The sequence below is a fragment of the Methylobacterium sp. 10 genome (assembly GCF_000519085.1).
Classification (GTDB): Bacteria; Pseudomonadota; Alphaproteobacteria; order Rhizobiales; family Beijerinckiaceae; genus Methylobacterium.
Genome location: NZ_KI912577.1, coordinates 3,150,666 through 3,205,020, shown reverse-complemented (window position 1 = coordinate 3,205,020; position 54,355 = coordinate 3,150,666). Strand labels below are relative to the sequence as shown.

Genomic DNA, 54,355 nt, shown 5'->3' with positions numbered 1-54,355 from the left:
CCACCCGGAGGAGGCCCACCGCTTCATCGACTACCTGATGCGCCCCGACGTCGCCGCCGCCAACACCAACTTCGTGTCCTACGCCAACGGCAACCTCGCCGCCAAACCTCTGGTGAAGCCGGAGATTCTTTCGAATGCCGGCATCTACCCGGACGAGGCGACGATGCAGCGGCTGTTCACCAACCAGGCCTGGGATGACCGGACGCAGCGGTTCGTGACGCGGAATTGGACGCGGGTACGGACGGGGCGGTGATGTCTGAGTTGTGTCGTTGCTGTCCCTCTAAGACGAGTCCGTCTATTGCTTTGCTGTTACAGTTTGAAAGCTGTAAAAAATGAAAAATCACTAGATTTTAACTGCCAAGACAGTATCTCAAAGCTCTATAATTGGGCATGTAGACATCCGGTCATTCCACGTCCCTCGCAACTCATAGTCGCGCGGGGTGCGTGGGTTCTGCCAGTCGTAGTCTTGCAATATTCCACCATGAATGGAATAGAACGGACGACACAGTATATGCCATTCTAGTCCCGGCTTTGCCGCACTACAGGCAGCAAGAGCTCGCAATCGCGGCGTATAAACTGGGTCTTCCTGGCAGGATAATGGAAGCCGTGGATCAAACCATCGCTTTGTCTCTGCGCTGCTATAACAAGTCATTAGGATTGTTGATCCTGCTGCTAATATGCAAAGTCGAAACCCGATCGTCATTCATGTCTTCCACAGCCGAAGGCACACGAGACTTCGAGTTTATAGAATTGTGTTATTCAATGTCAATATGCTAGATATTTAACGCGTAATCTTCTAAATATTAGTTTAGATTTTTAATTTGGGGTTTCAAGAATGAGGTTCGACTTGAAGAAGTTGTGATCGGCAGATCAAGATTTGCAGATCACCTTGTAAAGGGCGAAGCCACGGAGGGTCTTAAGGCTGCGCTCCTCGTCGTTCGAGCTTTCACGACTTGATTCGAGATTTCTTGACAAAATTCCTATTACATGCCTATATCCCCACACCTGCCGCCCAGCGAAGGGGGCCTGTCCGGTGACCGACCGGGTGGGCCGAAAGGGGCGGCGGGGCGGTGCCTGCGTCGGTGGTGTCGGTCGCCATCGCCCCGGGCGGCGGCTCGATAGTCTGGGGGCTCGGATGGGGGCGCGGTAGGTCGGGAGTTAAATGCCCCGGCACTGACCCTGTTCTGGGCTGCCATGATGAGGTTTGCGGCCCCTCCAATACGAGAGGGCGTGCGGGGCAAAGTCCGTTCGAACAGCCGGGCTGGGATGCGACACGACCACCTCAGGCGCGACGCAACGCGAGGACCGCTGGAGACACCGCGACGACAAAACAGGCCCCGGCGGGAACGCCGGAGCCTGACGGGACGCCGGGGGACCGGCAAATACTTATAGCGCTCAATGGGTTCCGCGGCGTCCCGCGTCCCCCTTTTGGGGCTTCTTTTGGGCCATGCCCCCGGCGCTGTCGCGCGCGGGGGTGAAGGTGTGTGCGGCGCCCTCCTCCCCCTTGTGGGGAGGAGTTGGAGGTGGGGGTGGTTGGGCGACCCGCCGCCGGCTTGGGAGATCGTCTCCCCGCGTAGGCTGGCGGAGCCACCCCCACCCTCGATCCCTCCCCACAGGGGGGAGGGAGGGGCTGCTCAATCCTTCAGGTCGGCCGGCACCTTGCCGCCGTTCTCCTCGAGCTTCTTGATGACCTGCTTGTGCAACCAGACGTTCATCGTGGCCGAGTCTTCCTTGTCGCCGGTGTAGTGCAGCTCGTCGGCGAGCGACTTGCGGGCGCTGAGGCTCGAATCGATGTCGAGGAGCTTCATCAGGTCGACGATGGAGGTCCGCCAGCTGAGGGTCTGCGAGTTCTTGGAGGCCATGCCGTTCAGCACGGCTTCCACGTCCACCGGCTCGCCGGGCTTCGCCGCTGCGGCGCCGGTCGTGTCGGTCGTGGCCGTGCCGGCCGGTGCGTCGGCGGGGGCGGCCTCCGCGCTGGTGCTTCCGCCACCGAACGGGTGCAGGATCTTGCTGACGATGCTGCCGAGAAAGCTCATGGCGTTGTGTCCTTGTCGTTGGCCGGCCGCGACGACGTGTAGCCGGTCTCCTGCTCTCAACGGAATCGGGCCGAGCCCGTTCCGGTCCGGCACCGGGGAATAAAGACCGCGCGGCGAAGCGTGAGCGTGGAACGCCCTCCCCGATCGAGGCGCAGGGGCCGTTCTTTCGCTCACGGGTGTTTGAAGAATGCGCCGCCTGTGGCATGGCCGGGCTCAAGGCTCCTCGGCGGGCCACCCTTCGCTCTGGAATCCGGATCTCCCGATGCGTTCTCCCCTCCCCGTCCTCGCGACGCTCCTGACGGCCTTCGTCGGGCTCGTCCTCGCCGCTCCCTCCCAGGCGCAGACCGCGCCGATCCCGATGCGGATCGGCGTCATCCCGGTCATCGGCGCCGCGCCCATCTTCGTGGCCAACGGCGAGGGCTGGCTCAAGGAGGCGGGCCTCAGCCCCACCTTCACCACCTTCGAATCCGGCCCGAACATGATCCAGGCGCTGGCGTCGGGCACCATCGACGTCTACGTCGCCGGGGTCGCGCCGCTGGCCGTGGCGCGGACCAAGAACATCGACGTCCGCGTGGTCGCCTCCACGGCGGTGGAGGAGATGGTGTTCGTGGCCGGGCCGAAGCTCGCCCCCTTCTTCGCCGGCGGCGCGAGCAAGGCCGAGGCCTTCGCGCAGTTCAAGGCCAAGGAAGGCCGCCCCGCGCGGCTCGCCACCCAGCCCCTCGGCTCGGTGCCCAACACCACCCTGCAACATTGGCTGTGGCAGGTGGCCAAGGCCGACAAGGCCAATGCCGAGGTGGTCTCCATGGGCATCGACGCCACGCAGCAGGCGATCCTCGCCGGCGCCGTGGACGGCGCCTCGATCCGCGAACCGGCCCTCACCATCGTCCAGGGCCGCAACCCCGCGATCACGCTGATCGCCAACGGGGCCGAGATGTTCCCCGACCAGCCGGGCACGGTGGTGGGCGTCTACGGCGCCTATGCCGACCGGAATCCCGGCGCCGTGGAATCCCTGGTGCGCTCCCTCATCCGCGCCGACACCCTGCTGAAATCCGACTCGGCCAAGGCAGCGCCGCACGTGCTCGCCGCCCTCGGCAAGGGCATCGTCGACATCGCCACCATCCAGAAGGCCCTCACCTCCCCGGCGGCGAAGTTCACCGTCGATCCGCGCGCCATCATCGTCGCCACCAAGGCGATGCAGGCCTATCAGGTCTCCATCGGCGCCCTGGAGAAGGACGTGCCCCTCGATGGGCTGTTCGACTCCCGCTACTACGAGAAGGCCATCGCGCCCTGATCGGATGAAGTCCCTTCGCGCCCCCGCCCTCGCCGCTTTCGGGCTCGCCGCCTTCCTCCTGTTCTGGGAGGCGATGCCCCGGCTCGGGCTGATCAACCCGGCCTTCCTGCCGCCGCCGAGCACGATCCCCGCCGCCTTCCTAAACGAGATCCGTCTCGGGGTGTGGGGCGAGGCGGTGTGGTCGAGCCTCAGCCACTACCTCGTCGGCCTCGTGGTCGGCGCCGGGGCGGGGATCGCGCTGGGCATCGTCGTGGGGATGTTCCGCGGCTTCGAGGCGCTCACCGCCTGGATCGTGCGCCTGCTGCGCCCCATCCCCGGCCTCGCCTGGGTGCCCTTCGCCATCATCTGGTTCGGCGTCCAGCCCTCGGCCGCCGTGTTCATCATCGCCATCGGCGTGTTCTGGATCGTGTTCTTCGCGACGCAGGGGGCGGTGCGTGGGGTTGACCGCGACCTCATCGAGGTGGCCCAGGCCTTCGGCTTCCGCTCGGCCTGGTCGCGCCTCACCAAGATCCTGCTGCCCGCCGCGACACCGGGCATCCTCGTCGGCCTGCGCACGGCGCTCGGCCAGGCCTGGATGGCGGTGGTCGCCGCCGAAATCTTCGGCGTGCCCGGCGTCGGTGCCCGTATGATGCAGGCCTCCAGCCTCCTCTCCACCGACATCGTGGTGGTCTACATGCTCACCATGGCCGGGCTCTACGGCCTGTTCGATACCGGCTTCGTCGCCCTCCAGGGCTGGCTCCTGCGGTGGCGCGCCTGATGGACCCGATCATCGACATCCGCGGCCTGAGCCTCGCCTACGAGCGCGACGGCATCCGCAACGTGATCCTGTCGGACCTCGATCTCGCCATCGCGCGTGGTGAGTTCGTGGTCATCGTCGGTGAATCCGGCGTCGGCAAATCCACGGTCCTGCGGGTTCTGATCGGGCTGGCCGAGCCCAGCGGCGGGACGGTGCGCCTCGCCACGCGCGAGGGCTGCCGCACGCCCATGGCGCTGGTGTTCCAGGACGCCCGCCTGCTCCCCTGGCGCCGGGTGATCACCAACGTCGCCTTCGGTCTCGAGGGCAGCGGCCTGTCGCAGGCTCTGCGCCTTGCCAAGGCGCAGGAGATGCTCGCTCTCGTGGGTCTCGGCGACCTCGGCCAGCGCTGGCCGCACCAGCTCTCGGGCGGCCAACGCCAGCGCGTCGCCATCGCGCGCGCGCTGGCCGTCGACCCGGACGTGCTCCTCATGGACGAGCCGTTCTCGGCGCTGGACAGCTTCACCCGCGAGGGCCTGCAGGACGAGCTGCAGCGCATCCAGGCCGCGACGGGCAAGACCATCCTGTTCGTCACCCATGACATCGACGAGGCGGTGACCCTCGCCGACCGTGTGGTGGTGCTCGCGGGCAGTCCCGGACGGGTCGCCGCCGACATGACGATCGACGTTCCCCGCCCGCGCCTGCGCAGGGATAAGGCCCTCACCGATGCCGCCCGGCTCCTGCGGGCCGAATTGTCGGGGCGGTCGGCGGAATTGTGACCCTCCACGCAGGCAAGGCGTTCTCCGGGGGACGCGCCATTGCATCCCGCAGATAAAGACTGCATCGCTCCCCACCCGAGACCGCCTGGACGGTCGATCGGCAGAAAGACCCCGCCATGACACCCGACGAGATTGCAGACCTCAACCGCGCCCGCGCCAGCCTCTCGCGACAGCGCAGCGCCCTCGCCAAGCGGATCGGTTCGAGCGAACTCGCCGCCGCCTCCGCGGCGGAGGATTTCATGCGCATCCTGCTTGCGATCGAGGCCGTCGACCGGGCGCTGACCAATGCCGGACAGCCCTACATGCCGCCAATCTCCAATGCGGACGCCTGAGCCATGGCCGACACCAAGGACGCCAATGGCACGAAGCTGGCGGACGGAGATTCCGTGACCCTGGTCAAGGACCTCAAGGTGAAAGGAACCTCGACCACGTTGAAGCGGGGGACATTGATCAAGAACATCCGCATCACGGACGATCCAGACGAGATCGAGTGCAACGCCGATAAGGTGAAGGGTCTCGTCCTCAAGACCCAGTTCCTCAAGAAGGCCTGAGATCAGTCGCCGGAGAGCGCACTCGGCGCCCGGATCGGCGAGCGGCTCAGGCTGCGGATGGCACGGGAGGGGCGGCCGGACTTCTCGGCGATGGCGCGGTCCTGCTCCTCGATGAGGTGCCGGGCGGGCTCGTCGCCGTCGAGGCCTCCGAGGATCTCCATGGGGACCCGCCGGTTCGAGGCGCGGGACTCGTCCTCGTAGAGGACATCGAACAGGACGGAGCCACGCTCCTGCGGTTTCGACTTGGTGCGCTTGGCCATGACGGATGCTCGGACGATAAAAACCGGGAGGGTGCCCAGTCGACGGCTCTCAAGGCAGATGTCTGGCCATCGACCCCGTGGTCCCGCCGACACCCTGCCTTCTTCGCCGTCGCCGATCGATCGGAAGGGTCGCGACCGGGCTCAGGCGCTACATGGTCCCGTCCCGTCGTGAAGGCAACCCGTATCCCCTCCGGCATGGTGCGGCGCAAAGCAGCCCGCCGCATGGACCGACCTGTGGCATGATGCGTGCGGACCGTCCACTGGGACCCGTCCTGTCGGGCAGGAGGCCGGGCGAGGCGAGGAGCCGATTGTACGATGACCGATCCGACACCGCTGACACGCTTCTCCGTCGCCCCCTTGAGCCGGATGACCCGCCAGCTCGCCAGTGTCGCAGGCGGACGGGCAGAGCCGGATCTGGTCATCACCGGCGCTCGCGTCCTGTCCACCTATTCCGAGCGGATGCGGCCCGATAGCGAGGTCTGGATCACCGGTGGGCGTATCGCCGCCGTGAAGCCGGCAGGAACCTACAGGGGCGTCGCGTCACGCTATGACGCCAAGGGCGGGATTTTGGCTCCCGGTTTGGTCGATCCGCATCTGCACATCGAGAGCAGTATGGTGACGGCCTGTGCCTATGCCGAGGCGGCGCTCCTCAACGGCACAACGACGATCGTCTGCGACAGCCACGAGATCGGCAACGTCCTCGACGCGGACGGGATCGCCTGGATGCTGGAGGATGCCCGCGCGGCGCCGCTCAACATCTACCTTACGGTCCCAAGCACGGTCCCGGCGACCTCACCGGAGCTGGAGACCGCTGGCGGCGATCTCACGGCGGAAAAGATCGGCGCTCTGTTCGACGCCTGGCCGGAAGCGATCGGTCTCGGCGAGAAAATGGATTTTGTCGCCGTGGCCGAGGGCGACGAGCGGGCTCATGCCATCATCGCGGCGGCACTGCAGCGTGGGCGGCCAGTCTCAGGTCACATTTACGGACGCGGCTTCGTCAGTGCCTATGCGGCGAGCGGCGTCACCGACACCCACGAGGCCATCGACCGGGACATCGCCGACGATCTCCTGGAGGCTGGCCTGTGGATCTACCTGCGTGGCGGCCCGCCGACCACGCCCTGGCACAGCCTGCCTAAGGCCATCGGCACGATCATCGAACTCGGGGCCGCCGCCAAGCGGGTCTGCGTGTGTACCGACGACCGGGATGCACAGGATCTCCTCGCCTACGGGCTCGACTGGGTAGTGCGAGAGGCCATTCGCATGGGGATCCCGTCTGAACAGGCGTGGTCGATGGGCTCGCTTCATCCGGCCACCCGCTATGGCCTCGACGGCGAGATCGGCGGTTTCGGTGGGGGACGCCGGGCCGATCTCGTGCTCCTCGACGACGATTTCCTTCCGCAGACCACTTGGTTCGGCGGTCGCTGCGTGGTCGAGAACCGCAGGATCACGCCCCTCCTCGATGCGGCGCTCGTGCGCGCCTACCGATACCCTGCACCGGCCTATGCGACGATGCATTTGCCGCAGCCCCTGCCAGCCCTCGTCCCAGCGCTCCCTGAAGGTCGCTGTGTCGTAAACGCTATCCGTACCACGCTTCCCGGCATCGAGCTAACCCATGAGCGGTACGACCTGACGCCTGGCCCGGATTGGGCGACGACATTGCGGGACAACGACTTGTGCTTCGTCACCGTCATTGAGCGCCATGGCGGAGCAGGCAACGTCGCGCACGGATTGCTGCGCGCCTTTGGGCTGAAACATGGCGCCGTCGCGAGCAGTGTGGGCCACGATTCGCACAACGTGATCGTCGCGGGGCTGAACGAAGAGGACATGCGCGTCGCCCTCGATGCCCTATCGGCGATTCAGGGTGGCGTCTGTGTCGTCGAGGATGGGCAGGCCACGGCCATGGTTCCGCTGCCTGTGGCGGGGCTTCTTTCTGACAAGCGCGTCGGCCTCGTCGCCGAGGAGGTCCGCTTGCTGAAGAACGCCTGGGGGCGGGCCGGATGCGCGATCCCCTATATGGGGTTCAACCTGATCCCCCTATCGGTCATTCCCGAAATTCGGATCACCGACAAAGGCATCGTGCTGGTGCCCGCCATGCGAATCGTCCCGCTCTTTGAGACCGCAGAGGCATAAGATCCCGTATTCGGAACCGGGGCACAGTCAATAACGTTGTAGCGTCAGGTCTCAACAACCTTTCCGATGTCGGCTTTTACAAGCCGTGGTATAAGTGAGCCGGCCAGCTGAATTGTCCGTTGAGGCGATTGGCTGGCCGTTTTGCGTTGTCTTCTACGGTCTCACGCCCTGTTGCCGGGAGAGAACGCTTTTTTTGGAGTGAGTTGATGCGGAATATCCTGACGCTTGTCGTCCTCGGCTTCGTCGGCTTCGTCCTCGTGGCGATGTTCGTCGCACCAACCCAGCCGGATCTGAAGGCTTGGTATCTCAAGAATGCCTGCGAGCATCTCGATAAGGTGTCCGCGAAAATCTGCGATCCCATGCGTCAGAACAGTGGACAAGCCCTGTGATAGGAACTCTGTTCGGGGCTCTAATTGAGCGATAAAAGACTGGCTTATCCTGGGTTCGCGAGGGTAAGGCCAACGAAGGTGGGTGCCTAGACGCTCGTCTTACTCGGTATGCTGTGAGGAGCAGCCGAAGCCATCGGTTGGCCGTTTTTGACCGGCGACGAGGATGCGTCAAAGTCACCTCGTAGCGATGCCGATCCTGCCGATATCGGCATGACCTTGCCCAGCCGCGTCAGATGAACCGGATCCGCTATCGCTTGGATACGGCTCGTTACGCCCGACTGATCCCGTATGAGTGCTGAAGCCACTTAGGCCCACATATGAAAACAGCCCGGCCCCATGTGATGGCGCCGGGCTGTCTTTTGTTCAGTTCCGTCAATTGACGATGATGGCGTAATACTTAGTAGCCGTAGCGCCAAGCGCGGCGACGCGCATCCCAGCGACGCTCGCGGCGGATTTCCTGACGAATGGCCTTGCGACGCAGATAGCGAGCGCTGTGACCGTAGCCGTAGCCATAGCCATACTGGACATGCTCCACTGCGCTCGACGGAGCGATGTCCACCTTGCCGAGCGACATCGGCGCAGCCTGAGACGCTGAAGCGAAGCCTGCGCAGGCTACGAATGCCGTGAGAGCGGCAATCCGGAATGATTTCATCGCGTCGTATTCCTTCGGTCTGGATTCAGCGGATCGGGGCCGGGACGGGCATAAAGAGCAAAAATCGTTACCGAAACCCTAATATGCGCTCGTGGCCCTCAGACCAGATAGAGCGTTGCGGTCGCGCGGAACACCTTGGGGCAATGGGCCTCGTTCACGATGCGCAGAGCCTCAGCCACTGTGATTTGGCGGTTCAGGGCGAGTTCCTCGAGGGTCATCCATGTTGAAGTCATACGATTTATCCCTTGCTGTCGTTCACTCAACATGCAGCGAGGCGCATTGGTTCATCGACAAAACCCCCGGGTGGCCATCTAACGACCAGCTATGCCGGGAGAAGGCGCACCATGTCTGTCTGTTGGGCAACGCAATGCGAAGCGCAAAAACGACGAAGGCCGCCCGAAGGCGGCCTGTCGCATAAGTTAGTCTGGTTGGATGAATTGGAGCGGGCGAAGGGATTCGAACCCTCGACCCCAACCTTGGCAAGGTTGTGCTCTACCCCTGAGCTACACCCGCTCACTATTCCGTACCGCTGAAGGAGAAGACCCGCCGGCGGCCCCGGACGGCGTCTCTAAACAACATTCCTGCGGGCGTGGCAAGGGCTGTTTTGCGGTTCTTTTGCCGGCGGGCAACTTTCTCTCGTCCTCACCACGTAGCCGCCGGGGGGCGCCGATGGACGATCTCGTCGAGGCGCTCGAGCGTAGCCCGCGTGGTCTGCTCAGGCAGAGCGTCGAGCGCAAAAAAGTTGCTCTGCGCGATCTCCCTGTCGGGCGCCTTTGGCCCGAGAAGCGTGAAGGCGGGGGCGACATAGACGGCGATGTGGTCGCGGCCCGCAGCAGCGGTGCTGCGGAAAAAACCATGTAGCCGCAGCGTATCCGCTGCCTGCACCACGATCTCGGCTTCTTCCCGGAATTCGCGAACCATGGCATCTATGGCGTTCTCGCCAATCTCTACGCCGCCGCCGGGCAAGTGCCATCCCCCTACATAGGTATGGCGCACGAGGCAGATGCGTCCTCGTGCGTCTAGGGCGACGCCACGCACGCCGAGGGTCATCCCACGGGTGGCGAGCGCGCCGAGCTGGAACAGCCGCTGGACGAGCGGCCAGTCGAGGAGGTGGCCAATCATACGACGTTGAGGCGGATGGCACCGAAGCCCTCGATGGCCGCCTCCATCACCTGTCCGCGCTCGATTGCGCCGACGCCCGAAGGGGTGCCGGTGAAGATGAGGTCGCCGGGATGGAGCTCGAAATAGGTGGACAGGAGCGCGATCTGGTCGGCGACGGACCATATCATATCCGACAGGTCGCCGGCTTGGCGGGGAATGTCGTCCACCGAGAGCGCGATGGCGCCGCGCGTCGGATGCCCGGAACCTTCGACCCGGTAGAGAGGTCCGATGGGGGCCGAGGCATCGGCCGCCTTGGCTAGATCCCACGGGCGGGCAAGGCGCTTGGCTTCGTCCTGAACGTCGCGCCGGGTCATGTCGAGACCAACGGCATAGCCGTAGACGTAATCGAGCGCCTCGGACGCGGCGATGTCCCGCCCGCCGCGTCCGAGGGCTGCGACGAGTTCCACCTCGAAATGGTAATTGGCGGTGCGGGGCGGATAAGGATGGTCCACCGCCTCCGCCCCCGGGACGATCTGAAGTGCGTCCGCCGGTTTCATGAAGAAGAACGGTGGCTCGCGGTTGGGATCCTTCCCCATTTCGCGGGCATGAGCGGCGTAGTTGCGTCCGACGCAATAGACTCGGCGCACGGGGAAAAGGTCTTCGCTGCCCACGATGGGCAGGGCGATGCGGGGCGGGTTCGGGATCACGGACAGCATCGGTCGGGCGCCTCCTATGGGTTTGCATGGATTAGTTGCAGGGCGGCTCCGTGCCCTGCAAAGGCTGGTCACGATCCTTATCATAGGAGGTGAGCCCGCCGCCGCCATCGTGACGGTCCGGCCTCGCCTGCTTCGCGTTACCCTCTCGATCTCACACCCCGAGCTGCCAGTGACCGCTTCCACCGATCTCCTCGTTCGTCTCGTCAGGCGCTTGGGAGAGAAGCATGTCCTGACGGCGCCGGCTGACATCGCACCTCACCTGGTGGAATGGCGCTGCCTCTTCCAGGGCTGCGCGCTCGCCGTCGTCCGTCCGGCCGATACTAGCGAGGTCGCCTTCGTCGTCACAGCCTGCGCCGAAGCCGGAATCGCCATCGTCGCCCAGGGCGGCAATACCGGATTAGTTGGGGGCGGAGTGCCTTACGGCGGGATCGTCCTGTCCCTAGTCCGTCTCTCACGCATCCGCGCCATCGACCCGCTGAGCGCCAGTATCACCGTCGAGGCTGGCGCCCTGCTCGTCGCGGTTCAGGCGGCGGCCGATCAGCAAGGGATGCTGTTCCCTCTGTCGCTGCCTTCTGAGGGGTCGTGCACGATCGGCGGGAACCTCGCCACCAATGCCGGCGGGACCGGCGTCCTCGCATATGGCAACATGCGCGATCTCGTGCTCGGCCTCGAAGTGGTGCTGGCCGACGGCGGGGTCTGGAACGGGTTGAGTGCGCTACGCAAAGACAATGCGGGGTACGACCTGAAACACCTGTTCGTCGGATCGGAAGGGACTCTGGGAATCATTACCGCAGCGGTGCTGAAGCTTCATCCAAAGCCTTCGTCACGGGCAGTCGGCTTTGCCGGCCTGTCGTCCCCGCAGGCCGCTCTGGTCTTGCTCGATGGGCTGAAGCGGGCGTCTGGACAGGACCTTACGGCATTCGAATACATTCCGCGCTTCGGCCTCGACATTGTGTTGAAACACAAGCCTGCATATCAGCGCCCCCTCCCCGGCGACCACGCTGCTTACGCGCTCGTCGAGATGTCCACGACGCGCGCCGGAGCAGAGGTCCTGGACAGTCTCGAGACGGTGCTTGCCGCTGCCATCGAGGATGGCCTCGTAGAGGATGCGGTCATCGGATCGAGCGAGATGCAGAACGCAAGCTTGTGGGCGCTTCGCGAAAACCTGTCCGAAGTTCAGTCGCTCGAAGGCGGCTCGATCAAGCACGACGTCTCGGTGCCGCTCTCGCGCCTCGCCGATTTCCTGGATACGGCGACCGCGGCATGCGAGGCCGAGATGCCGGGCCTGCGCGTCTGCGCGTTCGGGCATTTCGGCGACGGTAACATCCACTTCAACATCAGCCAGCCACCCGGCATGGAGAAGGCTGCCTTTCTCAAGCGATGGGAGCGTTTCAATAGGATCGTTCACGACATCGTGCATCGCATGGGCGGGTCCATCGCCGCCGAGCACGGCATTGGCCTGATCAAGCGGGATGAACTCGGTCGTTACGGCGATCCGGTCGGCCTGGATCTGATGCGCCGGCTCAAGCTCGCGCTCGATCCGCAGGATCTCCTGAACCCCGGGAAGGTCGTCGCGTTGTCGCCAAACCCTCCGCCGGCGCTTCCGCCCGAGTAAGAGCGGGGGCGTGTGACTCTGCCTCAGGGGCGCTCCGGGTGCTCACTGCGTTGTTCACGTGCCCTATTGTGCGTCGCACAAGAAAGGATCACAATCTCTCTTGCGACGCGCTATAAATCGGCTTCGAATCCCGGTCTAAAGCGTTATCGCGATGAGACTGCTTCATGGGTGCGCTGCAGCGTCTTATGGGGGCGTTAACGGTCCTGACCTCTTCATGAGAGGCGGATTGTGCCCTTGATGACGGACTGCCCAGCCAAGTGACGACCGTGCATCGGCTGCGCCCATGGATTACAGGGACCGAAGGAGATCAGACGATGCCGACCTCGCAGGCGAGAGTTCCCACTGCCGAGGCAAGCCGCTACCTGAAGCAGCTCTGCCGCCATTGGAGCAACAAATTCCCCGTGGAAGCTACGGATGCGGCCGGTACGGTGCCGTTCGGTGAGGATCGGGTGTGCACGTTCCAGGCAGAAGCCGATGCCTTGCTGATGCGTGTCGCGACTCCTGACCCTGCCGGTCTGACCCGCCTCGAAAACGTGGTGGCCGACCATCTCATGCGTTTCGCCTTCCGCGAGAATCTCGGTGAAATCACTTGGTCGCGCGCGGCCTGACCGGGGCACGCTTGAATCGCCGTCACGAATTCCGATCTTGCTGAGCGCCGTCCCCGCAGCCTATGCGGGGTGGAGTTGAGGAGACAAGGTGATGACGACGAGCACTGCGGCTGACACGACCGCCCTCTCCTTCGACGAGCGAATTAGCCGCCTCGCCGAGGTGGCGGTCCGCATTGGGCTCGGGCTCATGCACGGCCAGGAATTGGTGATGACGGCGCCGCTCGACGCCGCACCTCTCGCCCGCGCAGTCACCACTGAGGCCTATAAGGCCGGTGCGTCCCTGGTGACCACCTTCTATTCCGACGATGCAGCGACCTTGGCGCGCTTCGCCCACGCACCCGACGACGCATTCGATACGGCGGCCGGCTGGCTCTACAGCGGCATGGCTGAAGCCTTCCGCGACGGAGCCGCCAGGCTCGCGATCGCCGGTGATGATCCATCGTTGCTGGCCGGGCAGGATGCGCAGAAGGTCGCCCGCGCCAATCGCTCGCGCTCGAAGGCCTATGTGCCGGCCCTCGAACTCATCGCGAACTTCGCCACCAACTGGACGATTGTCTCGGCGGCGACCCGCCCGTGGGCGCGGACCGTCTTCCCGGATTGCGCCGAGGACGAAGCCCTGGCACGCCTATGGGACGCGATCTTCGCTGCGTCGCGCGTCGACGGAGCCGACCCGGTGGGCCAGTGGAAGGCGCATAACGATGCTCTCCACGCCCGTACCAGAATCCTCAACGAGCATCGCTTCGCGGCTCTGCGGTTTCAAGGACCGGATATCGACCTCACCGTGGGCTTGGCCGACGATCACGAATGGTGCGGTGGTGCCTCCGTTTCGCGCAGCGGAATCCTGTGCAATGCCAACATCCCTACCGAGGAGGTGTTCACAACGCCGCACAAGTCGCGGGTGGACGGCTACGTAGCCAGTACCAAGCCCCTCTCCTACCAGGGCACGCTGATCGATGGCATCCGGGTCCGGTTCGAGGAAGGGCGCATCGTCGAGGCGACGGCTCGCACAGGAAGCGACGTCCTTGCACGCGTGCTTGACACGGATGAGGGCTCACGCCGTCTCGGCGAGGTTGCCCTGGTGCCGGCCTCGTCCGCCATCTCGGCTTCCGGGCTCCTGTTCTATAACACTCTCTACGACGAGAATGCTGCGAGCCACATTGCGCTTGGGCAGGCCTACAGCAAATGCTTCCGCAATGGAGGTGAAGGCTTCAGTGAGGATGACCTCGCAGCACGTGGCGCAAACCGCAGCCTGATCCATATCGACTGGATGATCGGCTCCGCCGAGATCGATGTCGACGGACTTACCGCCGAGGGCCGCGCTGTGCCGGTGATGCGTGCGGGCGAATGGGTCGGCTGAGGCATCGAAGGCGTCAAGCGGCCGTGGCTCAGAAACCTGATCCCTTCGTGGCGCCGAGAATTCGGGCAGGATGGGCCAACGTCCCGCTTTGGAGAACGACCACGTAGCCGTCGGCATTGCCCGAACGAGCGACATTGCGTGGGAACTCGAAATGCGTGGCTTGACCCGTCCAGGCTCCGACCTTGTGCATTCCGCGCACCACGTTGACGTAATCCACCACCTGCCCCTTGTTCTCGCCGTGCGCGACCGCTGTCCTATGTCTGCGCAGGATTGGCAGCAGCCAGACCTCTCCGGTGCCGCGTCCGGCGCCGATATCGATGGCGATACGGTCTCCCTGGTCCGTTGCCTTCACCGATACGGTGAGGCCGCTCGCCTGCCGTACTGTGCGAAGGCTGCGATCGAGGAATGCTCGGTCCGACCTGACTGGGGACGGCTCGCCGTTGACGATGGCTTGGGGCGTGAAAAGCTGGCGATCGCCATGGCTGAGAGCATAGGCGCGCTGTCGTTCGGTGAAGGCCGGGATCGCGAATTCGTCCTTCCAGCCGAGATAGTCCCAGTAGGTGACCGGCAGAGTCAGGGCGATGACGTCAGGCTGCTGAGCGTAGTCCTCCATCATCCGCGAGGCCTGCTGGCAGGCGCTGCAACCTTGGCTAGTGAAGAGCTCGATCACCGCGCGGGGCGACTCGGCGCATGCTGGGTCCGCCATATGCGAGAGGAAAGGTGTCAGCGCGAGAAGGTTCAGCGCGGAACGGCGCAGGCGTGCAACGGATCGGCCCATATGCCTATGTGATAGCGCCTTGGCTCGTAACGGAAGTCACGTTGCCTCGATGGGCCGTGGATGGATCCGATTGTTTAGACGGGGCAGCCTTGGGTTTTGGCAGCATGTTCGGGCGCCAGCGCCTGTGCATCCATAGCCATTGGCCGGGATTTTCCCGGACCCACTCCTCCACTACGTGGGTCATCGCCTGCATCGCGCCCTGCACATCGATCTCGCCCTTGGCATCGCGGGGCAGGTCAAGGGGTGGGGTAAGCTCAAGATGGAAGCGGGCATTGTCCTTGCGCACCACGCGGACGCCGTGGACGGGGCACTCGTAATGCTTGGCGAGCTTCGCGAGCAGTGGGTTTACCAGAACGGGCCGACCAAAGAACTCGACTACCACGCCGCGGGTGAAATGCTGATCGATGAGCTGGCCGAGATGGCCGCCGCGCTCCACGACGCCTTGCATTGAGAACACGGCGCCCTGCCCCGCCGCCGCTAGCCCACCCATAGTCTCGCGGCGCACCTCGGCAACGAGGCGGGCCGAGGCGATATCGTTGGGCGGCCGGAAGATCGCCGTAGCGTCGAGCCCGTAGCGAGCGGCGCAGATCGCCGGTAACTCCCAATTGGCGAGGTGGGCGGCGAAAATCAGCCCTGGCTTGCCGTCATCGCGCAAGGCTTCGAAATGCTCCGCCCCGGCAACGGACATGCGCTGGCTCCCGGGATTGGCGGGGTCGACATCGAACAGAGTGGCGAGATGGGCGTATTCCGCCCCCGTCCGGCCGAGATTGTCCCAGGTCTCGCGAGCCAGTGCCCTGATCGCGGCCTCATCCTTCTCTGGGTAGGCGGCGCGCAGGTTTGCCAACGCGATGCGGTTCGCCGGCAGGAACGGCCCCACCCTCCGCGCAATCGCCCCGCCGGTCCGGCTCGCCCGCTCGGTCCCCAGGATCCGCGCCAGCCAAAACAGGCAGCGGACCAACGGAATCATGGCGATCCCCGCCATCCGGGGCAGATGGCGGTTCAGGACGAGGGCAAGACGCAGCACGAGATTATCCGGAAGTGGCTATCGTGCTCGTGTAGGACATTTTTTGGAGAAGGGGCAGTCTAAGGTGAATGCGAGCCATGCTTGCCCCAACGATAGGTCAGTCGATCGCCACGAGGATTTTCCCGAACACCTTGCGCGATTCCAGGCGTTCCAGCCCCTGTGAAAAGTTCGCGAGCGGCAGCACCGTATCCACCACCGGTGTAATCCCGTCGGCCATCTTCGCCAGAGACTGGCGGATGTTGGCCATGGAGCAGCCGAACGAGCCGGTAATGCGGTATTGCTGCTGGAATAGCTGCATCAGGTTCATGGTGGTGGAAACGCCGGAGGTGGAGCCGCAGGTGACGAGGCGGCCGCCTCGCTTGAGGCACAGGAGCGAGCCGTTCCAGGTGTCCGGACCCACATGCTCGAACACCACATCAACGCCCTTTCGTTTGGTCAGGCGGCGGACCTCGCCCTCGAAGCGCTCGTCCCGGTAGTTGATTACGTGATCGGCGCCTAGGGCTTTCGCCATCTCGCCCTTCCTGTCGTCGCCCACTGTCGTGAACACGGTGCAGCCGATGGCCTTGGCCATCTTGATCGCGGCGGTGCCGATGCCCGAGCCGCCGGCATGGACGAGGATGCTCTCGCTTGGTTCCAGCCCGGCATTGTCGAACAGCATGTGCTGAACGGTGCCGAAGGCGATCGGCGCACAAGCCGCGTCGGTGAAGCTCACCCCATCAGGCACCTTCACCACGAGACGGGCCTGCATGGTGACGCGTTCGCGCGCGAACCCGTCGATATGAAAGCCCATAACGCCGGAGACGTCCTCGCACAGATTGTCGCGACCTTCGCGGCAGGCCTTGCAGCGGCCGCAGGTCTGCGCGCCGTACATCACCACGCGGTCGCCCTCGCGCAGATCCGTCACGCCCTCACCGACGCAGACGATCTCGCCCGAGGCTTCGGCCCCCACCGTGAGCGGCATCTTGCGCTTGGCGAAGGCCATGCCGCGAAAGCCCCAGACATCGATGAAGTTCAAGCCCACCGCGCGCACGCGGATCTGAACCTCGCCCGCTCCGGGAGCGGCAGGCGGATCGACCTCGCCGAGGCGAAGGTCGCGGTCACCGAAGAGTTGAAGGGCTTGCATCGTTCTCGTCTCTCGTCGGGTGCTTCGGACCTCGAACCTCCTTCGTATCACCTCATGCTGAGGTGCCCGCATCAGCGGGCCTCGAAGGAGGGCTTCCAAGGCCCGCGTGCCATCTGGAGCCCTCCTTCGAGGTCTCCATAATGCTCCGGCGCCTCGGGGATGAGGGATCGGAATGGATAGGCAGGCTTATTGACTGAAAGCCGGTTCGGCTCAATCCGGCGCGAGGTAGCGCCGCCGCGCCCAGCCGAGGATCGGGCCGGCCTTGACCCGGCACCATGTGAGGCCGCTCGGCGTCTCGTTGGTGCAGCCGAAGCTACGCAGGCGTGCCCCTTCCGGCGCTTGGCCGAGCACGGGCGCCGAGGCGTCCGGAGTCTCGCGTATGCTCAAGGCGTCACCGCGCGGCAGGCCATCGATGCGGAAAGCGCCGGTCTCGGCAACGGCCGGAGCCGTCATCAGAGCAAGCGCAAGGATGAGACGGAAACGCAATGGACTGTCCGTTTCAGGTCCGGTGGACGCCCATCATCGCCGTTAGCCCGCCATCGACAGGCAGGACCGCGCCGGTGATGTAGGCCGCGCCGTCTCCCATGAGGAAGGCTACCAGCGCCGCCACTTCCTCTGGCTTGGCGAAGCGTCCGGAAGGAATCTGCTTCTCCATGCCGATACGGTGCGCGGCATAGGGGGCCATCATCTCGGTGTCGATGAAGCCCGGCGCGATGACGTTAACCGTCACCCCACGCTTGGCCGATTCGATCGCGAGCGTCCGGCAATAGGCGGTCAGCGCACCCTTCGTTGCCGCATAGGCGGCATTGCCCGGGTTGGCCTGGAGGGCCGCAACCGAACCGATGGCGACGATGCGTCCGGCGCGTCCGCGGATCATGCCGCGCACCAGCGCCTTCGCGATGCGGGTCAGCGACCAGAAATTCACCTGCATCGCCGCCTCGGCCTTATCCTGCGCCATCATTGCAGCCAGCACGTCGTAGGATTGGCCGGCATTGTGGACGAGGCCGTAGAATGCTTCCCCCTCTTGGGCTTCGCAGAAAGCCTCCAGGGTATCGCGGTCGGCGAGGTCGAGAGGGTGGGCGGTGATCGTCCGTCCGGGATGGGCCTGGGTAAGTTCGACCACAAGGCGCTCCGCCGCCTCACCCGATGAGCGAAAGGTGAAGGCGACGTCGTAGCCGGCGGATACCAGCGCCCGCACTATGGCCGAGCCGAGGCCGGAGGCGCCGCCGGTGACGAGAACGCGGCGGGTGGTTTCCGTCGTCATACGGGCTCGTCCCCAAGGAGGAGGCAGGTGTTCTGCCCGCCGAAACCGAAGGAGTTCGACAGAACGCGGCTGACCCTGGCGTCGCGTGCGCTCGTGACCACGTCGAGGGAGAGAGCCGGGTCTGGCACCGCATAGTTGATCGTTGGCGGGATGCGGCCATGGGCGATGGTGAGGAGAGAGATCACTGCCTCGATTGCGCCTGCTGCGGTCAACGTATGGCCGATCATCGATTTGTTCGACGAGATCGGCAGGGCGCGGATCCGTTCACCAAAGACGGCGGCGCAGCCCAACGCCTCCATCTTGTCGTTCTCCGGCGTCGATGTGCCGTGGGCATTGATCGTGTCGATGGAATCTGGCTCGGTGCCCGCATCGTCCAAGGCCGCACGGATGGCGGCAATGCCGGGCGCCCCGTTCGGGCTCGACCGGGTGCGGTGAAAACCATCGCCCTTCTCGCCGCAGCCCAGGACGTAGCCGAGGATCGTCGCGCCCCGCGCCCGTGCGGACTCGGCATTCTCCAGGACCAAGGCGGCGGCCCCCTCCCCCATGACGAAGCCGTCGCGATTCTTGGAAAACGGCTTCGAGGCTCCCTCCGGTGGATCGTTCTGGGTCGAGAGTGCGGAAAGTAGCGAGAAGCGAATCAGCGATTCCGGATTTACCGAACCGTCGGTGCCGATGCAGAGAGCCGCCTGCATCTCGCCCCGCCGGATCGCTTCGACGCCGAGCTGGATCGCGGTGGCGCCAGAGGAGCAGGCTGTGGAGAGCGAGATCGGCGACCCCTTCGTGCCAAACCGGTCGGCGATGTTGTCAGCCACGGTGGCGAAGATGAAGAGGTCGTGCCAAGCATCGAACCGTCCACTCGATGCCGCTCTCTGAAGGTCGGAATAGGTGATATCCCCGTTCTGGTCGGAAGCCTGTGCCAGGGACTGACGCTGGGGCCATTCCATTTCCACCGGCGGTACAGCGATGAACAGGGCGCCAGGAAAATTCCCCTTCGTGCCGATGCCGGACTGGGTGATCGCCTCCTCCGCCGCTTCCTCGGCGAAGCGTTGCGACAGGGCGGGCGCCACGAGCGGGTCGGTGTCGAGGAAATCCACCGTGCCGGCGATGCGGGTGCGCAGGCCGTCGGTGGGAAAACGGGCTATGCTGTGGATGCCGGACCGGCCGGCGGTAAGGGCGGCCCAATTGTCGGCCTGTCCCTGCCCGAGAGACGTGACGATGCCGAGGCCCGTGACGGCGACCAGCGGCCTACCATGGCTATCCCGGAATCTCTGGGCATCGCGGGAAGAGAAGTTCGTCATCGCGCCGTCTTGCTATCGTTCCGACCGAACGGCCTTGAAGATGCCCCGCCCCGAACCTTCGGGCCGATCGATCACGGTTGCCCCAATCTTAGCGGAATTTTGGTGAGCTGACAGCCGCATCCCTGCCGGTCATGACAGCGCGCTCAACCGGACTACGCCCTCACCGCGGCGATGGCCGACGATGGTGATCGCGACCTCGCGCGCCCTGCCCTCTGAGATGAGCGCGGCGGCGAGTGCTGCTCCCAACGGCGCCGTGACTTCGAGCGAGTGGCCGGTGAGGTCTCCGAGGGCGGTGACGGGCACGCCGGATGCGAGTTCGCTCAGGACCACGTGCTCCTCGTCGGTGATGCCCTTGACGCCGGTGGCGCCCGAGATCACCAGGTCCGGCTTGGCGCTGGCCTTGTCCCACAAAGCGGAGAGGCTGCGCCCTACGCTGTGGGCCTCGCGCCGGGGACGATCACTCTCCACCGGGAGTAGGCGGGCGAAGATCGTCGCGTTACGGGCCGTGGCGGTTTCGGCGGCTTCCAGCATGAGGAAGGCGGCGGTGCTTCCCAGGATGAAGCCGGCCTCGCCTTCACCCTGACGCTCGAAGACCGGCCGGTAGTCCCCCTTCCGCAGGTATCCCCCCATCTGGTGGACGACCAGAACGTCTGGGCGTTCCGCGCTATAGGAACCGCCCACCAGCATCGTGTCGATCTGGCCTGAAGCGATGCGGCTTTGAGCATTGCGCAAGGCGTCGACGCCAGACGCTTCTTCGCCCATGAACGTGCGCGAGGCGCCGGTGACGCCGTGGACGATGGCGATGTTGCCGGCGAGCAAGTTCGAGAGCTGGGCCAGGAAGAGGGTCGGGCGCAGGTCGTTCTGCAAGTGTTCGTTGAGATAGGCCCCCGGATCGGCAGCGTCCCGCAGGCCAGTGAGGATCGCACCATCCACCGCCGTATCGCGCTCACCGCCGCCGCAGGCGACCACGAGGTGCATCGCCGACTTGAATGCCGCGTCCTGTTTCACCCCGGCCGAGTCGAGGGCGAGGCCGGCGGCGTAGACGCCGAGGCGCTGCCATGCCTCCATCTGCCGCTGGTCCGACTTCTTGGGGATCTGTCCGTCGAGGACCAACGCGGGGGCCGGATGGACCGGATAGGGCGCGAAACGCTCCGTATCCACGGCCTTCGGGCTGCCCGCCGCAAAGGCTTTGAGGTGGGCGGCGATCCCCTCGCCGGCGCAGGAGACGAGGCCGATGCCTGTGACGACGACGTCACGCTGGCTCATGCTGGTCTTGCTCATGCAGGAACCGCCCCGCCGGGGGGCGCCCCCGATGCTATGGCGCGATCCATCAGGCCGATCCGCTGAGCGCGCTCGCGCATGGGCGCATCAAGCCCTTCGGGAAATGGCATCGTCCGGAACCGGAGCTCCGCATCGGCCAGCGGCTTGCCCTCGTGGTGGATCGAGGCCTTGGTGACCGCGTAGCCGGAGCCGTCATGCTCCAGGCTCGCCTGCACGACGAGCGTCGCGCCGGGGCCGACGAAGGAGCGGAACCGCGCCTTGTCCACCGCCATCAGGAACGGCATCTGCACGAAGTCGAGATGGGCGAGGAGCAGGTATCCCGAGGCCTGTGCCATGGTCTCGGTGAGGAGCACGCCGGGCACCAGGGGATGGCCGGGAAAATGCCCCTCGAAGACCGGGCTCTCCATCGGCACATGGGCCAGGGCCTCGATCCGGCCGGCGGCCTTGTCGAGAATCGTCACCGTGTCGATCATCTCGAAATATTCGAGGCGCATGGCGTCAAAGGCTCCGCTGGGGACTAGAAGCTCCGCTGGACTCTCGAGAGTACGGCTCCGCCGGGCTCGCCGTTCAAGCCTTGGCGGCCTTCTCGGCCACCAGCGCGTCGATGCGGGCGCAGAGGTTCTTCAGGACGAAATACTCCTCGGCCGGCACCTTGCCCTCGTTGACCTCCTGGGTCCAACGCTCCAGCGGCAGCTTGATGCCGAAGGCCTTGTCCACCGCGAAGGCGATGTCGAGGAAGGCGAGCGAATCGATGCCGAGATCCTCGATGGCGTGGCTCTCGGGCGAGATGGTGTCGCGCGGGATGTCGGCGGTGTCGGCGATGATGTCCGCGACGCGGTCGAACGTAGCGGTGGTCGGCTGGTCAGACATGCGTTCTCGCCGTTTTCTTCTCTATGGCGCGCCCTGGCGGGTCCGATGTCGGATCCTGTGGCGGGCACGGCCGGTCCGAGGCTGGCGCGTGAACCCGGCGCCCCCGGGTCGCGCAGCATGCCCCCGAAGCGGCGTCGCGCCGCTTTCGATCCAAGGCGGTCCCTTACACGAGGGGGTGGTGCCGGGCAACCTTGGCCGCGCTCGCGCCTTCGTGCGGTCACGCATGAAGCCGGACCATTCCGTCCTCCCGCCCGCTGACCTACATGCAGGCGCACGCCCAGCGGGTTGCGCGCCCATTGCTTCCTCATCGAGGTGCGGCGCCGGACATGCTCCGCAGGGCCGTCAGAGGTAGCGAGAATGGAAGTGCCCTTTTCTCCCGTCGACACGGCGGACCATCGCAGCCGTGCCCAAGGGGGGGCACGCATCGCCCTGGTCCTGGCGCTCTCCGCCCTCGGCCTGTGGGTGCTCCATCCATTCCTGCCGGCGCTGGCCTGGGCCGTGATCCTCGCCATCGCGCTCTGGCCGCTCTACGCCAAGGCCGAGCGGCGCTGGCCGCCCGGGGGGCACAACATTCTGCTGCCGAGCCTGTTCACCCTGGCGGTGGCGCTGGTTTTCCTGGCGCCCCTGGTGGTCCTTGGCGTCCAGGCGGCGCGGGAGGCGCATGACGCGATGGCCTGGGTGAAAGCGGTGGAGCAGAGCGGGATTCCAGCCCCCGAATTCCTGTCCCACCTGCCCTACGGCGCGGCCAGGGCCAGTTCCTGGTGGAACGAGAACCTCAGTCATCCGTCCGCCGGCTCCGAGATCCTGCACAAGCTCGACAACTCGACCACGATCGGCCTGACCAAGAGCCTCGGGGCGCAGGTGGTTCGCCGGGTGGTGCTGTTCGGGTTCACCCTGCTGACGCTGTTCTTTCTGTTTCGCGACGGGCGAACTGTCATTGCCCAGGCGTTGACGGCAAGTGCCCGCCTCTTCGGCCCACGCGGGGAACGGGTGGCGCGCCAGATGGTGGCTTCCGTCCACGGCACCGTCGATGGGCTCGTCCTGGTCGGCCTCGGCGAAGGCGTACTCCTTGGAATCGTTTACTATTTCGCGGGCGTGCCGCATCCGGTCCTGCTCGGCGCGCTGACGGCGGTGGCGGCGATGATCCCGTTCGGCGCGCCGCTGGTCTTCGGCATCGCCGCTCTGATCCTGCTCGCCGGCGGCGCGGTGATCCCGGCGGTGGTGGTCGTGGCGGCGGGGTTCGTCGTTACGTTCGTCGCCGACCATTTCGTCCGGCCGGCGCTCATCGGCGGCACCACCCGCCTGCCCTTCCTCTGGGTGCTTCTCGGCATCCTCGGCGGGGTCGAGACGTTCGGCCTCCTCGGCCTTTTCCTCGGCCCGGCGGTGATGGCGGCCCTGATGCTGCTGTGGCGGGAATTCACCGATGGGGACGTGCCGCAGGCCGCATCCCGAGGCCTTCACGAACCGTAATTCGACCCGCTCGCAACCGCCATCGGACGGCCGAAACGACCGCCATCGGACGGTGTTTCCGAGAATTACGAAGCCGGCTCCGATTCCGGTAGGATTGCCGGGGCGAAAGGTCCTCCCCTAACCGGGGAGGGCCTTCTTCGCATCGTGGCCTTAGGCTGCCAGCGAGCGCAGGACGTAGGGAAGAATCCCGCCGTTGCGGAAATATTCCAGCTCGTCGAGCGTATCGATCCGGCAGGTGAGCGGCACCTCCGTCTTGGTGCCGTCGGCGGAGGTGATCTCGGCGATCATGGTCTGGCGCGGCTTGATGTCGCCCGAGAGGCCGAGAAGGCTGACGGTCTCGTCGCCCCTGAGGCCGAGCGACGCCCAGGACGTGTCGCCCTGGAACACCAGCGGCACGATGCCCATGCCCACGAGATTCGAGCGGTGAATGCGCTCGAAGCTCTCCGCCACCACGGCGCGGACGCCGAGGAGCTTGGTGCCCTTCGCCGCCCAATCGCGCGACGAGCCGGTGCCGTATTCCTTGCCGGCGAAGACCACGAGGGGCGTGCCGGATTCGGCGTATTTCTGGGCGGCGTCGTAGATGTACATCCGCTCGCCGGAGGGCTGGAACAGGGTCCAGCCGCCCTCGACCACGGTGCCGTTCTCGTCCCGGACCATCTGGTTCTTGATGCGGATGTTGGCGAAGGTGCCGCGCATCATGACCTGATGGTTGCCGCGCCGGGTGCCGTACTGGTTGAAGTCCTGCACCCGGACCTGATGCTCCTGCAGGTAGGCACCGGCCGGCGAGGCCGCCCGGATGTTGCCGGCCGGAGAGATGTGGTCGGTGGTGATCGAATCCTGGAACAGGCCGAGGATGCGGGCGTCGACGATGTCGGTGATCGGCGCCGGCGTCTTGGTCATGCCCTCGAAATAGGGCGGGTTCTGCACGTAGGTGGAGGTCGAATCCCACTTGAAGGTCTCGGCCTCGTTGACCTCGACGGCCTTCCAGTAATGGTCGCCGCTGAACACGTCGGCGTAGCGCGACTTGAACAGGGTCGAGGTGATGTTGGCCTCGATGAACTCGGCGACCTCCGCCGTGGAGGGCCAGATGTCGGCGAGATAGACCGGCTGGCCGTCGGAGCCGATGCCGAGCGGTTCGGTGGTGATGTCGATCTGCATGGAGCCGGCGAGCGCGTAGGCGACCACCAGCGGCGGCGAGGCGAGGTAGTTGGCGCGCACGTCGGGGTTCACGCGGCCCTCGAAGTTGCGGTTGCCGGAGAGCACGGCCGCCGCCACCACGTCGTTGTCGTTGATCGCCTTCGAGATCGGCGCCGGCAGCGGGCCGGAATTGCCGATGCAGGTGGTGCAGCCGAAGCCGACGAGGTTGAAGCCGAGGGCGTCGAGGGGAGCCTGCAGGCCCGCGCTCTCCAGATACTCGGCGACGACCTGGGAGCCCGGCGCCAGGGAGGTCTTCACCCAGGGCTTCGAGCGCAGGCCCTTGGCGACGGCGTTGCGGGCCAGCAGCCCGGCGCCGATCATCACGCTCGGGTTCGAGGTGTTGGTGCAGCTCGTGATCGCCGCGATCACCACGTCACCGTGGCCGATATCGTAATTCGCGCCCTCGACGGGGTAGCGGTTGGCGATGTCGGCGGCCTTCTTGAACTCGGTCTCCATGGACTGGGCGAAGCCCGGCTTGGCGCCGTCCAGCAGCACCCGGTCCTGCGGCCGCTTGGGGCCGGCCAGGGACGGACGCACGTCGCCCATGTCGAGGGCGAGGGAATCGGTGAAGACGGGGTCCGGGGTCTGCGCGTCGCGCCACATGCCCTGAGCCTTGGCGTAGGCCTCCACCAGGGCGATCCGGTCGTCGGCGCGGCCGGTGACCTTGAGGAAATCGATGGTCTTCTGATCGATGGGGAAGAAGCCGCAGGTGGCGCCGTATTCGGGGGCCATGTTCGAGATCGTGGCGCGGTCGGCCACCGCCATGTCGTCGAGGCCGGGGCCGTAGAATTCCACGAACTTGCCGACGACGCCCTTCTTGCGCAGCATCTGCGTCACGGTGAGCACGAGGTCGGTGGCGGTGGTGCCCTCGGGCAGCTTGCCCGACAGCTTGAAGCCGACGACTTCCGGGATCAGCATGGAGAGCGGCTGGCCGAGCATGGCCGCCTCGGCCTCGATCCCACCGACGCCCCAGCCGAGCACGGCGAGGCCGTTCACCATGGTGGTGTGCGAATCGGTGCCGACGAGGCTGTCGGGATAAGCGAGCTCGGTGCCGTCTTCGGTCTTGGTCCAGACCGTCTGCGACAGGAACTCGAGGTTCACCTGATGGCAGATGCCGGTGCCGGGCGGCACGACGGAGAAGTTGTCGAAGGCCGACTGGCCCCATTTCAGGAAGGTGTAGCGCTCGCCGTTGCGCGAATATTCCAGCGCCACGTTGTCGGCCAGGGCCTTCGGGGTGCCGAACTCGTCGACGATGACCGAGTGGTCGATCACGAGATCGACGGGCACCAGCGGGTTGATCTTCTGCGGGTCGCCGCCGAGGGCGACCATCGCATCACGCATGGCAGCCAAGTCGACGACGGCGGGCACGCCGGTGAAGTCCTGCATCAGCACGCGCGAGGGGCGGAACGCGATCTCGGTCTCGACCTTGCCGAGGTTGCCGAGCCACGCGACGGTGGCGGAGATGTCGTCCTTCTTCACCGAACGGTCGTCCTCGAACCGCAGCAGGTTCTCGAGGATCACCTTCATCGAGAAGGGCAGTGCCGTCGCATCGGCGAGGCCGGCCTGCTCGGCATGGGGGATGGAATAATAGGTATAGGACTTGTCGCCGACGGTGAGGGTCTGGCGGGAGTGAAAGCTATCGAGTGATGCCACGGCTGGTCTCTTCCTCACGAGCGGTTGTCGAACACGCGCAGGCATGACCTGCGCCACGAAGTCGTGTTCGGCTGGAGCGCTTCTAAAAAAAGCGCGCGCCGCTCCGGGGGTGCCCGGACAGGATGTTGCGCGACGAGCGATTTGGACGCTCGGGACTCGCGCGGCGCAGCCTGTCCTCCGTATAGAACACTTCGAAACTGGCCGCTACGCCCTGCTGTGACACGAGTGCGGGAGTGTCGGACGCCGCGTGGACGCGTGGCGGCGCGCGAGATATGCAGGCGGCCATGCCGGAGCATTCCATGATCGCCTTTCGCCTGCCCCCGGAGATCGAAGCGCACTTGGACACGCAAGGTCGGCGGACAGGACAAAGCGCGCGTGACGACGCCCGCGACGCGATCCTGGATTACTTGGAGGATCGTGCGGATCTTCTCATCGCCGAGCGGCGTCTTGCCGATCTGAAGGCGGGGAAGAGCGACTCCGTTCCCCTCTCGGAACTTCTGACCCGGTACGCCTTGTGAGCGCGGCAATCGCGCGTGGTCCACTGACCCCTACGGGGCAGGCCTTTCGCCCATCTACGAAACTGCCAACGAGTGAGGAAGCGCACGTCGGCATGGGGCGCGACGGGCTCCCTCTCCTGGAAGGGGAGGGTTGGGGTGAGGTGCGTGGACTCTCCGAAAAGGTCGCACACCTCACCCTGTCCCTCTCCTTCCAGGAGAGGGGAACCGCGCGGCCCGCGCGAGACGTGAAAGCCGCAGATCCCGTGAGCCGTTGGACGCATGCCGTTGCCATCGGTCGGCAGGACATTCCGTGCGGCTGACCGCCACGAACCTCGCCGCCCGCCGCTCCGGCCGCCGCATCTTTTCGGGTCTGTCATTCACCCTCGGCCCCGGCGAGGCGCTGATGGTGACGGGGCGTAACGGCGCGGGAAAATCCACCCTGCTCAGCTTGCTCGCCGGACGGCTGAAGCCCGATGCCGGCACCATTGCGGTCGCCGATGTGGGCGAGGCGACACTGGCCGAATGTCTCCACGTGGTCGGCCATCGCGACGGGCTGAAGAGCCCGCTGACGGCGGAGGAGAACCTCGTCTTCGCCCGCGACCTTCTCGGCGCGCCCACCGCGAGCCCGCGCGCGGCGCTGGAGGAGCTCGGCCTCGGGCACGCCTTGAAGCTCCCTATCGCGTATCTGTCGGCGGGGCAGCGACGCCGGGTGGCGTTGGCCCGGCTTCTCGTCTGCCGGCGCCCCCTCTGGCTCCTCGACGAGCCGACGGCGGCCCTCGACACCGCCTCTCAGGCCGTGCTCGCCGGATTGATGGCGCGTCACCGGGCCGAGGGCGGCCTCATCGTCGCCGCCACCCACCAGTCCCTCGGCCTGGACGATGCCCGGGACTTGCGCATCGACGAGGCGCTGAAGCCGGCATCCCCCTCGGCCGACGCGAGTTCGGCCGCATCGGAGGTGTGGTGGTGATCCGCGTGATGCGCGCCCTCATCGCCCGCGACCTGCAGCTCGCCGCCCGCGTGGGCGGTTCGGGCGCCCTGTCGCTGGTGTTCTTCCTGATGATCGTCGCCCTGGTGCCGTTCGCGCTCGGGCCCGACCTCAACCTGCTCTCGCGCATCGGTCCGGCCATCCTCTGGCTCTCGGCGGTCCTCGCCACCCTGATCGGCCTCGACCGCCTGTTCCAGGCCGACGAGGAGGACGGCTCCCTCGACCTGATGACGGGAGCGCCCGCCCCCATGGAGATGGTGGTGCTCGCCAAGGTCGTGGCGCATTGGCTCACCACCGGCCTGCCCCTGGCCCTGGCCTCGCCGCTCTTCGGCCTGCTCGTGGCCCTCGACGGCACCGCCATGGGTGCCACCGCCCTCACCCTCCTGGTGGGGACGCCGGCCCTCACCTTCATCGGCGCGGTGGGCGCAGCACTCACCGCCTCGATCCGCCGAGGCGGCCTGATCCTCGCCGTGCTCGTCCTGCCCCTGATGATCCCGACACTGATCTTCGGCGTCTCGGCGACCGAGGCGGCGTCCGGCGGCACGGTGCCGTTCACGACACCCCTGCTGATCCTGTCGGCTCTCAGTCTGATCGCGGCGGTGATCGGGACCTTCGCGGCGGCCGCGGCCCTGCGCTGGTCGGAATGATCAGCGCCCTTCGGCGACGGGGATGACGATCTCGTTGCGTCTCAGGAAAGGGATCGCGAAGGGCGGATCGTAGCTCAGCACGCTCGACGGGCCGGTGGGCTCGCGGGCCACCTTCGCCAGGACCTGCCGGAGAACCGCCTCGCGTTTCTCGCGTGCCCTGGCGTCGAGGGTGCCGGAGAAGCGGAGTGCGGCGTAGGTCGCGGCGGGCAGCCGGGCGATGCGGACCTTCGGTTCGGTCGGGACCGGCGGACCGGCCTTCGCGACGGCGGCGGGCAGGAAGAAGCGCATGATGCGCAGATCGCCGCCCTGCTCGACCGGCACGGTCATGGCGATGCGGGTTCCCTGTTCCACCGGCACCGTCATCGCGACTCGGTCGTCTCCGCCATTGGTGCCGGTGATGTACCGGAACAGCCGGCGAAACGCCTCCGCGTCGCCCGCTCCCGCCATGTCGGTCTCGACCGCGACACGCGGTTCGTAGCGGCGGATCTCCACGTCGCGGGGCAATCGCTCCACCACTTCGTAGCGCGGCTGTTCGTAGGTGGCACGGATGCCGACCACCGACAGGGCCGATTCGGCGAAGGTCAGGGCGTAGTAGAGAGCTTTGTCCAACATGGCGCGGCGTCAACGCGCCATCGGCGAGCCCGTATCCAGCCCCGCCGCCAGATGCCTCCGCTCCGTCGGCGGCAGGCCGGTCCAGCCAGGAAAGGCGCGGGTGAAATGAGTGGCGTCGGCATAGAGGAGATCGAGGCCGATCCGGCCGTGCGGGGAAGACGCGAAGAAATGATCGACGCGGCTGGGACTGCGCGTAACGCCCGCATTGATGCTGCACCGCACCTTGGGCTAGTTCCACGGACCATGTGGACACGTCTTGCCCATCCCGGTCATTTCCTGCGCTGGACCGGCCCCGTAATGCCCTGGCTCGCGGGGCTCTCGGCCGTCCTGCTCGCCGTCGGCCTGTACCTCACCTGGTTCGTGGTCCCGCCCGACTACCAGCAGGGCGAGACCGTGCGGATCATGTACATCCACGTGCCGGCGGCCTGGCTCGGAGTGTTCTTCTACGGGTCGATGGCGCTCTCGGCGATCGGAACCCTGGTCTGGCGCCACCCCCTCGCGGACGTGGCGCAGCGCGCCGCGGCGCCCATCGGTGCGGCCTTCACCCTGATCTGCCTCGTCACCGGCTCGCTCTGGGGCAAGCCGATGTGGGGGACCTACTGGGTCTGGGACGCGCGCCTGACCTCGATGCTGATCCTGTTCCTGATCTATTGCGGCATCATCGCCCTGTGGCGCACCATCGAGGATCCGAACCGGGCCGCGCGCGCCATCGCGATCCTGACCCTGGTGGGGGCGGTGAACCTGCCGATCATCAAGTTCTCGGTGAACTGGTGGTCGACGCTGCATCAGCCGGCCTCGATCATGCGGATGGGCGGCTCCAGCATCGATCCTTCGATGCTCTATCCCCTGCTCGAGATGATCCTCGCCTTCACCCTGCTCGGGATCACCCTCCATCTCTACGCCATGCGCACCGAGATCCTGCGTCGCCGGGTCAGGGCGCTCACCATCCGCGAGGCCGAGCGTCTCGATGCCGATCTCCGTCCGGCCCGGCCCCTCGGCCAGGCGATCCAGGGACTCTGACCGATGGGTTCGCTCGGGCCGCATGCCGGTTTCATCCTCGGCGCCTACGCCTTCACCGCCCTCGTGATCGGGGCTCTGATCTGGCGTTCACTCAACGATCACCGTGCGCAGAAGCGCGCTCTGGCAGCCCTCCAGGGCGATTCGGGAGAGCGGGCGTGAGCGCCGCATCCTCGTCGGCCCCGGTGCGCCGGTCGCTCCTCGTCGTCGCGCCGCTGGTGATCTTCGCGGCGCTGGCGCTGGTCTTCTTCATCCGCCTTCGGTCCGGCGCCGATCCGGCCGCGATCCCCTCGGCGCTGATCGGGCGGCCGGTGCCGGCCTTCGCCCTGGGACCATTGCCCAACCTCGTCGGCGGGGAAGGCCAGGCCATTCCCGGCTTGTCCAGCGCCGATCTCAAGGGCCGGGTGACGGTGGTCAATTTCTGGGCTTCGTGGTGCGCGCCGTGCCAGATCGAGCATCCGCAACTGATGCGGTTGGCGCGTGAGCCGGGCGTGAACCTCGTCGGCATCGACTACAAGGACGCGCCGGAGAACGGTCGCCGCTTCCTGTCGCGCAGCGGAGTGCCGTTCCAGGCGGTGGGCATGGATTCCACCGGCCGCACCGGCATCGATTTCGGTGTCTACGGCGTGCCGGAAACCTTCATCATCGGCCCCGATGGCGTGATCCGCGACAAGCTCGTGGGCATCGTCACGGTCGAGAACTATGCCGCCGTGCTGGAGAAGATCCGGGCGGCGGAGAGGACGACCACCGCGAAACCATGATCCGTCGACGGGCTTTTCCTAAACGTCGGGCTTCGCCCCGGCCTTGCGATCGTAGCGCATGAGGAGCGGGGTCTGCGACAGGGCGAACAGGATGGTCAGGGGCATGATGCCGACCACCTTGAAATTGGCCCAGAACGCGTAGGTCTGCGTCCGCCAGACCACCTCGTTGATGGCGGCCAGGGCGAAGAAGAACAATCCCCAGCGGAAGGTGAGTTTGCGCCAGCCTTCCTCGGTGAGGTCGAAGACCGAATCCAGCACCACCGACAGCAGGGACTTTCCGAACAGCAGGCCGCCCAGGAGGATGGTGCCGAACAGGGCGTTCACGATCGTCGGCTTGATCACGAAGAACGTCTTGTCGTGCAGCGCCAGCGCCATGCCGCCGAAGACGAGGACGACGATGCCGGAGACCAGCGGCATGATCGGCAACCGCCGCAGCAGCGCGAAGTGGATGGCCAGAGCCACCACCGTCGCCACCACGAAGACCCCGATGGCCATGAAGGTGGTGCCGTCCTCGCTCAGGCCGAACCGCGTACCGAAGGAATTGAGCAGGAAGAACAGCACCAGCGGCCCCATTTCCAGGGCGAGCTTCGGCACCGGGTCGAGATGGCGGCGCGGCGGTACGGATTCGACAGGCAGGGTCATGGTCGATGAACGGCTCGTGCTTCGACGCGCCGGGACACGACGCGGCGCCGGGTGGGAGGCTGGATGTAGAATAGTCGCCCCGGCTTTCCTAGCGCGTGAGGGGGCGCCAAAGATCGACCGGGGGGCTCTGCAGGCAGATTGCCCGTGGTGTCAGCGGCCCGCCGCCACCGCGAGCTTCAGACCGGCGGCTCTCTGAACCGTGGTGAGCACGGCGAACAGGTTGCTCGCCGTCGGGTTGCCGGTCGGGCTCAGCATGCGCATCAGGCTCTTGGACGAAGAGCCTGTTTCCATGGCCAATCGTTCGAAGCCGATGGTTGCGTTGATGTAGTCGCGCAGAACCGCCTTCCCCGTATCAAGCTCTCCGGCCAGGAACTGATCCACCGCTTCCGTCAGAAGTGCTTCCCGGAATGCCGGGTCGCGCTCGGCACGCGCTTTCACCGTCTCTCTGAAGCTGCGCGTCAGGGTCATGATGTCTCCTCCGCCTTGCGCCGCTTGTACTCTAACCAATGCCTTGAGTAGAATAGTACCATTTGTGGTACCATGACGGCAACGGATGTCGCGTGGGTGCCCACGCCGATCTCCCGCTGCGATCACTCTTCCTCCAACCCCGCGATGGCCCGCGCGAAATCCCGTGCGGCGAAGGGTTCGAGATCCTCGACGCCCTCGCCAACGCCGATGAAATGCACCGGCAGGCCGAACTTCGCGGCGAGCGCCACGAGGATGCCGCCCCGCGCGGTACCGTCGAGCTTGGTCATCACCAGGCCGGTGACGTTGGCCGCCTTCGAGAACAGCTCGACCTGGCTCAGGGCGTTCTGGCCCACGGTGGCATCGAGGACGAGGAGCACGGCATGGGGTGCCTCGGCGTCGATCTTGCGAATGACGCGCAGGATCTTCTCCAGCTCCGCCATCAGCCCCGTCTTGTTCTGGAGCCGGCCGGCGGTGTCGATCAGGAGCACGTCGGTGCCTTCGGTCCTGGCCCGCTGGAACGCCTCGAAGGCGAGCCCGGCGGCATCCGCCCCTTGAGCCCCCGCCACCACCGGAACCCCGGTGCGCGTGCCCCAGACCTTGAGCTGCTCGATGGCCGCGGCCCGGAACGTGTCGCCCGCCGCGAGCATGAGGCTGTGCCCCTCACCCTTCAGCTTCAGGGCGAGCTTGCCGATGGTGGTGGTCTTGCCCGCGCCGTTGACGCCGATCATCAGGATCACGAACGGCTTCTTCGTCGTGTCGATGGTGAGGGGAATGGCGACGGGTGTCAGCGCCCGCTCCACCTCGGCGGCCAGGATCGCCCGGACCTCGTCGGGAGAGATCCCCTTCTCGTAGCGGCCCTTGCCCACCGCTTCCGAGATCCGCATGGCGGTGTCGATGCCGAAATCGGCCTGGATCAGGGCGTCTTCCAGTTCCTCCAGGGTGTCCGCGTCGAGCTTGCGCTTGGTGAACAGGCCGGTCACCCGTTCGGACAGGGCCGAGGAGGTGCGCTTCATGCCCCCGGTGAGGCGGCTCCACCAGCCGCGCTTCTCGGCAGTCGGTTCGGGCTCGGGTTCCGGGACGGGTACGGGGGCGGGCACCGGCGCGAAGGCGACCGTCGTGGTGTCGGCCTGCTCCGCCCCGCGTGCGGGATCGTCTCCCGCCGTCCCGGCGGGCGGGCGTTCGTCGGCGCCCTCGATGGGCTGGAGGTCGGCGCCCTCGATCTCGTCGGGCGTCGCGTTCTTGTCCGGGTCGGCGGTCGCGGGCTCGCTGGGAGGGAGCGGGATGGCCGAGATGTCGTCGGCACCCGTGGCGAAGTCGGGCTGGCCTTCGGAGGCCGAGGCGGGGGACGCGAGGGGAGGCGATGCCGGCTCGATCGCCGCTTCGGGTTTCGGCTCGGGTTTCGGCTCCGGCTTCGGATCGGGCGGCTGGACCGGCACCGGCTCGGGCGGCCAGGCCTCCTCCTTCTTTCCGAACATCCGCCGCAGCAACCAGCCCGGCCTCTTGTCTTCGCTCATTCCCACTTGCTCCCCCGACCCCGCATCAGTAGCGCAGGGCGATGCCTTCAGCCGACGCTCCCGGGGATCACCCCATAACAGACATAGGCGCGCGCCTCCTCTACCGCGATGCCCTTGTCCTCGTCATCGACAAGCCGGCGGGGTTGCCCGTCCATCCCGGCCCCAAGGGCGGGGAGACGCTGACCGACCATCTCGATGCCTTGCGCTTCGGCCTGCCGCGCCGTCCCGAGGCCGCCCATCGGCTCGACCGCGACACCTCCGGCTGCCTGGCCCTGGGCCGTCACGCCAAGGCCCTGGCCCGCCTGAACAAGCTGTTTTCCGCGAGCGGCACGGTGGGGAAGACCTACTGGGCCATCGTCGAGGGTGGTCCCGCAGAGGACGAGGGCCGCATCGACCTCCCCCTCGCCCGCCGTTCGGACGACCCGCGCTCGTGGTGGATGAAGGCAGACCCGGCCGGAGACCCCTCGCTGACCACATGGCGCGTCCTCGGCCGTTCGCCGGACAAGACCCTCACCTGGCTGGCCCTCAGCCCGGTCACCGGCCGCACGCATCAGCTGCGCGTCCATTGCGCCGCCATGGGCTGGCCTATCCTCGGCGATCCGATCTACGGCACCGCCCCGCGGGCGGGCGGGCCGGGGCTGCAACTCCATGCCCGCTCGCTGACCCTGCCGCTCTATCCGAAGAAGCCGGCCATCACGGTCGAGGCGCCGGCGCCGGGGCATATGCGGGAGCGGATGGAGATGTGCGGGTATCGGGTCGGCGCATGACGCGCGCAATGGATCGGCTGAGCTTGAGGAGCACATCCCCTCTCCCCGCACGCGGGGAGAGGGCCGCGACGACCTCGTCGTCGTTGCGGCGAGGCGGCGTGTCCGGGTGAGCCAAGTTCGGACGCGCCCCCTCACCCTCGCTTCGGCTTCGCCTCTCGCTCATCGCGGACACGACAAGGTGTCCGCGATCCTCTCCCCGCGTGCGGGGAGAGGCGGTCGCTGCCTGACCCTGCCGCTCTATTCGAAAAGACCGGCCATTACGGTCGAGGCGCTGGCGCCGGGACATATGCGGGAGCAGATGGGGATGTGGGTATCGGGTCGGCGCATGATGCGCGATTCCTTCTCCCCTCTGCGGGAGAAGGTGGCCCGCGAGCCAAGTCGGATGAGGGAAGCACCATCTCGGGAGAGGTCGCCCCCTCTCCCGGTCGCTCCGCGACCACCCTCCCCCGCAGCATGAGCTACGATATTCACACGTCTCGCGGGTATCGCGGGTCCCCTCTCCTGGAAGGAGAGGGACAGGGTGAGGTGTGTGACTTGTCCGGAAATGGACCACACCTCACCCCAACCCTCTCCTTCCAGGAGAGGGAGCGCGTCGCGGCTCATGTCCGACCCTCACGGATAGAGTGAACAGCCGTCGAGCAGATGCGCCAATCCGGCAGAGCAGAGGGGCGGAGGATTACTCCGCCCCGATCAGCACCCGGCCGTCATGCCCTGCGATCGTCACGTCGCGAAGCGCGCCCGGAGGCGTGTCGGCTGCCAGCCGGACCGGCGTGAACCCTTCGGTGCGCCCTATCCCGCCGCGCTCGGTGAGCACGCGATGGGTCCGGCCGACCTCTCCGACGAGATGCGCCGATAGCGCCGCCGCTCCCGCCTCGCGGAGACGGGCGGCGCGTTCGCGGATCACGTCTCCGGGAACCGGCGGCATCCGCGCGGCGGGCGTGCCGGGGCGGGGCGAATAGGGAAAGACGTGGAGATGCGTCAGGCCGCATTCGGCCACGAGATCGAGGGAGCGGGTGAACTGCTCCTCCGTCTCGGTGGGAAAGCCGGCGATGAGGTCGGCCCCGAAGACGGCGTCCGGGCGCAGGTGCCGCACGGCCTCGCAGAACCGGATCGCGTCGTCGCGGCCGTGCCGGCGCTTCATCCGCTTCAGGATGAGGTCGTCGCCGGCCTGGAGCGAGAGATGGAGATGCGGCATCAGCCGCGTCTCGCCGGCAATCGCCTCCATCAGCGCCGCGTCGGCCTCGATGGAATCGATGGAGGACAGACGCAGGCGCGCGAGGTCCGGCACGTGGCGCAGGATGGCCTGGACCAATCGGCCGAGGCTCGTCGGCTCCGAACAATCCCGGCCGTAGGCGGTGAGGTCGACGCCGGTGAGCACGACCTCGCGCCCGCCATGGTCGACGATGCGGCGGACCTGATCGACCGCATCCTCCAGCGTGACGGAGCGGGAGTTTCCCCGGCCGAAGGGGATGATGCAGAAGGTGCAGCGATGGTCGCAGCCGTTCTGCACCGGGACGAAGGCGCGGGTATGCCCGGCCACCGAGGCGATCCGCGTCGGCGCGGCGTCGCGCACCGCCATGATGTCGTCGATGGCGAGGCGCGCTCTCGGATCAGTGGCGGACATCCAGGTCTCGGCCCTGGTCTTGGCGTCGTTACCGACGATCCGGGCCACTTCCGGCATGGCGGAATAGGCGTCCGTCTCCACCTGCGCGCCGCAGCCGGTGACGACGATCTCGGCCCCCGGCCGCTCGCGGGCGAGCCTGCGGATCGCCTTGCGGGCCTGCCGCCCGGCTTCCGCCGTGACGGCGCAGGTATTGACGAGGACGAGGTCGCCGCCCGCTCCCGCCGCCTCGGCGTGACGGCGCATCACCTCGGATTCCACCGTGTTGAGGCGGCAACCGAAGGTCAGGGTCTCCACCGCCACTCAGTCCATCCGCGCGAAGAGTTCGGCGGGCAGGACGCCTTCCCATTCCAGCACCACGGGGCCGGTCATCAGGATGTGGTCGTCGGCGCGCCACTCGATGACGAGGTCGCCGCCGGGGAGGCTCACCGTGGCGTGGCGGCCGATCATGCGCAGGCGCGAGGCCGCCACCAGCGTGGCGCAGGCGGCGGTGCCGCAGGCCAGGGTCAGCCCGGCGCCGCGCTCCCAGACCCGGAGCTTGATCGTCTCCGGTCCCGTCACCTGCGCGAGGGAGATGTTGGCGCGTTCGGGAAAGATCGGGTGGTTCTCCAGCATCGGGCCGAAGCGGCCGAGGTCGTAGCCGTCGGGATCGTCCTCGATGAAGAACACCGCATGGGGGTTGCCCATGTTCACCGCCCCCGGCGAATGCAGGACGGGCGCGTCGATGGGGCCGATCTGCAGTTCGATCCGCCGCGTGTCGGGGAACGGCTCGGCCAGCGGGATCTCGTCCCACTTCAGGCGGGGGCGGCCCATGTCCACGGTGAAGGAGGCCTGCGCCTCGCGCTTCACGCCGACGAGCCCGGCCTTGGTCTCCAGGGTGAGGCGGCCGCTCTCGGCCGGCCGCGCCATGGCCGGGTCGTCGAGCATGGCGTAGGCGACGCAACGGGTGCCGTTGCCGCAGGCACCGGATTCCGACCCGTCGGTGTTGTAGATCCGCAGATAAGCGTCCGTGCCGGGACTGCGCGGGTCGTGGATGACCATGAGCTGGTCGAAGCCGGAGCGCGGGTGGCCGGCGATGGCGCGGGCCTCCTCGGCGCGCACGACCAGCTCCGTGCCGCGCAGGTCCAGCACCACGATGGCGTTGCCCGCCCCGTGCATCTTCAGGAACCGTCGGTTGGCGAGCCTCGTCATAATCGTCTTTGGTTTTGGTGTCCGAACGTGGCATCCCGCGGCAAGGTCCCCGCGGGAAGGCTCCCGCATATAGGACAAAGCGCCGGGCCGCGCACGCGGGGCCCGGTCAGGGGAGCGTTGCACAAGGGACGCGCCCGTCACGTTCCTGCGCGCGGTGCGGGTTGGTGCCTCGCAGGCGGGCGGCTTCCTCCCTATTTTAGGACTTCGCGATTCAGCCGTACGATTCGTCGCGGCGTGCGATCTCCGGAGCGTTGCCTTGACCCGCCATCGTCCATTGCCGCTCGTCAGCCTCGCCGCCGCCTTTGCCGCCGCCTTGGCCGTCTCCTCCGCCCTCGCGCAGGAGCCGTCCTCGCCCGCGACCACCAATCCCCTGCCGACCACGACGGCGCCCGATCCGGTCAATCCCGACGCGCCGTCGCGTCCGGTGCCGACCCAGGCGCTCCCGGCCGCGCCGGCACTCACGCCGGGGCCGTCGCGCCCGACCCTGGTGGAGACCCCCGGCGACGCCAACGACGTCGACGAGGTCTCCCTGCCTCCCAAACCCGCCGCGATCCTGGCGGGGCGTGCGAGCTGGGAGGAGGCGGTGCCGGCGCTGAAGGCCGCCTTCGTGAAGATCGAGGAGGCGCTGGCCAAGGACGGGATCACCCCCACCGGCCGGCCGCTCGCGGTCTTCGCCAAGACCGACGATGACGGCTTCCAGTTCGAGGCGATGATCCCCATCGCCTCCATGCCGGACCCGAAGCCCGCCGAGACCGGCGGCCTGCGCTTCGGCACGACCCCCAGCGGCAAGGCCCTGCGCTTCCCGCACAAGGGTTCCTACGACGAGATCGACGGCACCTACGAGACCCTCACCGCCTATCTCGACGCCAAGGACGTGGTGGTCCAGGACCGGTTCATCGAGGAATACGTCACCGACCTGAACGACAAGGCGGACGAGAAGCTCGACGTGAACATCTACGCCCTGCCGAAATAGGCGGCAGATCGGTCAAGCCTTGCCGCTCAGGCCATCCCGGCCGGCGGTGAGGCTTCCAGGATCGCGCCGTCCTTCAGGTGGACGACCCGGTCGGCGGCGTCGAAGTAGCGGTCGTCGTGGCTGATGACGATCAGGGTCCGGCCCTCGCGCCGCAGGGCCGGCAGCAGCTCGGTGTAGAACAGGCGCCGGTAGGTCGGGTCCTGCTCGGCGGCCCACTCGTCGAGGACGAGGACGGGCCGCCCTTCGAGATGGGCCTGGATCAGGGCGAGGCGCTTCCTCTGCCCGGCCGAGAGGTCGGTCGTGGAGAAGGCCCCGTCCCGGATCGTCACCTTGTGGGCGAGGTCCAAGGTCTCGAGATAGGCGTCCGCCGCCTCCGGCTTCGCCCCGGCGGGCAGGACGAGATCGTCGAACAGGTAATAGTCGAAGAACACCGCCGAGAAATGCTGACGATAGGCGTCCCGCGTCTCTTCCGTCACCGGCGCTCCGTCGAGAAGCAGCGTGCCGGTCCGGGGCGGGTAGAGGCCGAGGATCAGCTTGATGAGCGTGGTCTTGCCCGAGCCGTTCTCGCCGACGATGAACACGATCTCGCCCCGCCGCACGGTGAGGTCGATGGGCCCGAGGGTGAAGCCCGGCCTGCCCTCCGCCGCCGGGAAGGTGTGGCTGACGCCGCGAAGCTCGATTTTTTCGATGGACGGAGGCGTTTGCGCCCCGTCCGGCGCGAGCAGGTTCGGCTCGGAGGCGGTGCGGTCGGCCGAGAATTCGGCGATGCGCTGGTAGGCGATCCGGGCCCGGCCGATCTCGGGCAGGACGGCGAGGATGTAGCTGACCGGCACCTCGATATAGAGCAGCACCAGGACGAAGCCCGAGAGGACGGCGTTGTCGATCCCGAGGGTCGCCTTGCAGGTCACGATGGCCGCGATCGTCGCGAACAGGGCGAGTTTCTTCGTCAGGTGGGAGAATTCGAAGAGCGTGTCGCTTCGGAACCGGTTGCGGCGAAGGTCTTCGATGGAGGAGGCCAGGGCCTCGTCCCGCAACCGCATCCGGCGCTGCCGGTTGAGCCGCAATTCCCGGCTGCCTTCGGTCAGACTCTGGAAGTGCTTCTGCATCGTGTCGGCGAGGGCGCGGCGCGTCCGGTAATGGAGCATGGCCCGGCGGCGCAGGACGTTCTCCGCGTAGCTGCCGAGGCCGAAGACCAGCAGGGTGACGGCGAAGAGCGGGGCCGACAGGGTGAGCATGTAGACGAGGCATCCGAGGGTCACGCCGCTGTGGATGATCAGCCCGGACAGCAACGAGACCGCCGTCGACAGCGTGGCGGCATCCGTGTTCAGCGAGGCGAGGACCTTGTGGCGGCCGAGTTGCTCGATGCGGTCGATGGGCGCGGTGAGGATCATGTCGGCCAGATCCCGGTTCAGGCCGGCATTGATGCGCCCGCTCGCCAGGGCGCTGCCCAGCCCGGAGAGGAGAGACCCGCCCACGCCGAGGAGAACGAGGCCGAGGAAGACCGCAACGAAATTGTCGGCAAGACCGCCTTCCGCGTGGATGGCCGTGTTGACCTTGGCCAGGACCGTCGCCGTGGCGAGGCCGCTCAAGGCTCCGATCGCCGAGGAGGCGGCCACGAGCGGCCAGATCGGGCGCAGCAGGCGCAAAGCATCCTTGCCGAGTCCTCCCAGACGATTGTCCGATCCCGCCATCGATCCCTCCGGCCCGGCCCCGCTGCCGGGACACTGGGGAGGCGGATACGTCAGGAACGGGATAGGCCGAAATTCGAAACACGCAGGGCGTGTATGCGGTCGGGCCGGCTTGTCGTCGGGGCGAGGATGTGGAGAATAGCGACATCCACAAATCGAACGCGCCGCGTCGCGCCGGGCTCAGAGCAGGCTGAGCTGCGCCGAGACCGTAGAGGCCGCCCCGCGCTCCAGCGCGAGCAGCCACCTCTTCGTGTCGAGGCCGCCGGCAAATCCCGTGAGGCTGCCCGCCGCGCCGATGACGCGATGGCAGGGAACCACGATGGGGAGGGGGTTGGCGCCGTTGGCCGCGCCCACGGCCCGGCTGGCGCTCGGACGCCCGATCCGTCTGGCCAACTCGCCGTAGCTGATCGTCTCGCCCGGTGGGATGCGGGTGAGTTCCTCCCAGACCGCGAGCTGGAACGGCGTGCCGCGCGGATCGAGGTCGAGGTCGAACCGGGTGAGTCGTCCGTCGAAATAGGCACTCAATTGCCGTCGGGCCTCGGCGAAGGCCGCGTCGTCCCGGTGCCAGTCCGCCTGCGGTGTCACCGCGCCCTTGCCGGTGGGAAAGCCGATGCACCGCAGGCGCTGGTCCATGCCTGCGAGAAGCAGCGCGCCGATGGGCGTGTCGAGGACCGTGTAGCGGGTGTCGGGCATGGCGGATCGTCTCGGGCCGGCGGGTGCGCGCCTCGGGAGAGCGCCCCCGGAGGTGTCCGCCATCCTACACGGAGGGACGCGGTCTGCCTGCACGAGCCGATGTGTGAAGCCAGTGGGCGAGGAGGCGGAGAAATCCGCCCCTACTCGGCCGCCTCGCTATAGGCGTCCACCGGCGGGCAGGAGCAGACGAGGTTGCGGTCGCCGTAGGCGTTGTCGACGCGGTTGATCGGCGGCCAGTACTTGTCCATCCGCAGGCTCCCCGACGGGAAGCACGCCGCCTCGCGGGAATAGGGCCGCTCCCACGGGCCGATCAGGTCCGCCACCGTGTGCGGCGCGTGTTTCAGCGGGTTGTCCACCCGGTCCATCCGCCCCTCCTCGATGGCGCGGATCTCCTCGCGGATCGCCAGCATGGCGTCGCAGAAGCGGTCGATCTCGCCCTTGGTCTCGGATTCGGTCGGCTCGATCATCAGGGTCCCGGCCACCGGCCAGGACATGGTCGGCGGGTGGAAGCCGCAATCGATCAGACGCTTGGCGATGTCCTCGACGCCGATCCCGGCCGATTTCTGGAAGGGCCGCACGTCGATGATGCATTCATGCGCCACGCGGCCCTGTGCCCCGGCATAGAGCACCGGATAGGCGCCCTTCAGGCGGCTGGCGATGTAATTGGCGTTGAGGATGGCGATGCGGGTGGCCTGGGTGAGGCCGCGCCCGCCCATCAGCAGGCAGTAGCTCCACGAGATCGGCAGGATCGAGGCCGAGCCGTAGGGCGCGGCCGAGACGGCCCCTTCCTCACCGCTTCGCGGGTCGGAGGGCAGGAACGGGATCAGATGCGCCTTGACGCCGATGGGACCCATGCCGGGGCCGCCGCCGCCATGCGGGATGCAGAAGGTCTTGTGCAGGTTGAGGTGGCTCACATCGGCGCCGATATCGCCGGGGCGGGCGAGACCCACCATGGCGTTGAGATTGGCCCCGTCGAGATAGACCTGTCCGCCATGGGCATGGACGATGTCGCAGATCTCGCGGACCCGCACCTCGAACACCCCGTGGGTCGACGGATAGGTGATCATGCAGGCCGCGAGGTTTTCCGAATGCAGTTCGGCCTTCTTTGAAAAGTCCTCCACGTCGATGTTGCCGTGCTGGTCGGCGCCGACCACGACGACGCTCATGCCGCACATCTGCGCCGAGGCCGGGTTGGTGCCATGCGCCGAGGACGGGATCAGGCAGACCCTACGGTGCCCCTCCCCCCGCGACAGGTGATAGGCGCGGATGGCGAGCAGGCCGGCATATTCCCCCTGCGCGCCGGAATTCGGCTGCATCGAGATCGCGTCGTAGCCGGTGATGGCGCAGAGTTTTTCGGAGAAGTCGCGCAGGAGTTCCTGGTAGCCCTCGGCCTGATCGGCCGGCACGAAGGGGTGGATCTCCGAGAATTCCGGCCAGGAGATCGGCAGCATCTCGGCGGTGGCGTTCAGCTTCATCGTGCACGAACCGAGCGGAATCATCGCCCGGTCCAGCGCCAGATCGCGGTCCGCGAGGCGGCGCATGTAGCGCGTCATCTCGCTCTCGGCCCGGTTCATGTGGAAGATCGGGTGGGTGAGATAGGCGGAGGTGCGCAGATTCGCCTCCGGCAGGCGCGGAGTCGGCCAGGCCTCGTCGTAGGTGAGACGCTCGCCGCCGAAGGCGCGCCACACCGCCTGGACGATGTCGGGCCGGGTGCGCTCGTCGACGGTGATGCCGATTCGGTCCGAGCCGACTTTCCGCAGGTTGACGCCGTTCTTCACGGCATTCTGCAGGATCAGCCCCTGGAAGGCGCCGACCTCCACGGTGATCGTGTCGAAGAAGGCCTTCGGCTCCACGGCGAATCCGAGGGTTTCGAGCCCCTCCGCGAGGCGCACCGCGTCGCGATGGACCCGCGCGGCGATCGCCTTCAGCCCGCGCGGGCCGTGGAACACCGCGTACATCCCGGCGATCACCGCGAGCAGCACCTGAGCGGTGCAGATGTTCGAGGTCGCCTTCTCGCGGCGGATATGCTGCTCGCGGGTCTGCAGGGCGAGACGGTAGGCGCGGTTGCCGCGGGCATCGACGGAGACGCCGACGAGGCGGCCCGGAAGGGTGCGCTTGTGCGCGTCGCGGGTGGAGAGGTAGGCCGCGTGCGGGCCACCATAGCCCATGGGCACGCCGTAGCGCTGCATCGAGCCGATGGCGATGTCGGCGCCCATCTCGCCCGGCGGCTTCAGCAGGGTCAGGGCCAGGGGGTCGGCGGCCATCACGGCGACCGCGCCGGCCTCGTGCAGACGGGCGATGACGTCCGAAAAATCATGGATGGCGCCGCAGACGCCTGGATACTGGAGAATCGCGCCGAAGACCTCCGCCGGGTCGAGATCGGTCGACGGGTCGCCGACGACGATGGTCCAGCCCAGCGGCGCGGCACGGGTCTTCAGGACGGAGATGGTCTGGGGCAGGCACTCGGCATCGACGAAGAAGGCGGACTTGCCGTTGCCGGCGATGCGCGAGGCCATGCCCATGGCTTCCGCCGCCGCCGTGGCCTCGTCGAGGAGCGAGGCATTGGCGATGTCGAGCCCGGTGAGGTCGCAGACCAGGGTCTGGAAGTTCAGCAGCGCCTCGAGCCGGCCCTGGCTGATCTCGGGCTGATAGGGCGAATAGGCGGTGTACCAGGCCGGGTTCTCGAAGATGTTGCGCTGGATCACCGGCGGCATCGTGGTGCCGTGATAGCCCTGGCCGATGAGCGAGACGAGGAGCCGGTTCTTGTCGGCGATGCCGCGCATGTGCTCCAGCACCCGGCGCTCGGTGAGCGACGTGCCGAAATCGATGCGCTCCTCCTGGCGGATGTCGGCCGGCAAGGTCTCGTCCACGAGGCCGTGCAAGCTCGGCGCGCCGACCACGGCCAGCATCGCCTCGATCTCTCCGGCGGTGGGGCCGATATGGCGGCGGTTGGCGAAATCGTAGGGGTCGTAGCGATCGTTGGGCATGATGGGCCTCGCGTGCCGAAGTCTGAAGAATGTCGCAACGCACCTCCCCCCCTTGTGGGGAGGGATCGAGGGTGGGGGTGGTTCCGCCGGACTCCGCAGCGGGTCACCCAATCACCCCCACCTCCAACTCCTCCCCACAAGGGGGAGGAGGGCGCGTTCTGGGTCGTTCCAAGCGCTACTTCGCGAACTCGGCGTAGGCCGCCTCGTCCATCAGCCCGTCCAGGGCCGAGGCGTCGTCGAGGCGGAGGCGGTAGAGCCAGCCGCCGCCCTGCGGGTAGGTGCCGACGCTGGCCGGATCGGCCACGGCGGCCTCGTTGACCTCCGTCACCTCGCCCGAGACCGGCGCGAACACGTCGGAGGCGGCCTTGACCGACTCGACCACCGCTGCGGCCTCGCCCTTCACCAGCCTGGCGCCGACCTTGGGCAGCTCCACGAAGACGAGGTCTCCCAGCTGCTCGGCCGCATGGGTGGTGATGCCGATGGTGGCCACATCGCCGTCGATGGCCAGCCACTCGTGCTCGTCCGTGAATTTCAGCATGATTCGCTCCCTGAAGAGGTGGTGTTGGGGGGAAGTCGGCCGGAATCCGGGTGTCAGCTGCGCTTGAAGCGTGCGGGCACGAAGGGAAGCGCCACGACCGAGACCGGCAGGCGCCGACCACGCACCTCCGCGAAGACGCGGGTGCCGGGGGCCGACAGGGCGGCGGGGACGTAGCCCATGGCGATCGGGGCCTTGAGGACGGGGCTGAAGCCGCCGGAGGTGACGCGGCCGATGCTCTCGCCGGCCTCTTCGGAGAAGAGCGCGGCCCCTCCCCGCACCGGGGTCGGGCCCTCCGGCCGTAGGCCGACGCGCCGCGACGTCGGACCGTCGGCGATCTCGCGGAGGATGCGCGCGGCGCCGGGAAACCCGCCCGCCCGCGCCCCGCCCGTGCGGCGGACCGGCTGGATCGCCCAGGTCAGGCCGGCCTCCACCGGGCTGGTGGCCGGGTCGATATCGGAGCCGTGCAGGCACAGGCCGGCTTCCAGGCGCAGGGAATCGCGGGCGCCGAGGCCCACCGGCTCCACGTTGTTGTCTTGCAGCAAGGCTTCGGCGACCATGTCCGCCGCCTCTTCGGGCAGCGAGATCTCGAACCCGTCCTCGCCGGTATAGCCCGAGCGGCTGACGATGGCGGAGGCCCCGAGGATGTCGACGACCCGCACGTCGAGGAAGCGCATGGCGGCGGTCTCGGGGGCGAGCCGTGCCAGCGCGCTCTCCGCCAGCGGCCCCTGGAGGGCGAGGAGTGCCCGGGGCAGAACCGTGATCTCGCACTGGCCGGTCAGATGAGCGCGGAGATAGGCCTCGTCGGCGAGTTTGTTGGCAGCGTTGACGACGAGGATCAGGCCGTCGTCGAGGCGCGCGACCATGAGGTCGTCGAGGATGCCGCCGGTCTCACCGGTGAGGAAACCGTAGCGCTGCCGGCCGGGCGCCAGGCCCAGCACGTCGATGGGAAGGAGGGTTTCGAGGGCGCGGGCGAGGTCCGCCATGCCGCCCGGACCCGGCTTCAGCCGGATCTGGCCCATATGCGACACGTCGAACAAACCGGCCGCCTTGCGGGTATGGAGATGTTCGGCGATCAGGCCGGCCGGATAATGCAGCGGCAGCGCATAGCCCGCGAAAGGCACCATGCGGGCGCCGTGGCGCAGGTGGAGCGCGTGAAGCGGCGTGCTGGAAGCGTCGAGCGGCATCTGGTCATCCCATGACAAAAAGTCCCCGGACACTCGATCGAGTGGTCCGGTTGCCCCCATCTGTCACGGTTACCTGAGAGCTTCTCCCGACCCACGAGGGACCGGGATTTCTCCTTCGGTGGACGCCCGCGAAGGCGCCTCTCTCCAGATTGTCAAAACGAAGCGGTGATTGTGCCTGAGAGTTTCCGGGGGTGGTTGCTCCGTCGGCGCCATGGCCGGTTCGTACCGGCCTGGGCTCTCCCGCTTCGTCATTCGCTGACAGGCCGAACCTCTCATGTTGGCAGAAGCGGCGCAAGGCCGCGGGTTTCAAAGGCAGGATTCTGTGTCGCACCCGGCAGGATTCGGGTCCGGCGGAACCGCCGGGACTCGCCGGGGATTCGCCTGTCATGGCCATCGCATCCGGGCACGACCTCGCCGGCCCCCGCCCCCGGCAGACCAAGCGTTCCGCCGACCTCGCCGACGCGACCCTCAGCGACAAGGCGCTGGAGATCCACCGCCGGCTCTGCCCGGTCTACGGCTGCCCGATCCCCTACTTCCACAGCCTCGACCCGCTCAGCGAACTCGTCTCCTCGCTTCTCTCCCATCGCACCCGGAACGCCGATTCCGGCCGCGCCTTCAAGGCCCTGCGGGCGCGATACCCGGACTGGGCCGAGGTCGCGGCGGCGCCGGTGGAGGAGATCGAGGCGGCGATCTCCGGCGTGACCTGGCCGGAACTGAAGGCGCCCCGCATCCGTGCCATCCTGGCGGAGGTGGCCGAGCGTCACGGCTCCCTCTCACTCGATTTTCTCGAGGACATGGAGGTGGAGGCGGCCCGCGCCTGGCTCGAGGCGATTCCCGGAGTGGGGCCGAAGACCAGTGCGGCGGTGCTCTCGTTCAGCCTGCTGCGGATGCCCGCCCTGCCGGTGGACAGCCACCATCACCGGGTGGCCCACCGCACCGGTCTCATCGGCGCGAAGGTCGATGTCGGTCCCTCGCACCCGATCCTGCGGGCCCAGTTGCCGGCGGATTGGAGCGCCCAGGATCTCTACGACAACCACGAGATCCTGATGCTCCACGGACAGGCCGTGTGCCACCACCGCAATCCGGCTTGCGGGAGGTGCGTATTGCTCGATCTGTGCCCCGCCGGGCAGGCGCAGCGGTCTTCCGTGCGTGAACCTTGACCGTCCTCGGTGACCCGTCCAGAACGCGTTCTCGTTTGCGCGAATTCAAGCGATCCGCAAACGTTTGCCTGCGCCTGCCGCCTCACTCCATAGGAACCACGCGCGATGACCGCGTTCACAGAGCTCGTGTTCTCGGGCGTCCAGCCCACGGGCAACCTGCATCTCGGCAATTACCTCGGCGCCATCAAGCGCTTCGTGGAGATGCAGGAGCGCGACGCGCAGTGCCTCTACTGCGTCGTCGACATGCACGCGATCACCCTCTGGCAGGACCCGGCCGCGCTGAAAGGCCAGATCCGCGAGGTCACGGCCGCCTTCCTCGCCGCCGGCATCGATCCGAAGCGCAGCATCGTCTTCAACCAGAGCCAGGTGGCGGCTCATGCCGAGCTGGCCTGGATCTTCAACTGCGTCGCACGCCTCGGCTGGCTCAACCGCATGACCCAGTTCAAGGACAAGGCCGGCAAGGACCGCGAGAACGCCTCGATCGGGCTCTACGCCTATCCGGTGCTGATGGCCGCCGACATCCTGGCCTACCGCGCCACCCACGTGCCGGTGGGCGAGGACCAGAAGCAGCACCTCGAACTGACCCGCGACATAGCCCAGAAGTTCAACAACGACTTTTCGGACTCTATCTCCGCCCACGGGCACGATTCTGGCGAAGGCTTCTTTCCGATCACCGAACCGCTGATCGGCGGCCCGGCCGCCCGCGTCATGTCCCTGCGGGACGGCACCAAGAAGATGTCGAAGTCGGACCCGTCCGACAATTCGCGCATCAACCTCACCGACGAGGCGGATGCCATCGCCACCAAGGTGCGCAAGGCCAAGACCGACCCCGAGGCCCTTCCCTCCGAGACTGCCGGTCTGGCCACGCGGCCCGAAGCCGACAACCTCGTGGGCATCTTCGCGGCGCTGAAGGGTGTGACGCGGGACGAGGTGCTGGCCGATTACGGCGGCGCGCAATTCTCCGCCTTCAAGGGCGCGCTGGTGGAGCTCGCGGTGGAAACGCTGGCACCGATCGCCTCCGAGATGAAGCGTCTCGTGGCCGATACCGACTATATCGACTCCGTCCTCGCCGATGGCTCCGAGCGCGCCGAGGCCATCGCGGCTCCGACCCTGGATGCGGTGAAGGACATCGTCGGCTTCGTCCGCCGCGGTCCGCGTTTGCGGACGGTATCGTGAGGGACTTCGCGCGCGTCGGCGAGACGCGTGCGGATCCAGGATGACTGATAGGACGCCGGGGCGATCATTCGCCGGTCCCCCAGGATAGGGGAAACCCACGATGGCCGATTGGAACCCCGCCCTCTACGCCCGCTTCGAGGACGAGCGCACCCGTCCGGCGGCCGAGCTCCTGGCCCGCGTGCCGCTCGAAGCCCCGCGCCTCGTCTACGATCTCGGCTGCGGCCCCGGCAATTCCACCGCGCTCCTCACCGCACGCTTTCCCGAGGCGGAGGTGATCGGCCTCGACACCTCGCCGGCGATGCTGGAGCGTGCGAGAAGCCGCCTGCCCGGCCTCGCCTTCGCGCTGGCCGATGCGGCGACCTGGATCCCCGAGCGGGCGCCGGACCTGATCTACGCCAATGCCGTGCTGCAATGGCTGCCCGACCATCCGGTGCTCCTGCCCCGCCTCCTCGGCCTCCTGGCACCCGGCGGCGTGCTCGCCGTGCAGATGCCCGACAACCTCGCCGAGCCCTCGCACCGCCTGATGCGCGAGGTGGCGTGTGCCGGTCCCTGGGCCGGGGCCATCGGCGACCCGGCCGTGGCCGGGCGTCTCGGGCGGATGCTGGAGCCGCCCGGCTATTACGACCTCCTGGCGTCGCTCGCGACCGAGGTCGATGTCTGGCGCACCGCCTATCACCACCCGCTGGAGGATGCCGCCGCCATCGTCGAATGGGTCAGGGCCACCGGGCTCCGGCCCTTCCTCGATCCGCTGGACCCCCAGGACACGGCCGGGTTCCTCGCTGCCTATGCGACGGCGATCGATGCCGCCTATCCGCCCCGCAGCGACGGGCGACGCCTGCTCGCGTTCCCGCGGGTCTTCATCGTCGCCCGCCGGGCGGACTAAGCAGGTTCGCAAAAGTGGTCGCCGGTTTCGCGTCCTAAAACCTGCGGTACTGCAAGGGCCTAAGCGAGGTGAAGCGTTGGCTTGCCGATGCGAGCCTGCTGAGCGCACCGCCCCGGATGCGATGGCCGGGACGGTGCTCTGCCGGGCTTCAGCTTTCGCCGCGCGCCACGCGTGCCTCGTATTCCGGCAGGGCGAGCTGGCCTTCCTTCTCGACCCGTGCCTTGTCCTCGTCCGAGATCACGTCACCGACCATGTCGAGACGCTTCCACAGGGCGAGTGGCGTCTCCTTGTCGGGGCGCGGCACGTATTTGTTCTGAGACACCTTCTGGTACTTGTGGATGTAGCGCGGGCAGTTGACCCAAGCCTTCGTCACCTCGATCTTCACCAGATACTTGGCTTCGGTGTACTCGGCCATCAGCGGATCGTCGCGCAGCATCCGGGCGTGTCCCTGGACGCGGACCCGGTGCGGGGTCTCGAAATCGATGAACAGCAGCCCGACCTTGGACTGACCTTCGATATTGCCCATCGAGTACCACATGCCGTTGCCGTCGAGCCCCGGAAAGACCAGCGTGTTGGCGTCGAGCACCTTCACGAATCCGGTCGCGCCGCCCTTGTAGGAGACGGTGGGCATGCCGTCGGGATCGACGGTGGACAGGAAGAACATGTCCCGGCTGCCGATGAAGGCCGCCTCGTCGGGACCGATCTGGTCATGGACCCAGCCGGTATCGAGACGCTCGGCGAGCTTGACGGTGTTGTATTCTTCCTGAAGCGCGCGATGCTCGTCGTAATAGAGCGAAGCCATGGGTGTCCTCCAACCTTCGGCCGCTCTCAGATGGGCGACCGTTGCCGGCATGATCGCGGGAAATCTGTCCGAGCACAACAGGCTGGAGAGTCCTTCTCCCCTCTGCGGGAGAAGGTGGCCCGCGAGCCAAGTCGGATGAGGGGAGCACCATCTCCGGAAGCGTCGTCCCCTCTCCCGGTCGCTCCGCGACCACCCTCCCCCGCAATGGGGGAAGGGTCGACCCAAACAAAAAGCCGGCCCCGCTCGCACGAGGCCGGCTTCATCCGCGATGGGCAGCCGAGCGAAGCCGGCCTCTAGATCACAAATTAATTCTTGGACTTGTCGACCAGGGCCTTCTCGGAGATCCACGGCATCATGCCACGGAGCTTGGCGCCGACTTCCTCGATCGGGTGACGGGCGAGCTTGGCGCGGGTGGCCTTGAACGAGGTCTGGCCGACCTTGTTCTCCAGCATCCAGTCGCGGGTGAACTTGCCCGACTGGATGTCGTCCAGCACGCGCTTCATCTCGGCCTTGGTCTCGCTCGTCACGATGCGCGGGCCGGTGACGTACTCACCATACTCGGCGGTGTTCGAGATCGAGTAGTTCATGTTGGCGATGCCGCCCTCGTAGATGAGGTCGACGATGAGCTTCACTTCGTGGAGGCACTCGAAATAGGCCATCTCGGGGGCGTAGCCGCCCTCGACCAGGGTCTCGAAGCCGGCCTTGATCAGCTCGACGAGGCCGCCGCAGAGCACGGCCTGCTCACCGAACAGGTCGGTCTCGCACTCTTCCTTGAAGGTGGTCTCGATGATGCCGGCGCGGCCGCCGCCATTGGCCGAGGCGTAGGACAGGCCGAGATCGTGGGCATTGCCCGAGGCGTCCTGCGCGATGGCGATCAGGGTCGGCACACCGCCGCCCTTGAGGTACTCGCCGCGCACGGTGTGGCCGGGGCCCTTGGGGGCGACCATGAGCACGTCGAGATCCTTGCGGGGCTCGATGAGGTTGAAGTGGACGTTGAGGCCGTGGGCGAACAGGAGGGCGGCGCCCTGCTTCATGTTCGGCTCCAGCGACTCTTTGTAGATGTCGCCCTGCAACTCGTCCGGGGTGAGCATCATGACGACGTCGGCCTGCTTGGCGGCGTCGGCGACGTTCATCACCGTGAAGCCCTCGTGCTCCGCCTTCTTGGCGGTGGCCGAGCCCTCGCGGAGCGCGATGACGATGCCCTTCACGCCCGAATCACGGAGGTTGAGCGCGTGGGCATGGCCCTGGCTGCCGTAGCCGACGATGACGACCTTCTTGCCCTTGATCAAGTTGAGGTCGGCGTCACGATCGTAATAGACCCGCATGGTGGAATGTCCTCTTCGCGTGGGGTGTCAGGGTCGGGCCTGGCCGTAGAGGGCCAGGAACTGGTCGACGGCGCGGGCCGCGTCGCGTCGGATCTCGGCGGCGTCGAGGTCGAGCGCGTCGCCGAGGAGAAGTCGGATCTGGATGTCGCGCCCGACCAGACCGAAGAAGGTCCGGAAGGCGGTCTCGCTGTCCTCGAAGGCGAGGAGTCCGGCCGTACGGCCCGCCTCCAGCACGGGCTTGACCCGCCCGCCGATGGCCAGCCGCCCGTTCGCCAGCACGATGGCGCCGAGGTTGCCCTTGCGCGAGCCGGCATGCGCGATGGCGATGCGGTTCAGCACCACCGAGGTTCGGCCCGCGATGACGTCGAGCCAGCTCGCGGCGAAGTCGAGCAGTCGCTCGCGCAGGGTCGCCGCGTCGAGGGTGCCGACGGCGTCGCGTCCCGCGTGGACCCGCGAAGCCTGCCAGCGCACGGTGGCGGTCAGGAGACCGTCCCGATCCCCGAACCATTTGTACAGGGTTTCCTTCGAGCAACTCGCCCGGCGCGCCACCGCGTCCATGGTGAGCTGGTCGCCCTCCTCGACGAGTAGGGCGAGCACGGCATCGAGCACCGCCTGCTGGCGGGCCGAAGGTGCCTCGTACACTGTCTCGTCGCGTGGAGCCGTCGCGGTCATACGTCCCGAAAACCAGTACCGTACCGTACGGTACGCGGCCTCGTAGGCCGATTCGGTTCGACGGACAAGGGGGCACCCTCGGGCGAAGCTTATTCGGGCAGGGTCAATCCCTCGCGGGCGAAGACCGCCCGCACGGCCGGGCGCTCTGCCATGGCACGGGCGTGGCGCGTCCAGGCGGGGAAGCGCCCCGCCATATCGAAGCCGAGCGCCGGGCCGCGGCCCCATGTCCAGAACAGCAGCAGGTAGGGATCGGCGACACTATAGGCCTCGCCGACGGCCCATCCGCCGTTGGAGAGCTTGACCTCGGTCATCGTGAAGAGGTCGCCGCAGGTCTCTGCCCCCTTGGCCTGGATGCCTGGAAAGGCCGTTTCGTCGTTCGTGTAGCGCTCCGCCCGGCGGATATGCGCGTAGGCGATGTGATGACCGGTGGAGAGCCAGCCGAGCCACTCGTCGACCCGCGCCTGATCGCGCGGCGCCTCGGGCCAGAGCCGGGCCTGCGGGTGCGTGCGGGCGATGTGGCGCAGGATGGCGGTGTTCTCGGTGAGCACCCAGTCGGCCTCGACCAGCGCCGGGACGCGGCCGCGCTCGTTGACGGCGAGATACTCGGCCGCCCGCTGGTCGCCCTTGGCGAGGTCGAGCCGCACGGTCTCGTAGGGCGCGCCCGTCTCCTCGAGGGCGATGTGGGAGGCGAGCGAACAGGCGCCGGGGGCGTAGTAGAGGGTGGTCATGGAGAGGGGGGACCATTCGGAGTCAAGCCGATCAGGGTCGCGAGCCTACTGCGAACCTCGGCGAGGATGACGTCTGGGACGAAACCCAGGGAGCGAAGGATGCGCGTTTCCCGGTCGATCGAGCGGACCTGATCCACCAGAACAGCGCCGTCGACCGGCAGGCCCTGCGGCAGCAGGACCTTGGTCGGCCACGGATTGAGATTGCGGGTGATGGGGCAGACGATCACCCGTGGTGCCAGCAGATGCATCTGGTCGTTTGAGATGACGAGAGCCGGCCGGCGGCCGTTCTGTTCCGTGCCACGCACCGGCTCCAGATCAACCAGCAGAATCTCTCCCGGCCGGCGGGCCGCTCAGTACGGATCATCGTCGTTGATGATCTCGGAGCCGACGTCGGGCCCCCAATCCACCGTCGGAGGTTCGAAATCGGGGCCGAGGCGCCGCGCCTCCTCAACCATCTCGGCCATCGTGAAGACCGGAAAGCCATTCACAAAGCGACGCGCCGGGGGGGATGCGGCGTTTCCCGCCTCCCGCGTCGCGAGAGGTTTGGGAAGCACTTCGACCACCTGGCCTTCCACGAGGCCGAGGGTCCGGACATCGTCGGCCGAAAGTCGAACCGTATAATCCGGCCCTTCCCGCTCCAGCTTGGCTTCCATCCCCCGCCTCCGTCTCAGACCACCGCCATCATAGCGCGGTCCAGCGAAAAAGCTTCACATCGCCTCGGAGCCACGCCCCATGGCCGCGATTCCCGTGCGGGAAATCTCCACGAGGCCGATCACCGTCATCAGGCCGATGAAGCGGTCGATCTCCTCCGTGGTGCCGGTGACCTCGAACACGAAGGAATTCAGCGTTGCGTCGAGGGTCTTGGCGCCGAAAGCGGCGGCGAGGGTCAGCGACTCGGTGCGGTGCTCGCCGGTGCCCGCCACCTTGACGAGGCAAAGCTCGCGCTCGAGGGCCTTGCCCTGGAGGGTGAGGTCGACGACGCGGTGGACCGGCACGAGCCGGTCGAGCTGTGCCTTGATCTGCTGGATCACGGCGTCGGTGCCGGCGGTGACGATGGTGATGCGCGAGATGTGGCGCGCCACCTCGGTCTCCGACACCGTCAGGCTCTCGATGTTGTAGCCGCGTCCCGAGAACATCCCCGCGATCCGCGCGAGGACGCCCGGCTCGTTGTCGACGATGACCGCGAGGGTGTGCCGGTTGATGGGCTCGACCCGGCCGGCATCGGGGTAGTGCGTGTTCATGGCGTTCATGACGTCTCTCCTCCGTGCCGTCGGTCAGACCAGCATCTTGCCTTCCTCGGAGATCACGTCGCCGAGGTCCATTCCGGTCTCGCCGAGGTAGTCGGAGAGCAGCATCTCATTGTGCGCCTTGCCCGACGGGATCATCGGGAAGCAGTTCTCTTTCTTGTCCACGATGCAATCGAAGATGACCGGCCCGTCATGGGCCAGCATCTCGGCGATCGCCCCGTCGAGTTCGCCGGGCTTGTCGCAGCGCATGCCCTTGGCGCCGTAGGCCTCCGCCAGCTTGACGAAGTCCGGCAGGCTTTCCGAATAGCTCTGCGAATAGCGCGAGCCGTGCAGCAGTTCCTGCCACTGGCGCACCATGCCCATGTACTCGTTGTTCAAGATGAAGATCTTGACCGGCAGGCGATACTGCACGGCCGTCGACATCTCCTGGATGTTCATCAGGATCGAGGCCTCGCCGGCGATGTCGATGACGAGACCGTCCGGATTGGCGAGCTGGGTGCCGATGGCCGCGGGCAGGCCGTAGCCCATGGTGCCGAGGCCGCCCGACGTCATCCAACGGTTCGGCTCGTCGAACTTGAAGTACTGCGCCGCCCACATCTGATGCTGGCCGACCTCGGTGGTGACGAAGGTTTTCCGGTCCTTGCAGGCCTCATAGAGGCGCTGCACGGCGTATTGCGGCTTGATGATCGTGCCCGACGGCCAGTAGGCGAGGCAGTCGCGCGCCTTCCACGTGCGGATCTTGGCCATCCACTCGTCGAAACGGCCGGTGTCGGGGCGCTTGGGCAGGGCCTTCCAGGCCGCGAGCATGTCCTCGAGCACGGAGCCGCAATCGCCGACGATGCCGATATCGACCTTGACCACCTTGTTGATCGAGGAGGCATCGACGTCGATGTGGATCTTCTTCGAGAACGGTGAGAACGCGTCGAGACGGCCGGTGATGCGGTCGTCGAAGCGCGCCCCGACGCAGATCATCACGTCGCATTCGTGCATCGCGAGATTGGCTTCGTAGGTCCCGTGCATGCCGAGCATGCCGAGGAATTGCGGGTTGGAGGCCGGGAAGGCACCGAGCCCCATCAGCGTCGAGGTGACCGGGAAGCCGGCGATGTCCGCGAGCTGGCGCAGGAGCGCCGAGGCGTGCGGGCCGGAATTGATGACGCCGCCGCCGGTATAGAGGACCGGACGGCGCGCGCCCGCCATCAGCTCGATGGCCGACTGGATCGCCTGGGGATCGCCCTTGAAGGCGGGGCGGTAGGTCTTGTGGCCGTTATGGGTCGGGCGCTCGTAGATCCCACTCGCGAACTGGATGTCCTTGGGCAGATCGACGACGACGGGACCCGGCCGGCCGTTCGACGCCACGAAGAAGGCCTCGTGCAGGATGCGCGGCAGGTCGTCGATCGATTT

The 54,355-nt window shown here is 67.0% G+C and carries 59 protein-coding genes, 1 tRNA gene and 1 riboswitch (2 of these 61 only partly in view); of the genes, 23 read left to right on the top strand and 37 right to left on the bottom strand.

The genetic code is table 11. From position 1 onward, the window contains the following. On the top strand, window positions 1-253 hold the final stretch of the coding sequence (locus K368_RS0114970) for a polyamine ABC transporter substrate-binding protein (RefSeq protein WP_027173042.1). 914 nt of this gene lie to the left of the window's left edge; only the last 253 of its 1,167 coding nucleotides appear in the window; its start codon lies off the left edge, out of view; it ends in the stop codon at window positions 251-253. 1,381 nt (window positions 254-1,634) lie between these two features. Here the strand turns inward: K368_RS0114970 and K368_RS0114965 are convergent. Continuing rightward, complete coding sequence (locus tag K368_RS0114965; protein ID WP_027173041.1) at window positions 1,635-2,036, bottom strand: DUF3597 domain-containing protein; 402 nt, start codon at window positions 2,034-2,036, stop codon at window positions 1,635-1,637. 262 nt (window positions 2,037-2,298) lie between these two features. Between K368_RS0114965 and K368_RS0114960 the strand changes: the two genes are divergently transcribed. From K368_RS0114960 to K368_RS0114940, 5 genes are all read left to right on the top strand, one after another. After that, on the top strand, window positions 2,299-3,327 hold the full coding sequence (locus K368_RS0114960) for an ABC transporter substrate-binding protein (RefSeq protein WP_027173040.1): 1,029 nt from the start codon (window positions 2,299-2,301) through the stop codon (window positions 3,325-3,327). 4 nt (window positions 3,328-3,331) lie between these two features. Then, window positions 3,332-4,084: an ABC transporter permease gene (locus K368_RS0114955; protein WP_027173039.1), complete on the top strand. Its 753-nt coding sequence runs from the start codon at window positions 3,332-3,334 to the stop codon at window positions 4,082-4,084. Then, a complete protein-coding gene (locus K368_RS0114950) occupies window positions 4,084-4,839 on the top strand; it encodes an ABC transporter ATP-binding protein (protein ID WP_036267018.1) in 756 nt (251 codons plus the stop codon). Before K368_RS0114955 ends, K368_RS0114950 begins: the two co-directional genes overlap by 1 nt. A 116-nt stretch (window positions 4,840-4,955) precedes the next feature. Further along, window positions 4,956-5,171: a hypothetical protein gene (locus K368_RS0114945; protein ID WP_027173037.1), complete on the top strand. Its 216-nt coding sequence runs from the start codon at window positions 4,956-4,958 to the stop codon at window positions 5,169-5,171. A gap of 3 nt (window positions 5,172-5,174) precedes the next feature. After that, window positions 5,175-5,390: an alkylphosphonate utilization protein gene (locus K368_RS0114940; protein WP_027173036.1), complete on the top strand. Its 216-nt coding sequence runs from the start codon at window positions 5,175-5,177 to the stop codon at window positions 5,388-5,390. 2 nt (window positions 5,391-5,392) lie between these two features. Here the strand turns inward: K368_RS0114940 and K368_RS0114935 are convergent, their stop codons facing one another. Beyond that, complete coding sequence (locus K368_RS0114935; RefSeq protein WP_027173035.1) at window positions 5,393-5,650, bottom strand: hypothetical protein; 258 nt, start codon at window positions 5,648-5,650, stop codon at window positions 5,393-5,395. A gap of 315 nt (window positions 5,651-5,965) precedes the next feature. Between K368_RS0114935 and K368_RS0114930 the strand changes: the two genes are divergently transcribed. After that, window positions 5,966-7,780, top strand: a complete 1,815-nt coding sequence (locus tag K368_RS0114930) for an adenine deaminase C-terminal domain-containing protein (RefSeq protein ID WP_027173034.1) — start codon at window positions 5,966-5,968, stop codon at window positions 7,778-7,780. Window positions 7,781-7,986: 206 nt separating this feature from the next. Beyond that, window positions 7,987-8,169 carry a hypothetical protein gene (locus tag K368_RS0114925; RefSeq protein ID WP_027173033.1) on the top strand — a complete coding sequence of 61 codons (183 nt, stop codon included), beginning with the start codon at window positions 7,987-7,989 and terminating at the stop codon, window positions 8,167-8,169. Between the two features lie 397 nt (window positions 8,170-8,566). On the opposite strand, the gene K368_RS0114920 is transcribed toward K368_RS0114925, so the two are convergent. The 5 genes from K368_RS0114920 to K368_RS0114900 all read right to left on the bottom strand — a co-directional run bounded on the left by K368_RS0114920 (window position 8,567) and on the right by K368_RS0114900 (window position 10,638). Then, window positions 8,567-8,743, bottom strand: a complete 177-nt coding sequence (locus K368_RS0114920; RefSeq protein ID WP_155935152.1) for a hypothetical protein — start codon at window positions 8,741-8,743, stop codon at window positions 8,567-8,569. A 176-nt stretch (window positions 8,744-8,919) separates the two neighbouring features. Further along, window positions 8,920-9,054, bottom strand: coding sequence for a hypothetical protein (locus K368_RS27590; RefSeq protein ID WP_280940239.1), 135 nt, complete (start codon window positions 9,052-9,054; stop codon window positions 8,920-8,922). A 205-nt stretch (window positions 9,055-9,259) separates the two neighbouring features. Beyond that, a tRNA-Gly gene (locus K368_RS0114910) sits at window positions 9,260-9,334 on the bottom strand. Window positions 9,335-9,463: 129 nt separating this feature from the next. Further along, window positions 9,464-9,943: an NUDIX domain-containing protein gene (locus K368_RS0114905; RefSeq protein ID WP_027173031.1), complete on the bottom strand. Its 480-nt coding sequence runs from the start codon at window positions 9,941-9,943 to the stop codon at window positions 9,464-9,466. After that, window positions 9,940-10,638: a fumarylacetoacetate hydrolase family protein gene (locus K368_RS0114900; RefSeq protein ID WP_027173030.1), complete on the bottom strand. Its 699-nt coding sequence runs from the start codon at window positions 10,636-10,638 to the stop codon at window positions 9,940-9,942. Before K368_RS0114900 ends, K368_RS0114905 begins: the two co-directional genes overlap by 4 nt. Here K368_RS0114900 and K368_RS0114895 point away from each other — a divergent pair. The 3 genes from K368_RS0114895 to K368_RS0114885 all read left to right on the top strand — a co-directional run bounded on the left by K368_RS0114895 (window position 10,607) and on the right by K368_RS0114885 (window position 14,218). Then, a complete protein-coding gene (locus K368_RS0114895) occupies window positions 10,607-12,253 on the top strand; it encodes an FAD-binding oxidoreductase (RefSeq protein WP_245259581.1) in 1,647 nt (548 codons plus the stop codon). The two genes, K368_RS0114900 and K368_RS0114895, sit on opposite strands and share 32 nt — an antisense overlap. Before the next feature lie 314 nt (window positions 12,254-12,567). After that, window positions 12,568-12,861, top strand: a complete 294-nt coding sequence (locus tag K368_RS0114890; protein WP_027173028.1) for a DUF2218 domain-containing protein — start codon at window positions 12,568-12,570, stop codon at window positions 12,859-12,861. A gap of 91 nt (window positions 12,862-12,952) precedes the next feature. Continuing rightward, window positions 12,953-14,218 (top strand): aminopeptidase, encoded by a 1,266-nt coding sequence (locus K368_RS0114885; protein ID WP_027173027.1) that lies wholly within the window; start codon window positions 12,953-12,955, stop codon window positions 14,216-14,218. A gap of 28 nt (window positions 14,219-14,246) precedes the next feature. Here K368_RS0114885 and K368_RS0114880 read toward each other — a convergent pair whose 3' ends face one another. From K368_RS0114880 to K368_RS0114840, 9 genes are all read right to left on the bottom strand, one after another. After that, the gene (locus K368_RS0114880; RefSeq protein ID WP_245259580.1) at window positions 14,247-14,888 is read right to left on the bottom strand and encodes a DUF1223 domain-containing protein; all 642 of its coding nucleotides are present in this window, start codon (window positions 14,886-14,888) and stop codon (window positions 14,247-14,249) included. Window positions 14,889-15,000: 112 nt separating this feature from the next. Next, window positions 15,001-16,020, bottom strand: coding sequence for a lipid A biosynthesis lauroyl acyltransferase (locus K368_RS0114875; RefSeq protein ID WP_027173025.1), 1,020 nt, complete (start codon window positions 16,018-16,020; stop codon window positions 15,001-15,003). A 97-nt stretch (window positions 16,021-16,117) separates the two neighbouring features. Beyond that, entirely contained in the window at window positions 16,118-17,143 is a 1,026-nt protein-coding gene (locus tag K368_RS0114870) for a zinc-binding dehydrogenase (RefSeq protein WP_027173024.1), read from the bottom strand. A gap of 210 nt (window positions 17,144-17,353) precedes the next feature. Then, window positions 17,354-17,596 carry an SH3 domain-containing protein gene (locus tag K368_RS0114865; RefSeq protein ID WP_051440064.1) on the bottom strand — a complete coding sequence of 81 codons (243 nt, stop codon included), beginning with the start codon at window positions 17,594-17,596 and terminating at the stop codon, window positions 17,354-17,356. 46 nt (window positions 17,597-17,642) lie between these two features. Next, window positions 17,643-18,407 (bottom strand): SDR family oxidoreductase, encoded by a 765-nt coding sequence (locus K368_RS0114860; protein WP_027173022.1) that lies wholly within the window; start codon window positions 18,405-18,407, stop codon window positions 17,643-17,645. After that, window positions 18,404-19,705, bottom strand: a complete 1,302-nt coding sequence (locus K368_RS0114855) for a beta-ketoacyl-ACP synthase (protein ID WP_027173021.1) — start codon at window positions 19,703-19,705, stop codon at window positions 18,404-18,406. Before K368_RS0114855 ends, K368_RS0114860 begins: the two co-directional genes overlap by 4 nt. 129 nt (window positions 19,706-19,834) lie before the next feature. After that, complete coding sequence (locus tag K368_RS0114850) at window positions 19,835-20,986, bottom strand: beta-ketoacyl-ACP synthase (RefSeq protein ID WP_027173020.1); 1,152 nt, start codon at window positions 20,984-20,986, stop codon at window positions 19,835-19,837. After that, window positions 20,983-21,480, bottom strand: coding sequence for a 3-hydroxyacyl-ACP dehydratase FabZ family protein (locus K368_RS0114845; protein WP_027173019.1), 498 nt, complete (start codon window positions 21,478-21,480; stop codon window positions 20,983-20,985). The genes K368_RS0114850 and K368_RS0114845 overlap by 4 nt, the downstream gene beginning before the upstream one ends. Before the next feature lie 73 nt (window positions 21,481-21,553). Continuing rightward, window positions 21,554-21,856 carry an acyl carrier protein gene (locus K368_RS0114840; RefSeq protein WP_018044158.1) on the bottom strand — a complete coding sequence of 101 codons (303 nt, stop codon included), beginning with the start codon at window positions 21,854-21,856 and terminating at the stop codon, window positions 21,554-21,556. Between the two features lie 357 nt (window positions 21,857-22,213). On the opposite strand from K368_RS0114840, the gene K368_RS0114835 reads away from it, so the two are divergent. Beyond that, window positions 22,214-23,326 carry an AI-2E family transporter gene (locus K368_RS0114835; RefSeq protein ID WP_027173018.1) on the top strand — a complete coding sequence of 371 codons (1,113 nt, stop codon included), beginning with the start codon at window positions 22,214-22,216 and terminating at the stop codon, window positions 23,324-23,326. Window positions 23,327-23,476: 150 nt separating this feature from the next. Here the strand turns inward: K368_RS0114835 and acnA are convergent, their stop codons facing one another. Beyond that, window positions 23,477-26,176 (bottom strand): aconitate hydratase AcnA, encoded by a 2,700-nt coding sequence (gene acnA, locus K368_RS0114830; protein WP_027173017.1) that lies wholly within the window; start codon window positions 26,174-26,176, stop codon window positions 23,477-23,479. Between the two features lie 299 nt (window positions 26,177-26,475). On the opposite strand from acnA, the gene K368_RS24695 reads away from it, so the two are divergent. The 3 genes from K368_RS24695 (at window position 26,476) to ccmB (ending at window position 28,305) form a co-directional block, all read left to right on the top strand. Continuing rightward, window positions 26,476-26,694, top strand: a complete 219-nt coding sequence (locus K368_RS24695; protein WP_036267014.1) for a CopG family transcriptional regulator — start codon at window positions 26,476-26,478, stop codon at window positions 26,692-26,694. Between the two features lie 289 nt (window positions 26,695-26,983). After that, window positions 26,984-27,640: a heme ABC exporter ATP-binding protein CcmA gene (gene ccmA, locus K368_RS0114815; protein WP_027173015.1), complete on the top strand. Its 657-nt coding sequence runs from the start codon at window positions 26,984-26,986 to the stop codon at window positions 27,638-27,640. After that, a complete protein-coding gene (ccmB, locus tag K368_RS0114810) occupies window positions 27,637-28,305 on the top strand; it encodes a heme exporter protein CcmB (RefSeq protein ID WP_027173014.1) in 669 nt (222 codons plus the stop codon). Before ccmA ends, ccmB begins: the two co-directional genes overlap by 4 nt. Here the strand turns inward: ccmB and K368_RS0114805 are convergent, their stop codons facing one another. Then, on the bottom strand, window positions 28,306-28,917 hold the full coding sequence (locus K368_RS0114805; protein WP_027173013.1) for a heme-binding protein: 612 nt from the start codon (window positions 28,915-28,917) through the stop codon (window positions 28,306-28,308). Between the two features lie 9 nt (window positions 28,918-28,926). Beyond that, window positions 28,927-29,139 (bottom strand): hypothetical protein, encoded by a 213-nt coding sequence (locus K368_RS0114800; protein ID WP_027173012.1) that lies wholly within the window; start codon window positions 29,137-29,139, stop codon window positions 28,927-28,929. Window positions 29,140-29,160: 21 nt separating this feature from the next. Between K368_RS0114800 and K368_RS0114795 the strand changes: the two genes are divergently transcribed. From K368_RS0114795 to K368_RS0114785, 3 genes are read left to right on the top strand one after another with little or no spacing between them, the layout of a single operon-like run. Beyond that, complete coding sequence (locus K368_RS0114795) at window positions 29,161-29,937, top strand: heme ABC transporter permease (protein WP_027173011.1); 777 nt, start codon at window positions 29,161-29,163, stop codon at window positions 29,935-29,937. A gap of 3 nt (window positions 29,938-29,940) precedes the next feature. Further along, window positions 29,941-30,096: a heme exporter protein CcmD gene (gene ccmD, locus K368_RS0114790; protein WP_027173010.1), complete on the top strand. Its 156-nt coding sequence runs from the start codon at window positions 29,941-29,943 to the stop codon at window positions 30,094-30,096. Then, window positions 30,093-30,695, top strand: a complete 603-nt coding sequence (locus K368_RS0114785) for a DsbE family thiol:disulfide interchange protein (protein WP_027173009.1) — start codon at window positions 30,093-30,095, stop codon at window positions 30,693-30,695. The genes ccmD and K368_RS0114785 overlap by 4 nt, the downstream gene beginning before the upstream one ends. Window positions 30,696-30,713: 18 nt before the next feature. Here K368_RS0114785 and K368_RS0114780 read toward each other — a convergent pair whose 3' ends face one another. The 3 genes from K368_RS0114780 to ftsY form a co-directional block, all read right to left on the bottom strand. After that, entirely contained in the window at window positions 30,714-31,337 is a 624-nt protein-coding gene (locus K368_RS0114780) for a septation protein A (RefSeq protein ID WP_197031018.1), read from the bottom strand. Window positions 31,338-31,487: 150 nt separating this feature from the next. Further along, window positions 31,488-31,805, bottom strand: a complete 318-nt coding sequence (locus K368_RS0114775; RefSeq protein ID WP_027173007.1) for a transcriptional regulator — start codon at window positions 31,803-31,805, stop codon at window positions 31,488-31,490. 122 nt (window positions 31,806-31,927) lie between these two features. Further along, window positions 31,928-33,319 (bottom strand): signal recognition particle-docking protein FtsY, encoded by a 1,392-nt coding sequence (gene ftsY, locus K368_RS0114770; RefSeq protein ID WP_027173006.1) that lies wholly within the window; start codon window positions 33,317-33,319, stop codon window positions 31,928-31,930. A gap of 41 nt (window positions 33,320-33,360) precedes the next feature. Between ftsY and K368_RS0114765 the strand changes: the two genes are divergently transcribed. Then, a complete protein-coding gene (locus K368_RS0114765) occupies window positions 33,361-34,086 on the top strand; it encodes an RluA family pseudouridine synthase (RefSeq protein WP_036266347.1) in 726 nt (241 codons plus the stop codon). Between the two features lie 676 nt (window positions 34,087-34,762). On the opposite strand, the gene mtaB is transcribed toward K368_RS0114765, so the two are convergent. Both mtaB and dapF read right to left on the bottom strand, forming a co-directional pair. Beyond that, window positions 34,763-36,010, bottom strand: a complete 1,248-nt coding sequence (gene mtaB, locus K368_RS0114760) for a tRNA (N(6)-L-threonylcarbamoyladenosine(37)-C(2))-methylthiotransferase MtaB (RefSeq protein ID WP_027173004.1) — start codon at window positions 36,008-36,010, stop codon at window positions 34,763-34,765. Continuing rightward, entirely contained in the window at window positions 36,011-36,898 is an 888-nt protein-coding gene (dapF, locus tag K368_RS0114755) for a diaminopimelate epimerase (RefSeq protein ID WP_027173003.1), read from the bottom strand. A 313-nt stretch (window positions 36,899-37,211) separates the two neighbouring features. Between dapF and K368_RS0114750 the strand changes: the two genes are divergently transcribed. After that, entirely contained in the window at window positions 37,212-37,871 is a 660-nt protein-coding gene (locus K368_RS0114750) for a GyrI-like domain-containing protein (protein WP_245259692.1), read from the top strand. 26 nt (window positions 37,872-37,897) lie between these two features. Here the strand turns inward: K368_RS0114750 and K368_RS0114745 are convergent, their stop codons facing one another. From K368_RS0114745 to gcvT, 5 genes are all read right to left on the bottom strand, one after another. After that, window positions 37,898-39,562 carry a cyclic peptide export ABC transporter gene (locus K368_RS0114745; RefSeq protein WP_051439879.1) on the bottom strand — a complete coding sequence of 555 codons (1,665 nt, stop codon included), beginning with the start codon at window positions 39,560-39,562 and terminating at the stop codon, window positions 37,898-37,900. A 177-nt stretch (window positions 39,563-39,739) separates the two neighbouring features. Then, window positions 39,740-40,252 carry a methylated-DNA--[protein]-cysteine S-methyltransferase gene (locus K368_RS24690; RefSeq protein ID WP_036266343.1) on the bottom strand — a complete coding sequence of 171 codons (513 nt, stop codon included), beginning with the start codon at window positions 40,250-40,252 and terminating at the stop codon, window positions 39,740-39,742. A gap of 140 nt (window positions 40,253-40,392) precedes the next feature. Then, the gene (gene gcvP / locus K368_RS0114735; protein WP_027173000.1) at window positions 40,393-43,239 is read right to left on the bottom strand and encodes an aminomethyl-transferring glycine dehydrogenase; all 2,847 of its coding nucleotides are present in this window, start codon (window positions 43,237-43,239) and stop codon (window positions 40,393-40,395) included. A 175-nt stretch (window positions 43,240-43,414) separates the two neighbouring features. Continuing rightward, window positions 43,415-43,777 carry a glycine cleavage system protein GcvH gene (gene gcvH, locus K368_RS0114730; protein WP_027172999.1) on the bottom strand — a complete coding sequence of 121 codons (363 nt, stop codon included), beginning with the start codon at window positions 43,775-43,777 and terminating at the stop codon, window positions 43,415-43,417. A 53-nt stretch (window positions 43,778-43,830) separates the two neighbouring features. Then, window positions 43,831-44,961 (bottom strand): glycine cleavage system aminomethyltransferase GcvT, encoded by a 1,131-nt coding sequence (gene gcvT / locus K368_RS0114725; protein WP_027172998.1) that lies wholly within the window; start codon window positions 44,959-44,961, stop codon window positions 43,831-43,833. Between the two features lie 50 nt (window positions 44,962-45,011). After that, window positions 45,012-45,119: riboswitch (glycine riboswitch) on the bottom strand. Window positions 45,120-45,347: 228 nt separating this feature from the next. On the opposite strand from gcvT, the gene K368_RS0114720 reads away from it, so the two are divergent. The 3 genes from K368_RS0114720 to tam all read left to right on the top strand — a co-directional run bounded on the left by K368_RS0114720 (window position 45,348) and on the right by tam (window position 48,180). Further along, window positions 45,348-46,121: a Fe-S cluster assembly protein HesB gene (locus tag K368_RS0114720; protein WP_027172997.1), complete on the top strand. Its 774-nt coding sequence runs from the start codon at window positions 45,348-45,350 to the stop codon at window positions 46,119-46,121. Window positions 46,122-46,226: 105 nt separating this feature from the next. After that, window positions 46,227-47,297 (top strand): tryptophan--tRNA ligase, encoded by a 1,071-nt coding sequence (gene trpS, locus K368_RS0114715; RefSeq protein WP_027172996.1) that lies wholly within the window; start codon window positions 46,227-46,229, stop codon window positions 47,295-47,297. A 100-nt stretch (window positions 47,298-47,397) separates the two neighbouring features. Next, window positions 47,398-48,180 carry a trans-aconitate 2-methyltransferase gene (gene tam / locus K368_RS0114710; protein ID WP_027172995.1) on the top strand — a complete coding sequence of 261 codons (783 nt, stop codon included), beginning with the start codon at window positions 47,398-47,400 and terminating at the stop codon, window positions 48,178-48,180. Between the two features lie 148 nt (window positions 48,181-48,328). On the opposite strand, the gene K368_RS0114705 is transcribed toward tam, so the two are convergent. The 8 genes from K368_RS0114705 to K368_RS0114670 form a co-directional block, all read right to left on the bottom strand. Beyond that, entirely contained in the window at window positions 48,329-48,982 is a 654-nt protein-coding gene (locus K368_RS0114705; RefSeq protein ID WP_027172994.1) for a pyridoxamine 5'-phosphate oxidase family protein, read from the bottom strand. Between the two features lie 305 nt (window positions 48,983-49,287). Beyond that, window positions 49,288-50,307, bottom strand: a complete 1,020-nt coding sequence (gene ilvC, locus K368_RS0114700; protein ID WP_027172993.1) for a ketol-acid reductoisomerase — start codon at window positions 50,305-50,307, stop codon at window positions 49,288-49,290. Between the two features lie 27 nt (window positions 50,308-50,334). Beyond that, window positions 50,335-50,979, bottom strand: a complete 645-nt coding sequence (locus K368_RS0114695; protein ID WP_036266341.1) for a TetR/AcrR family transcriptional regulator C-terminal domain-containing protein — start codon at window positions 50,977-50,979, stop codon at window positions 50,335-50,337. Between the two features lie 89 nt (window positions 50,980-51,068). Beyond that, on the bottom strand, window positions 51,069-51,707 hold the full coding sequence (locus K368_RS0114690) for a glutathione S-transferase (RefSeq protein WP_027172991.1): 639 nt from the start codon (window positions 51,705-51,707) through the stop codon (window positions 51,069-51,071). Further along, window positions 51,704-52,033, bottom strand: a complete 330-nt coding sequence (locus tag K368_RS24685; RefSeq protein WP_280940256.1) for a type II toxin-antitoxin system PemK/MazF family toxin — start codon at window positions 52,031-52,033, stop codon at window positions 51,704-51,706. The genes K368_RS0114690 and K368_RS24685 overlap by 4 nt, the downstream gene beginning before the upstream one ends. 24 nt (window positions 52,034-52,057) lie before the next feature. Continuing rightward, window positions 52,058-52,360, bottom strand: coding sequence for a MazF family transcriptional regulator (locus K368_RS0114680; RefSeq protein ID WP_027172990.1), 303 nt, complete (start codon window positions 52,358-52,360; stop codon window positions 52,058-52,060). Between the two features lie 54 nt (window positions 52,361-52,414). Beyond that, on the bottom strand, window positions 52,415-52,957 hold the full coding sequence (gene ilvN, locus K368_RS0114675) for an acetolactate synthase small subunit (protein ID WP_018044192.1): 543 nt from the start codon (window positions 52,955-52,957) through the stop codon (window positions 52,415-52,417). Window positions 52,958-52,981: 24 nt separating this feature from the next. Continuing rightward, a protein-coding gene (locus K368_RS0114670; RefSeq protein ID WP_027172989.1) for an acetolactate synthase 3 large subunit crosses the window boundary here: on the bottom strand, window positions 52,982-54,355 show its 3' portion. Its footprint extends 402 nt past the window's final position; 1,374 of the gene's 1,776 nt are visible here — the last part of the coding sequence; its start codon lies beyond the right edge, outside the window; it ends in the stop codon at window positions 52,982-52,984.

Excerpts from the sequence above, each read along its gene's own strand:
- K368_RS0114865 (WP_051440064.1), bottom strand. The coding sequence starts at position 17,596 with ATGACGGCTCCGGCCGTTGCCGAGACCGGCGCTTTCCGCATCGATGGC.
- K368_RS27590 (WP_280940239.1), bottom strand. The coding sequence starts at position 9,054 with ATGACTTCAACATGGATGACCCTCGAGGAACTCGCCCTGAACCGCCAA.
- K368_RS0114845 (WP_027173019.1), bottom strand. The coding sequence starts at position 21,480 with ATGCGCCTCGAATATTTCGAGATGATCGACACGGTGACGATTCTCGAC.
- ccmD (WP_027173010.1), top strand. The coding sequence starts at position 29,941 with ATGGGTTCGCTCGGGCCGCATGCCGGTTTCATCCTCGGCGCCTACGCC.
- K368_RS0114780 (WP_197031018.1), bottom strand. The coding sequence starts at position 31,337 with ATGACCCTGCCTGTCGAATCCGTACCGCCGCGCCGCCATCTCGACCCG.
- dapF (WP_027173003.1), bottom strand. The coding sequence starts at position 36,898 with ATGACGAGGCTCGCCAACCGACGGTTCCTGAAGATGCACGGGGCGGGC.
- K368_RS0114950 (WP_036267018.1), top strand. The coding sequence starts at position 4,084 with ATGGACCCGATCATCGACATCCGCGGCCTGAGCCTCGCCTACGAGCGC.
- ilvN (WP_018044192.1), bottom strand. The coding sequence starts at position 52,957 with ATGAACGCCATGAACACGCACTACCCCGATGCCGGCCGGGTCGAGCCC.
- K368_RS0114695 (WP_036266341.1), bottom strand. The coding sequence starts at position 50,979 with ATGACCGCGACGGCTCCACGCGACGAGACAGTGTACGAGGCACCTTCG.
- gcvH (WP_027172999.1), bottom strand. The coding sequence starts at position 43,777 with ATGCTGAAATTCACGGACGAGCACGAGTGGCTGGCCATCGACGGCGAT.
- K368_RS0114895 (WP_245259581.1), top strand. The coding sequence starts at position 10,607 with ATGCGGGGCGGGTTCGGGATCACGGACAGCATCGGTCGGGCGCCTCCT.
- K368_RS0114690 (WP_027172991.1), bottom strand. The coding sequence starts at position 51,707 with ATGACCACCCTCTACTACGCCCCCGGCGCCTGTTCGCTCGCCTCCCAC.
- K368_RS0114925 (WP_027173033.1), top strand. The coding sequence starts at position 7,987 with ATGCGGAATATCCTGACGCTTGTCGTCCTCGGCTTCGTCGGCTTCGTC.
- K368_RS0114835 (WP_027173018.1), top strand. The coding sequence starts at position 22,214 with ATGGAAGTGCCCTTTTCTCCCGTCGACACGGCGGACCATCGCAGCCGT.
- K368_RS0114905 (WP_027173031.1), bottom strand. The coding sequence starts at position 9,943 with ATGATTGGCCACCTCCTCGACTGGCCGCTCGTCCAGCGGCTGTTCCAG.
- K368_RS0114745 (WP_051439879.1), bottom strand. The coding sequence starts at position 39,562 with ATGGCGGGATCGGACAATCGTCTGGGAGGACTCGGCAAGGATGCTTTG.
- ftsY (WP_027173006.1), bottom strand. The coding sequence starts at position 33,319 with ATGAGCGAAGACAAGAGGCCGGGCTGGTTGCTGCGGCGGATGTTCGGA.
- K368_RS0114900 (WP_027173030.1), bottom strand. The coding sequence starts at position 10,638 with ATGCTGTCCGTGATCCCGAACCCGCCCCGCATCGCCCTGCCCATCGTG.
- K368_RS0114920 (WP_155935152.1), bottom strand. The coding sequence starts at position 8,743 with ATGTCGCTCGGCAAGGTGGACATCGCTCCGTCGAGCGCAGTGGAGCAT.
- K368_RS0114870 (WP_027173024.1), bottom strand. The coding sequence starts at position 17,143 with ATGCAAGCCCTTCAACTCTTCGGTGACCGCGACCTTCGCCTCGGCGAG.
- K368_RS0114680 (WP_027172990.1), bottom strand. The coding sequence starts at position 52,360 with ATGGAAGCCAAGCTGGAGCGGGAAGGGCCGGATTATACGGTTCGACTT.
- K368_RS0114720 (WP_027172997.1), top strand. The coding sequence starts at position 45,348 with ATGGCCATCGCATCCGGGCACGACCTCGCCGGCCCCCGCCCCCGGCAG.
- K368_RS0114795 (WP_027173011.1), top strand. The coding sequence starts at position 29,161 with ATGTGGACACGTCTTGCCCATCCCGGTCATTTCCTGCGCTGGACCGGC.
- K368_RS0114940 (WP_027173036.1), top strand. The coding sequence starts at position 5,175 with ATGGCCGACACCAAGGACGCCAATGGCACGAAGCTGGCGGACGGAGAT.
- tam (WP_027172995.1), top strand. The coding sequence starts at position 47,398 with ATGGCCGATTGGAACCCCGCCCTCTACGCCCGCTTCGAGGACGAGCGC.
- gcvP (WP_027173000.1), bottom strand. The coding sequence starts at position 43,239 with ATGCCCAACGATCGCTACGACCCCTACGATTTCGCCAACCGCCGCCAT.
- K368_RS0114965 (WP_027173041.1), bottom strand. The coding sequence starts at position 2,036 with ATGAGCTTTCTCGGCAGCATCGTCAGCAAGATCCTGCACCCGTTCGGT.
- K368_RS0114855 (WP_027173021.1), bottom strand. The coding sequence starts at position 19,705 with ATGACGAACTTCTCTTCCCGCGATGCCCAGAGATTCCGGGATAGCCAT.
- K368_RS0114775 (WP_027173007.1), bottom strand. The coding sequence starts at position 31,805 with ATGACCCTGACGCGCAGCTTCAGAGAGACGGTGAAAGCGCGTGCCGAG.
- K368_RS24690 (WP_036266343.1), bottom strand. The coding sequence starts at position 40,252 with ATGCCCGACACCCGCTACACGGTCCTCGACACGCCCATCGGCGCGCTG.
- K368_RS0114850 (WP_027173020.1), bottom strand. The coding sequence starts at position 20,986 with ATGAGCAAGACCAGCATGAGCCAGCGTGACGTCGTCGTCACAGGCATC.
- K368_RS0114765 (WP_036266347.1), top strand. The coding sequence starts at position 33,361 with ATGCCTTCAGCCGACGCTCCCGGGGATCACCCCATAACAGACATAGGC.
- K368_RS0114885 (WP_027173027.1), top strand. The coding sequence starts at position 12,953 with ATGACGACGAGCACTGCGGCTGACACGACCGCCCTCTCCTTCGACGAG.
- K368_RS0114890 (WP_027173028.1), top strand. The coding sequence starts at position 12,568 with ATGCCGACCTCGCAGGCGAGAGTTCCCACTGCCGAGGCAAGCCGCTAC.
- K368_RS0114840 (WP_018044158.1), bottom strand. The coding sequence starts at position 21,856 with ATGTCTGACCAGCCGACCACCGCTACGTTCGACCGCGTCGCGGACATC.
- K368_RS0114930 (WP_027173034.1), top strand. The coding sequence starts at position 5,966 with ATGACCGATCCGACACCGCTGACACGCTTCTCCGTCGCCCCCTTGAGC.
- gcvT (WP_027172998.1), bottom strand. The coding sequence starts at position 44,961 with ATGCCGCTCGACGCTTCCAGCACGCCGCTTCACGCGCTCCACCTGCGC.
- K368_RS0114705 (WP_027172994.1), bottom strand. The coding sequence starts at position 48,982 with ATGGCTTCGCTCTATTACGACGAGCATCGCGCGCTTCAGGAAGAATAC.
- K368_RS0114960 (WP_027173040.1), top strand. The coding sequence starts at position 2,299 with ATGCGTTCTCCCCTCCCCGTCCTCGCGACGCTCCTGACGGCCTTCGTC.
- K368_RS24695 (WP_036267014.1), top strand. The coding sequence starts at position 26,476 with ATGATCGCCTTTCGCCTGCCCCCGGAGATCGAAGCGCACTTGGACACG.
- K368_RS0114860 (WP_027173022.1), bottom strand. The coding sequence starts at position 18,407 with ATGACGACGGAAACCACCCGCCGCGTTCTCGTCACCGGCGGCGCCTCC.
- ilvC (WP_027172993.1), bottom strand. The coding sequence starts at position 50,307 with ATGCGGGTCTATTACGATCGTGACGCCGACCTCAACTTGATCAAGGGC.
- K368_RS0114935 (WP_027173035.1), bottom strand. The coding sequence starts at position 5,650 with ATGGCCAAGCGCACCAAGTCGAAACCGCAGGAGCGTGGCTCCGTCCTG.
- trpS (WP_027172996.1), top strand. The coding sequence starts at position 46,227 with ATGACCGCGTTCACAGAGCTCGTGTTCTCGGGCGTCCAGCCCACGGGC.
- K368_RS0114805 (WP_027173013.1), bottom strand. The coding sequence starts at position 28,917 with ATGTTGGACAAAGCTCTCTACTACGCCCTGACCTTCGCCGAATCGGCC.
- K368_RS0114955 (WP_027173039.1), top strand. The coding sequence starts at position 3,332 with ATGAAGTCCCTTCGCGCCCCCGCCCTCGCCGCTTTCGGGCTCGCCGCC.
- K368_RS0114945 (WP_027173037.1), top strand. The coding sequence starts at position 4,956 with ATGACACCCGACGAGATTGCAGACCTCAACCGCGCCCGCGCCAGCCTC.